At 40.8% G+C, this 44,424-nt stretch carries 37 protein-coding genes; 17 read left to right on the plus strand and 20 right to left on the minus strand.

Translation table 11 applies throughout. From position 1 onward, the window contains the following. Positions 1–334: 334 nt before the first annotated feature. Both G4P69_RS25580 and G4P69_RS25585 read right to left on the minus strand, forming a co-directional pair. On the minus strand, positions 335–886 hold the full coding sequence (locus tag G4P69_RS25580; RefSeq protein ID WP_208352093.1) for a late competence development ComFB family protein: 552 nt from the start codon (positions 884–886) through the stop codon (positions 335–337). 97 nt (positions 887–983) lie between these two features. After that, positions 984–1,886: a M23 family metallopeptidase gene (locus tag G4P69_RS25585; RefSeq protein ID WP_208352095.1), complete on the minus strand. Its 903-nt coding sequence runs from the start codon at positions 1,884–1,886 to the stop codon at positions 984–986. A 234-nt stretch (positions 1,887–2,120) separates the two neighbouring features. On the opposite strand from G4P69_RS25585, the gene G4P69_RS25590 reads away from it, so the two are divergent. Then, the gene (locus tag G4P69_RS25590) at positions 2,121–2,522 is read left to right on the plus strand and encodes a hypothetical protein (protein WP_208352097.1); all 402 of its coding nucleotides are present in this window, start codon (positions 2,121–2,123) and stop codon (positions 2,520–2,522) included. Between the two features lie 23 nt (positions 2,523–2,545). On the opposite strand, the gene G4P69_RS25595 is transcribed toward G4P69_RS25590, so the two are convergent. Next, complete coding sequence (locus G4P69_RS25595) at positions 2,546–3,850, minus strand: ABC transporter substrate-binding protein (RefSeq protein ID WP_208352099.1); 1,305 nt, start codon at positions 3,848–3,850, stop codon at positions 2,546–2,548. Positions 3,851–3,873: 23 nt separating this feature from the next. On the opposite strand from G4P69_RS25595, the gene G4P69_RS25600 reads away from it, so the two are divergent. Continuing rightward, positions 3,874–4,047 carry a hypothetical protein gene (locus tag G4P69_RS25600; RefSeq protein WP_243903058.1) on the plus strand — a complete coding sequence of 58 codons (174 nt, stop codon included), beginning with the start codon at positions 3,874–3,876 and terminating at the stop codon, positions 4,045–4,047. A 128-nt stretch (positions 4,048–4,175) separates the two neighbouring features. Here the strand turns inward: G4P69_RS25600 and G4P69_RS25605 are convergent, their stop codons facing one another. From G4P69_RS25605 to G4P69_RS25620, 4 genes are all read right to left on the minus strand, one after another. After that, positions 4,176–5,207 (minus strand): 30S ribosomal protein S1, encoded by a 1,032-nt coding sequence (locus G4P69_RS25605; protein WP_208352102.1) that lies wholly within the window; start codon positions 5,205–5,207, stop codon positions 4,176–4,178. A gap of 487 nt (positions 5,208–5,694) precedes the next feature. Beyond that, the gene (locus G4P69_RS25610) at positions 5,695–5,799 is read right to left on the minus strand and encodes a photosystem II reaction center protein T (RefSeq protein ID WP_208352104.1); all 105 of its coding nucleotides are present in this window, start codon (positions 5,797–5,799) and stop codon (positions 5,695–5,697) included. Between the two features lie 224 nt (positions 5,800–6,023). Then, positions 6,024–7,562, minus strand: a complete 1,539-nt coding sequence (psbB, locus tag G4P69_RS25615; RefSeq protein ID WP_208352107.1) for a photosystem II chlorophyll-binding protein CP47 — start codon at positions 7,560–7,562, stop codon at positions 6,024–6,026. Between the two features lie 499 nt (positions 7,563–8,061). Further along, entirely contained in the window at positions 8,062–8,397 is a 336-nt protein-coding gene (locus tag G4P69_RS25620) for a hypothetical protein (RefSeq protein WP_208352110.1), read from the minus strand. A gap of 341 nt (positions 8,398–8,738) precedes the next feature. Here G4P69_RS25620 and G4P69_RS25625 point away from each other — a divergent pair, with 341 nt between their 5' ends. Together G4P69_RS25625 and G4P69_RS25630 are read left to right on the plus strand one after the other, a co-directional pair. After that, positions 8,739–10,394 carry an ABC transporter substrate-binding protein gene (locus tag G4P69_RS25625; protein ID WP_208352114.1) on the plus strand — a complete coding sequence of 552 codons (1,656 nt, stop codon included), beginning with the start codon at positions 8,739–8,741 and terminating at the stop codon, positions 10,392–10,394. Between the two features lie 2 nt (positions 10,395–10,396). Continuing rightward, positions 10,397–11,422, plus strand: a complete 1,026-nt coding sequence (locus G4P69_RS25630; protein ID WP_208352116.1) for an ABC transporter permease — start codon at positions 10,397–10,399, stop codon at positions 11,420–11,422. Positions 11,423–11,492: 70 nt separating this feature from the next. On the opposite strand, the gene G4P69_RS25635 is transcribed toward G4P69_RS25630, so the two are convergent. Next, positions 11,493–11,939 carry a hypothetical protein gene (locus G4P69_RS25635; RefSeq protein WP_208345903.1) on the minus strand — a complete coding sequence of 149 codons (447 nt, stop codon included), beginning with the start codon at positions 11,937–11,939 and terminating at the stop codon, positions 11,493–11,495. 212 nt (positions 11,940–12,151) lie between these two features. On the opposite strand from G4P69_RS25635, the gene G4P69_RS25640 reads away from it, so the two are divergent. After that, positions 12,152–13,027 (plus strand): MBL fold metallo-hydrolase, encoded by an 876-nt coding sequence (locus G4P69_RS25640; protein ID WP_208352128.1) that lies wholly within the window; start codon positions 12,152–12,154, stop codon positions 13,025–13,027. 284 nt (positions 13,028–13,311) lie between these two features. Here G4P69_RS25640 and G4P69_RS25645 read toward each other — a convergent pair whose 3' ends face one another. The 5 genes from G4P69_RS25645 to larC all read right to left on the minus strand — a co-directional run bounded on the left by G4P69_RS25645 (position 13,312) and on the right by larC (position 19,422). Continuing rightward, positions 13,312–14,259, minus strand: a complete 948-nt coding sequence (locus G4P69_RS25645; protein ID WP_208352134.1) for a hypothetical protein — start codon at positions 14,257–14,259, stop codon at positions 13,312–13,314. 17 nt (positions 14,260–14,276) lie between these two features. Then, a complete protein-coding gene (locus G4P69_RS25650; protein ID WP_208352136.1) occupies positions 14,277–15,803 on the minus strand; it encodes an AAA family ATPase in 1,527 nt (508 codons plus the stop codon). 473 nt (positions 15,804–16,276) lie between these two features. Beyond that, positions 16,277–16,573, minus strand: coding sequence for a hypothetical protein (locus G4P69_RS25655; protein WP_208352139.1), 297 nt, complete (start codon positions 16,571–16,573; stop codon positions 16,277–16,279). A gap of 184 nt (positions 16,574–16,757) precedes the next feature. Next, a complete protein-coding gene (gene bchI, locus G4P69_RS25660) occupies positions 16,758–17,882 on the minus strand; it encodes a magnesium chelatase ATPase subunit I (RefSeq protein ID WP_208352148.1) in 1,125 nt (374 codons plus the stop codon). Positions 17,883–18,090: 208 nt separating this feature from the next. After that, positions 18,091–19,422, minus strand: a complete 1,332-nt coding sequence (gene larC / locus G4P69_RS25665) for a nickel pincer cofactor biosynthesis protein LarC (protein WP_208352151.1) — start codon at positions 19,420–19,422, stop codon at positions 18,091–18,093. A gap of 156 nt (positions 19,423–19,578) precedes the next feature. Here larC and G4P69_RS25670 point away from each other — a divergent pair, with 156 nt between their 5' ends. The 5 genes from G4P69_RS25670 (at position 19,579) to G4P69_RS25690 (ending at position 23,462) form a co-directional block, all read left to right on the plus strand. Further along, complete coding sequence (locus tag G4P69_RS25670) at positions 19,579–20,235, plus strand: L-threonylcarbamoyladenylate synthase (protein WP_208352204.1); 657 nt, start codon at positions 19,579–19,581, stop codon at positions 20,233–20,235. 542 nt (positions 20,236–20,777) lie between these two features. Then, on the plus strand, positions 20,778–21,968 hold the full coding sequence (locus G4P69_RS25675) for a HetZ-related protein (RefSeq protein ID WP_208352155.1): 1,191 nt from the start codon (positions 20,778–20,780) through the stop codon (positions 21,966–21,968). 319 nt (positions 21,969–22,287) lie between these two features. Continuing rightward, on the plus strand, positions 22,288–22,494 hold the full coding sequence (locus G4P69_RS25680) for a DUF751 family protein (protein WP_208352168.1): 207 nt from the start codon (positions 22,288–22,290) through the stop codon (positions 22,492–22,494). Between the two features lie 188 nt (positions 22,495–22,682). Further along, on the plus strand, positions 22,683–23,069 hold the full coding sequence (gene rbfA, locus G4P69_RS25685) for a 30S ribosome-binding factor RbfA (protein ID WP_208352170.1): 387 nt from the start codon (positions 22,683–22,685) through the stop codon (positions 23,067–23,069). 147 nt (positions 23,070–23,216) lie between these two features. Continuing rightward, positions 23,217–23,462 carry a ChaB family protein gene (locus G4P69_RS25690; protein ID WP_208352172.1) on the plus strand — a complete coding sequence of 82 codons (246 nt, stop codon included), beginning with the start codon at positions 23,217–23,219 and terminating at the stop codon, positions 23,460–23,462. Position 23,463: 1 nt separating this feature from the next. On the opposite strand, the gene G4P69_RS25695 is transcribed toward G4P69_RS25690, so the two are convergent. Next, on the minus strand, positions 23,464–23,625 hold the full coding sequence (locus G4P69_RS25695) for a hypothetical protein (RefSeq protein WP_208352174.1): 162 nt from the start codon (positions 23,623–23,625) through the stop codon (positions 23,464–23,466). A 64-nt stretch (positions 23,626–23,689) separates the two neighbouring features. Here G4P69_RS25695 and G4P69_RS25700 point away from each other — a divergent pair, with 64 nt between their 5' ends. The 3 genes from G4P69_RS25700 (at position 23,690) to G4P69_RS25710 (ending at position 28,630) form a co-directional block, all read left to right on the plus strand. Continuing rightward, positions 23,690–24,895: an NAD(P)/FAD-dependent oxidoreductase gene (locus G4P69_RS25700; protein ID WP_208352181.1), complete on the plus strand. Its 1,206-nt coding sequence runs from the start codon at positions 23,690–23,692 to the stop codon at positions 24,893–24,895. A 76-nt stretch (positions 24,896–24,971) separates the two neighbouring features. Next, positions 24,972–25,664, plus strand: coding sequence for an HAD-IA family hydrolase (locus G4P69_RS25705; RefSeq protein WP_208352183.1), 693 nt, complete (start codon positions 24,972–24,974; stop codon positions 25,662–25,664). A gap of 314 nt (positions 25,665–25,978) precedes the next feature. Further along, a complete protein-coding gene (locus G4P69_RS25710; protein WP_208352189.1) occupies positions 25,979–28,630 on the plus strand; it encodes an EAL domain-containing protein in 2,652 nt (883 codons plus the stop codon). Between the two features lie 62 nt (positions 28,631–28,692). On the opposite strand, the gene G4P69_RS25715 is transcribed toward G4P69_RS25710, so the two are convergent. Together G4P69_RS25715 and G4P69_RS25720 are read right to left on the minus strand one after the other, a co-directional pair. Next, positions 28,693–29,928 (minus strand): molybdopterin molybdotransferase MoeA, encoded by a 1,236-nt coding sequence (locus tag G4P69_RS25715; RefSeq protein WP_208352191.1) that lies wholly within the window; start codon positions 29,926–29,928, stop codon positions 28,693–28,695. 50 nt (positions 29,929–29,978) lie between these two features. Further along, positions 29,979–30,278 (minus strand): fertility inhibition FinO-like protein, encoded by a 300-nt coding sequence (locus tag G4P69_RS25720; protein ID WP_208346067.1) that lies wholly within the window; start codon positions 30,276–30,278, stop codon positions 29,979–29,981. A gap of 285 nt (positions 30,279–30,563) precedes the next feature. Here G4P69_RS25720 and G4P69_RS25725 point away from each other — a divergent pair, with 285 nt between their 5' ends. The 3 genes from G4P69_RS25725 (at position 30,564) to G4P69_RS25735 (ending at position 32,145) form a co-directional block, all read left to right on the plus strand. Next, positions 30,564–31,139, plus strand: a complete 576-nt coding sequence (locus G4P69_RS25725; RefSeq protein WP_208346066.1) for a TMEM175 family protein — start codon at positions 30,564–30,566, stop codon at positions 31,137–31,139. Positions 31,140–31,617: 478 nt separating this feature from the next. After that, a complete protein-coding gene (locus tag G4P69_RS39480) occupies positions 31,618–31,935 on the plus strand; it encodes a hypothetical protein (protein ID WP_243903059.1) in 318 nt (105 codons plus the stop codon). Positions 31,936–31,938: 3 nt separating this feature from the next. Further along, positions 31,939–32,145, plus strand: coding sequence for a hypothetical protein (locus G4P69_RS25735; RefSeq protein WP_208352193.1), 207 nt, complete (start codon positions 31,939–31,941; stop codon positions 32,143–32,145). A gap of 159 nt (positions 32,146–32,304) precedes the next feature. Here the strand turns inward: G4P69_RS25735 and G4P69_RS25740 are convergent, their stop codons facing one another. From G4P69_RS25740 to G4P69_RS25750, 3 genes are read right to left on the minus strand one after another with little or no spacing between them, the layout of a single operon-like run. Then, positions 32,305–35,037: a CHAT domain-containing protein gene (locus G4P69_RS25740; RefSeq protein WP_208342852.1), complete on the minus strand. Its 2,733-nt coding sequence runs from the start codon at positions 35,035–35,037 to the stop codon at positions 32,305–32,307. 33 nt (positions 35,038–35,070) lie between these two features. Next, positions 35,071–36,867, minus strand: a complete 1,797-nt coding sequence (locus G4P69_RS25745) for a ShlB/FhaC/HecB family hemolysin secretion/activation protein (protein ID WP_208352195.1) — start codon at positions 36,865–36,867, stop codon at positions 35,071–35,073. After that, positions 36,857–40,909, minus strand: a complete 4,053-nt coding sequence (locus G4P69_RS25750) for a two-partner secretion domain-containing protein (protein ID WP_208342856.1) — start codon at positions 40,907–40,909, stop codon at positions 36,857–36,859. The genes G4P69_RS25745 and G4P69_RS25750 overlap by 11 nt, the downstream gene beginning before the upstream one ends. 244 nt (positions 40,910–41,153) lie before the next feature. Here G4P69_RS25750 and G4P69_RS25755 point away from each other — a divergent pair, with 244 nt between their 5' ends. Further along, on the plus strand, positions 41,154–41,684 hold the full coding sequence (locus G4P69_RS25755) for a COP23 domain-containing protein (protein ID WP_208342857.1): 531 nt from the start codon (positions 41,154–41,156) through the stop codon (positions 41,682–41,684). A gap of 138 nt (positions 41,685–41,822) precedes the next feature. Here the strand turns inward: G4P69_RS25755 and G4P69_RS25760 are convergent, their stop codons facing one another. Next, positions 41,823–44,030, minus strand: a complete 2,208-nt coding sequence (locus G4P69_RS25760; RefSeq protein WP_208342858.1) for a tetratricopeptide repeat protein — start codon at positions 44,028–44,030, stop codon at positions 41,823–41,825. Positions 44,031–44,424: the final 394 nt, after the last annotated feature.

Below are 44,424 nucleotides of genomic sequence, written 5' to 3' on the forward strand. Positions count from 1 at the left end.
CTGCTGCTTAGTTTCGGCTAATTTCTTGATCCTGCCGCTTGACTCAGCTTCAAATTTGAAGTTGAGTCCCTCTGTCCTGCCCTTGCTTGTTAACTGCTGGTCGAAACCGGATTAGTCCAAACTCCAGATCTTAATTCAGGGGGCATAGGGCATAGGGCATAGGGCATAGGGCATCGCGCATGGGGTATCGGGTATCAGGTATCGGGGATGGCAGGAAAACTCATGCTTTATCAAGCAGTATTGACTTCCTTCCCAAAGACAGATTTACCGATGATGTAATTCTTCTACTCCATCCCATGCCCCATGCCCCATGCCCCATGCCCCATGCCCCTGTTTACTGCTGAGATTGTGTTTTTTCCTCAAAATGGGGAGCGTAAGCTTGAAGTAAGGCGCTGACTTGCCCCAGTAACATTTCGTTAGTACTTTTACCCCCACCAACAGGCGTTCTATCATCATTAGGTCGATCAATGTTACGAACAATAGCTGCTCCTACTTGTTGAACGATCAATTCTTGCAGTTCAGCTTTGGCTCTTTGACGTTGGTAGTTAGCACCTTCCTCTGTAGTCGCATAAAGAGGAGGTAAACGATTAAGGGCGTAAGCAGCAATGTCTCCAACATCAAGAGAACTTTCGCTAGTCGCTTCAATCTCTGCTACACGGGCGATCGCTTCTGTTAGAACTAATTCTTCCATCACGTTAATAAACTGTTTGCGCGATACCGCCACTACTTCACCAGTTAATAGTGCTCCCATTAGCCGATCCAACGCCATGTACTCTTCTATAGAGAGTTCCACCGCATTATCACAGATGCGCCCGACTTCTGCTTCCATTACTGGTGTCAGATAACCATCCTGGAGAGCTTGCTCTACAATTTTTTCAATACTCATAATGCTCATCATTTTTCAGCCACCCAATAAAGGTAGGGACGGTACCAATCCAATTTATTTTGCCCCAATTGTGTATAAAATCACTAGCAAAAGGTTACTATTTAAATTCTTGGGTTTTCCAAGGTGTTGGGTCAACAGATTGCCCATTGACATATAGACCCCAGTGCAAATGTGGTCCAGTAGAAGCCCCGGTTGAACCAACCGTGCCAATTAATTGACCTGGTTTGACAATATCTCCTTCTTTAACATTAATGTGACTCAAGTGCATAAAAATACTTGTTACTCCTTGACCATGGTCAATGCCAACTACATTGCCGTGAACTCTAAACCCTTGGGAAACTCTTCCTACCAAAGCGACACGTCCACCAGCTGGTGCAACAACAGGTGAACCTGCTGCACCTGCGTAGTCAATGCCACGATGATAATAGTCCTTTGCAAATCTACCATTATAGTAACGGCGTACACCATATATTGTCGTTATTGATCCAGTATTTGGCTTGATAAAAACACCATCCCAATACTTTTCCGGTGTCTGTAACGCCTTAAGAGCTGCTACACGCTTAAGCTCATATTCAGTAGCATCAACCCCGGCTTTTCCTGGAGGTAAATTAATACGCTGCACAGGAAAAGAGCGATCATGCACCAATACCAATAAATTCTGCTCTTTTCCATCTACTATCACCCGGATAACTCTTTTTCCAGGCTTTTCTAATGGTGTTGTGGGGATCAAAGCTCGGTACTCATTTGAACTAATTTCAAATGCTGGGTAAGTGTTTTCACCACTAGCCACTTTGAGAGTTGTGCTAGGAGAAGCAGGATTATCCGGATTAATGATAATCGAAAGTGTATCCCCTAAATGAGGACTAGATGGAGTTATACGTACCTGCAAAGCATTTACAGGTAATGCAAATGCCACTGGAAAAGCAGCGAGTATTCCTAATAAAATATTATTAGTTCTACGCTTTTTCCTTAAATCAGTAGCACTATACGAAATCGGCATAATCAGGAGGTTTGAACAATTATAGTCTCTGTGTTGAAAGACAGACTAGCTTATTATCAGGACTAGTTTGCCAGGTTTAGAATAAAAAATAAATATTAAGTTTTTATCTTTTACAGGCTTTTGTACATAAGGAGGATTTCTCTCATCTACTTACCATAATCATCTAGGTACAAACCTTAAGAAAGGTTAAAACTTTTAAATCTTCTGTTATTCTGACGTATTACTGGACTTAATATGAAGTACTCATTTACAACCTTAATCGTCCTAGTTAGTGCCATAACTATTAGTCAAAGAGTTTATGCGAACGAAGTCAGTGCTCCGGATCACGAAACTTCTTCTGGTAAGGCTGCTGCTCTAGTTACTCAACCAGCTACGATCAATAGTTATCAAGGTAACGCGACTAGCCAAACCAACAGACTAAAACAAATTACTAACTCAATCCCATCAGTACATAATCAACCATCGCTTGACCCTCTCGACTTTCTCAAAGATCCATCTACTTCTTTTAAGAAATTTTTCAACGAAAAGCCTAACCAAACCCCACAGCTTACCACAGTAAACCCCTTGGCAGTTCCTAAACCTCCACTCGATACCAATAATCGTGGAGAAATTAATGTAACAGTATCTCATTTTTAAGGGCATGGGGCATGGGGCATGCCCTATTCCCCATGCCCCATCTTCAACAATTGCCTAGTTTCATAAGCAGCAGCCTTCATTGCGCTTTCTGGAGTCATCCGATTTGTGAGTGCAGCACTGAGGTAACGTTGCAAAATATCGGATGTTTGGTCATATTGGGGAATCGGTGGGCGTAAAACTGCTTTATCTTCTATCTCTAGAAGTTTTGGGTAGTGGGGGTATTTGGCGACAATTTGTGGATCTGTAAATAATGAACGTCGGCTAGGTACAAAACCAGCATTTAAAATGAATTGACGCTGTGCTTGTTCACTTGTTAAGTATTGAATTGCTTTCCAAGCTTCTTGCGGATATTTAGAGGATTTGGCAATTCCTAAACCCCAGCCGCCTAAACTAGCTGCTCCAGCTTCGGGTGTGGTACCTACCATTGGTTTAATGCCAATTTTACCTTTGATAGGAGAATTTGCTGCGTTCGCCAAAGGCCAAACATAAGGCCAACTTCGTAAAAAAGCTGCTTGACCACTTTGGAAAAAGCGTCTTGTATCTTCTTCTATATACGTCGTCACTCCAGGAGGTGAAACTCCTTTTTCAATTGTTTCTTTAAGAAAGGCGATCGCCTGCAATGTTTCTGGTTTATCTAGTCCGACTTCCAAGGTTTTAGGATTCACCCAAAATCCTCCAAAACCTTCTAGTACTTCCACGAACATCGCGGCTAATCCTTCATACTGCCGCCCTTGCCAAACATAACCCCAGTTAATTTTTCCTTGTTTTTGTAAAGCTTGGGAAATTTTAAGTAAATCCGAAAAGGTTTCTGGTGGTTTAAAACCGGCTTGTTTTAGTAAATCTTCTCGATAGTAGAGTACTCCCACATCGCTACGCATGGGAATTCGATATAGTTTACCTTCAACACGTCCTCCCTCTAAATCTTTGGGCGAAAATGCTGCTAACTCTTCTTTTGTGATGCGATCGCTTAAATCTAATAACCATCCAGCAGCCGCAAATTTGGGTGTCCATATTACATCCATGTTAATTAAGTCATACGGAGAATCACCCAAAATAAAAGCTGATGTATAAAGATCTTCGAGCAAATTAGTGGCATTTGGCCCTTCAACTAGATTAATGCGAATGCCTGGGTTTTTTGCTTCAAAGTCCTTAAGTATACCGTTTTTCCACGGTTCAGCATCAGGCGCAGTAATCAACAAATTTAAGACCACTGGTCGTTGAGATATGGCGGGTAAAATCGAAAGTAGGATGATCCCCAATAAAACTGCAAAAAATATTTTTATGTGAATTTTAATTTTTGGTATTCTATGTGCTAAGCCAATTCCCATTTTGCTAAATCCTTTTTTTATCGATGAATACGCGTTGGCAAACTCAAGATAGATTTTTAGAACTGCATTCCCAATGGGTGACAGTAATTGGCGAGCATCTACAGGATGAAACAGGACAAATCCTGGAATATTGGCGGGTGGAAAAAGCAGACTCGGTGATTATTTTACCAATTCAAAGTCAGCACCTAAACAAATGAAAAAAGAGGGATTTTCCCTCTTTTTCACATCTTATTAGTTATTCTGAAAAGAAATTTTCATCATTGGTACTGAACTTAAAGTTCATAACCCACTAATATTTCGCGCTTCTATAACAACAGCAAACAAGTTATTCTTCAATAGCTACGGGAATTTCATCTTCAATAGCTGAGGGAATGTCTTCTTCTACAGCCGGTGGAATTTCCTCAGTTAAAACAACTTCTCCTTCAGGAGAAACTGCTGTAGCTGCGGTAGCACCTTGCTGTTTAGCCAGCATCTGCTCTCGATACCTAGCAGCCATTTCTTCTGCTTTATCGTATACCAGATCACGATTTTTAATCATGTCACCAGGTTCAGGTTCTAGCTGTTTGGTAGACAGCGAAATGCGACCGCGTTCTGCATCCAAGTCAATGATCATAACTTTAACTTCGTCATTGACATTGAACACGCTATGAGGTGTATCAATATGCTCGTGAGAAATCTCGGATATGTGAAGTAGACCACTAACACCACCGATGTCAATAAAGGCACCGTAGGGTTTGATACCACGTACTGTACCAATCACGACTTCTCCGACCTCTAAGCGGTTCATCTTACGCTCAACCAGAGCCCGGCGGTGAGACAGTACGAGGCGGTTACGTTCTTCGTCTACTTCTAAGAACTTTAAAGGTAATTCTTCACCCACTAATTCTTCTTTAGGTTTGCGGGTGCTTATATGAGAACCGGGAATAAAGCCCCGTAATCCTTCAATACGCACCAAAGCACCACCACGATTAGTAGCAAAAACGCCAGAACGAACTGTAGCATCTTCTGCTTGGAGCTGACGTACTCTTTCCCAAGCCCGCATATATTCAATACGGCGAATGGAAAGCGTTAACTGACCGTCTTCGTTTTCATCTGTAAGAATGAAAAATTCACGCGTTTCGTTTGATTGTAGAACTTCATCCGGGCTATCCACCCGGTTGATAGACATTTCTTGTATAGGTATATATGCTGCCGTCTTAGCACCTATGTCAATCAGTGCGCCGCGTGGCTCTATACTGAAAACTGTACCTGGTACGATATCGCCCGGGCTAAAGTGATAATCGTACTTGTCAAGTAGAGCAGCGAAATCGTCGTGAGTAAATCCAATTTCAGTAGCGGTTAATTTCTGATTGACCATGCTGATTGTTTCCTGGTTTTGTTCTCCGTAAAGTTTTTGCCACAAGCGCGATGTATATGCAAAGGCCTTTCGGGCAAGCTACACCTACATCCTTTCTTATCCTAGCGCACAAAAACAGATCTGGGCACGCGTTATCTGCCAGACAGTGAATTATATCAAATATTTCTTAATTGATCATTAGTCTTGAGTAAGAGGGAGTAGGGGGCATAGGGCATGGGGCATAGGGCATTGCGTATTGGGCAATACATAGAACATATCAATTATGCCGGGAAATCTTTAGTGCTAAAAAAATTTAAATACTGAAAATAGCCTTTTTTTCTACCATGCCCCATGCCCCATGCCCCATGCCCCATGCCCTATGCCCTATGCCCCATGCCCCATGCCCTATGCCCTATCCCCAATTAAAAATAACCGCTGTCATTAATTATACTAAGCAGCGGTTAAAAATTTTTAAAATTTAGCTATTAAGAGGTAATAGCTAACTAAATTATTCGTCTTTCTTCTCTATGCGAGGGGGTTCGCGAAACGCGATCGCAAAGAATAAAGTCCCTATTGCTAGGGTCAAAACCAAGATGTACGCTACGCTTTCCATATCAAAATTTCCTACCTATCCAGCCCACAATGATAGTGTATCAAGCTACAACGAATATGAGCCAACAAGGTTGGGCATGGGGTTCTTAAACAGTTATCAGTTATCAGTTATCAGTTATCAGTCCAGAGTAATGTGTTTATCGCAACGCCAAACACTGCACTATACGTCTTGATTACTGAGCACTGTTTACTGTTCACTGTTGCTATGCCCCATGACCCTAGTTGCTAGACTGCTTCTTTCTTCCTAGTGGTCAAGTCACCAACTTTTTGGAAGACACCGAATTCAACTTGCTCCTCTAAGTCTGGGTCGATACCAGCAAACACATCTCGGAATAGTGTCCGAGATCCGTGCCAAATATGACCAAAGAAGAATAGTAGAGCAAATACGGCGTGACCAAAGGTGAACCAACCTCTTGGAGAACTGCGGAATACACCATCAGGTTTAATGCCGGTACTTTGACCACCATCAAATGAGAAGGGTTCGCCAAGCTGTGCTAGACGAGCATATTTCTTGACGTCGACTGGATCTGTGAATTTTTGACCACCCAGATCGCCACCGTAGAAATCTACAGTCACACCAACTTGCTCAAAGCTGTACTTAGATTCTGCACGACGGAAGGGGATATCCGCACGGACAACACCGTCTGCATCAGTAAGAACTACTGGGAATGTTTCAAAGAAGTTGGGAAGACGTCTTACAAACAATTCTCTTCCTTCAGCATCTTTGAATACTGGGTGACCAAGCCAAGATACAGCAACACCATTGGTGTTGTTCATCGGACCTACCCTAAACAAACCACCTTTTGCGGGGCTATTGCCCACGTAATCGTAGAAGGCAAGTTTTTCAGGAATTGCGGACCAAGCTTCAGTCGGGGTTGCGCCTTCAGCAATATTAGCTTCTACGCGACGGTTAATTTCTTGCCTGAAGTAGTCCTGATCCCACTGATAACGGGTAGGACCAAACAGTTCAATCGGGGTGGTGGCGCTACCGTACCACATCGTACCTGCAACAACGAATGCTGCGAAGAATACGGCTGCAATACTGCTAGAAAGTACAGTTTCAATATTCCCCATCCGTAAGGCTTTGTAGAGCCTTTCAGGCGGTCGTACTGTTAGGTGGAATAAACCAGCAATAATGCCAACGATACCAGCGGCAATGTGGTGAGCTACGACACCACCAGGGTTATAAGGGTTAAAGCCATCTGGTCCCCATTCTGGCGCTACTGGTTGTATGTGACCAGTTAAACCGTAAGCGTCAGAAACCCACATACCCGGGCCAAATAGTCCCGTGAGGTGGAAAGCACCAAAACCAAAACACAATAGACCGGATAAGAACAAGTGAATGCCAAACATTTTTGGCAAGTCGAGAGCTGGTTGACCTGTACGGGGATCTTGGAAAAGTTCCAAATCCCAGTAAACCCAGTGCCAAACAGCAGCTAGGAAAAGTAAACCTGAAAGAACAATGTGAGCGGCGGCGACTCCTTCAAATGACCAGAAACCAGGATCAGTTGATGGACCGCCAGTAACATTCCAACCACCCCAAGATTGGGTAACACCTAAACGTGCCATAAAGGGTAGCACGAACATTCCTTGACGCCACATGGGGTTGAGTACTGCATCACTGGGATCATAAATAGCTAGCTCATATAAAGCCATTGAACCAGCCCAGCCTGCTACTAAAGCTGTGTGCATCAAGTGTACAGAAATCAATCGCCCCGGATCATTCAGAACGACCGTGTGTACTCGGTACCAGGGTAGTCCCATCGACTACGCTCCTCCTCGATGATTTTTGTTTACAAAGTAATTTTCTTACCAGTTGGTTACAAGCAGCGGAAGCCACAAATCGTGTCTTCTATGATTGTTTTTTGTTATTGCCATTTTAAATTTATCCCACCTTATGTTCTTATGAACGGTACTGTGTGGGTTTTTTGGCAAAAATGAGAATGTTTTAAAAAGTGTAACTATATGATGGATCTCTTTGCAAGCGTGGAAATAGGAGCTTTTACGTAGCATGGGGCATGGGGCATGGGGCATGGGGCATAGGGCATGGGGCATAGGGCATAGGGCATAGGGCATAGGAACAGGGGAGAAAAATTATATTCAGTAAATCGGTCGGTCTTTGCGAAGGAGCCAATACTGCATATGATTTGCCTTTTTTTCCTACCCTACTCTCCCATGCCCGATGACGCCAGGTGCTTTATGCTGGGAAACCCGTCCACCGCACTGGCTCCCCCGTGCCCTGTGCCCGATGCCCCATGCCCTATTACTGCACAACAGATTGGATATTTTGCAGTTGGCACCTGGCTTCAGCAGTACCCAAACGCTCAATCACTTGTTCCGCACTCATTAAACGCTTGAGTACTACTTGACCGATGCTTTGACTGGGTGTACCTACTGGTACTAGTGTTTTTGGTTTGACCTCGACAGTTAAAATGGCATCTTCAACCCGATATAGCCATAGCACTTCGCCTTGCTCTATCAAGCAAATATTCATTTGCTGGATTTCTGGCTGGCGTCGCCATGCTGTTACCTGCCACAGTCCATCAGATGCCCATACTCTGCCAACTGTCCAACCCTCAGATAGAAAGAAGTACTTCACGCTGTTAGTCTCGCTATTAGGTTGTTGCTGTTTGTCAATCTAGAATCATCCACTTTAACAGGAGTAGTATCAATGCTCTCCTCTGCTCACCATTATTTAAATAGCTTAAGCTCGTGGAAAAGCTTAACCAACTTACACCCTGGATAATTATGAATTTAAAACAAATTTAGTAAATATTTGTATTTTTAATTAAATAAAAACCTTTTCAATGAATCGCTTTTACACCATTACATACAAGTTGGAATTTTTCTATGAAATAACTATAAAAAATTTTACAAATCTTTTAGAGACGCATCATATAGTACAATATCTGACCACTGTCGTTTAAAAATTCCAATGCTATGACCTGGTTTTCCTTGTTCGTCAAACGGTGGGGCAAAGTTACAAAATTTCTTTCTTTATTTTGCTTATGTTTGTTTTTGGTCGAGAGTTGCAGCACACCCCAACAACCAAATACACAACCATTATCTAGTTCTGCTAACACCGCAACGGGGGATAGTCGGATAACTATAGGTACGACACAGAAACCGCGTACTCTTGATCCAGCAGATGCTTATGAATTAGCGTCTCTCGCTTTAGTTTACAACATGAGCGATCGCCTCTACACCTATGAACCAGGTAAAACTGAAATCAAACCTCAGTTAGCGACAGCATTACCCAAAGTTAGTCCTGATGGTTTAACTTACACAATTCCTCTAAGAAAAGGAGTTTTGTTTCACGACAATACTCCTTTTAATGCTAAAGCAATGGAGTTGAGCATTCAACGCTTTATCGGAAACGGTGGTAAACCATCTTTCTTACTCAAAGATATCGTAGCTTCAGTAAAAGCCACAGCCGACTATGAGTTAACAATCAAGTTGAAAAAACCGTTTGCAGCATTTCCGTCACTACTAGCATTTTCTGGTGTTTGTCCAGTTTCACCTAAAGCTTACGAAGTTGGTACAGGGAAATTTAAACCGAATATCTTTATCGGGACTGGTCCTTATAAATTAGCAAAATTTGGTACTGATTCACTACAGTTTGATGTCTTTGACAAATACTGGGGAGAAAAACCAGTGAATAAAGGCATTAATGTTCAAATTCTTAGCAGTCCAGCGAATTTATTTAACACATTTCGGACTGGTGCCGTAGATGTAGCTTACTTGTCTCTAGAACCTGACCAAATTCGTAGCTTGGAGCAAAGCGCCAAAACAGGTGATTGGCAAGCAATTACTGCTGAGGGTAGTGTAGTAAGTTACATGGTTTTAAACCGCAATCAAAAGCCGTTAGATAAGCCAGAGGTTCGACAAGCTGTGGCGTTGCTAATCGATCGCCCATTAATTATGCAGCGAGTTTTATATGGTCAAGCACAACCGTTATACAGCATGGTACCAACAACATTTAATGTTTACCAATCCGTTTTTAAAGATAAATACGGTGATGGGAACTCTGATAAAGCTAAACAATTGCTAACCACTGCTGGCTTCTCAAAAGCAAATCCTGCAAAATTACAAGTTTGGTATCCTACTAGTTCGCCTACCCGTGCTTTAGCTGCTCAGACAATTAAAGCTCTTGCTGATCAAAAGATGGACGGAATGCTGCAACTTGAAATTAGCCCTGTTGAAGGTGCTACGTTCTTCAATAAAATTACCAAAGGTTTTTATCCAGTGGCTTTACTTGATTGGTATCCAGACTTTTTGGATGCAGATAACTACATCCAGCCATTTTTAGATTGTCCAAAAGGTTCAGATGCAAAAGGATGCCAAGAAGGTGGAAGTCAATCTCAGGGGTCATTTTACTACAGCGAGACAATGAATAAGTTAATTGCTCAACAACGCCGAGAACAAAACCCCGAAGCACGTAAGAAAATTTTCGCCGATATTCAAGCGTTAGTCGCAACAGATGTTCCTTACGTTCCTTTATGGCAAAACAAAGACTATGTTTTTGCTCGTAAAGGTGTTAGCGGTGTTACACTTGACCCCACCCAAAATCTTATTTACAAAACAATTAAAAAATAGTCATGTCTCGCTCTAGAGCTTTACAATATTACATCATCATGCGTTTACTTTTAGCGCCACTGATGTTATGGACGATCACGACAATAGTATTTCTTTTGCTGCGTGCAACTCCAGGAGATCCAGCAGATGCTATTCTAGGCGGACGTGCACCGGAAAGTGCTAAAGAAGAATTGCGAAAACAACTGGGTTTGAACCTTCCGTTGTGGCTACAGTACCTGAATTATCTTGGGCAACTGCTACGCTTAGATTTAGGCACTTCCTTGACGAGTCGGGGACAACCAGTGTGGGAAGTTATTGGGCAATATTTCCCAGCTACGATGGAGTTAGCGTTTTGCAGTATGGCGATCGCTCTCATAGTCGGGATTGGAATTGGTACTCTTTCTGCTTCCCGTCCTGGAACTTTTATTGATGTCGGAGGGAGATTATTTGGTATAATCACGTACTCCCTCCCCATGTTTTGGATGGGGATGATTCTGCAATTAATTTTCTCAGTCCAGCTAGGTTGGTTTCCATTAGGAACACGCTTTCCTTCATCTTTAGCCACCCCCGCTGGTTTCACTGGTTTGTATACAATAGATAGCCTCTTGAGTGGAAACTTCACCCAATTTTTCACTGCATTACATTATCTTGCCCTTCCTAGTATCACTTTGGGGGTGCTGCTTAGTGGTATTTTTGAGAGAATTGTCCGAGTTAATTTAAAGCAAACCCTACGAGCGGATTATGTTGAAGCAGCGAGAGCAAGAGGAATTCCTGAAAGAAAAATTTTAGTTTCCCATGCTCTAAAAAATGCTTTAATTCCTGTGGTTACTGTCTTAGGTTTGACCTTCGCGTCTTTGTTAGGTGGAGCAATTTTAACAGAAGTTACATTCTCTTGGCCTGGATTAGCAAATAAACTCTATGAAGCTATTTCGTTGCGAGATTATCCTACAGTACAGGGAGTACTCGTATTTTTCGCAGTGATTGTTGTATTTGCTAGTATTTTGATCGATATCCTCAATGCGTATATAGATCCACGGATTAAGTATTGAAAACTTAGTTACGTATAATATTTGGGGCAGGAATATTTTGATACTCTTGCCCCTACTTTACAGCTATTATCTACTTATTAAAAGCATCCTTGATGTTATCAACAGCCTGTTCGACAACATTCTTTGTTTTATCTACTGCGGTTTTTGTACGAGCTGCATCTTCGTTTGCTCGTCTCTCAATTCGACCAGCATCTCTTTTTGCTTTACGCTCTATATAGCTGCCACTATCATCTGCTTCGTCAACGCGAGCAGCATTTGTACGTGCGGCTTCCTTAACCTTTTGTTTTGTATCTTCGATGAAACCCTTGGCTCTCCCTGCATCTTTACTGACTTTATTTTGAACTTGATCGCCTAAATCTGACGATGCAATTAAGTTAACAGCAGGATCAGCCATTGCGGCGGTATTAGAGAAAAAGGTACCGTTCCAAGCGAAGGCGATCGCTATCACACAAAGCAGAGTTGTAGCCAGAAAACGTCCTACAGTAGAGAGCCGTTTCGTAAAATAATTGAGTTTCATAGAATACAATTTCCTTGAGATTTAGCATCCTATTTTTACGTCATCTGGTTCAGTGGCTAAATCTTTCCTCGGACTGAAGTTCATCTCGCCGTAAGTTGTAAGTCACAAATCAAGATAATTTTTTGACCACAAGCTTGCTGCTGTAATTTTGCTAGCGTAGCTATATAGGTTTTATCACTCAGCTATTAGCGGCTGGGTGAAAGAGGTTTTATATGGCTCGTTCAAATCTAAGTCGCCGGGAAAATGTCAGTGGCGATTTTTATGTCGATACTTCCTGCATTGATTGTGATACATGCCGTTGGATGGCTCCACAGGTGTTTATAGAAGCAGGTGAACAATCAGCAGTTTATCACCAACCAGTTAACGACACAGAAAGATTACTAGCACTGCAAGCTTTGTTGGCTTGTCCTACTAGTTCGATTGGCACAATTGAGACGCCTAAAGATATTAAAGCCGCTCAACAAACTTTTCCGATTCTTATAGAAGAAAACGTTTATGATTGCGGCTATCATTCAGAGAAATCCTATGGCGCTACCAGCTACTTTATTAAGCTACCAGAAGGGAATATTTTAGTTGATTCTCCTCGTTTTGCACCCCCGTTGGTCAAGCAGTTCGAGAATATGGGGGGAATACGTTATATGTACTTAACCCATAGAGATGATGTTGCTGATCACCGAAAATTTGCTGAACATTTTAACTGTAGTCGCATTCTTCATCGGGACGACATCACATCTGGTACTCAGGATGTAGAAATACAACTTACTGGGACAGAGTCATTTGAACTGAGTCCTGATTTATTAATTATCCCAGTTCCAGGTCATAGCAAAGGGCATACTGTTTTATTGTACAAAAACAGGTTCCTGTTTACTGGTGACCATCTAGCGTGGTCTGATGAACTAAATCAGCTGATTGCCTTTCGTGATTACTGCTGGTATTATTACCCAGAACAAATTAAGTCAATGCGTAAATTGGCTAATTTTTCCTTCACATGGGTTTTGCCAGGTCACGGGCGTAGATACCATGCTGATACCTACGAAATCATGACCCAGCAGATGAACAAGTGTATTCAGTGGATGGAATCAGCTTAACAATACTTTATTTAGAGTAGTCATTGGTGATGTATTAACGAATAATGGTTGTTTCAAACCTGTAGGGGCGTAGCCTCTGGCTTCTCGCAGAGTATGGCATTCGCCCTTACAATGGACGAGAATACCCTCAGTTTGTCAAAAAATTCTCTGTTAAGGCGCTATTAAGTCCTGCACCATATCTGATAGTTTGTGTCAATGCGTAAATCCTAAAAGCTTTCTCTTTGCAGTGCCAGTATACTTCATTTATCTGACAGCTACTGTGATTTAAGTTACTGATAAACTAGCTATTCAATTAAACCATTTAATATGTTAAAGAAAAAAGGAATATGGTTTTCTACACTGCACTCTTGCTCTGAGTAAAATTTTCCTATTTCTAGTGATAACATATCTCTAAATATCTGCTCCGAACGCTTCCAATCACTTGGAGGCTGAATTTTATTCCAATATTTTTTTGCTTTGATTATTGTCAATAGGGCTAAAATTAGTTGTTGTTTTTGAAAATCATCTTTACTTTTCTTATACTCACATTTCCATAAATTTTGAAATTCACTTGCGTCATAACAATCTATATCTAAGCAGTAACTTATACGATTAAATGCTCTTTGCCAGTTTTTATGCAAATCAGCATCTTGACAAAGCTCATCAACTATATCTGAATATATTTGTTCTATTTCAATTGAATTACCGTAATAATTTGGTGGATTTAAATAGTTACTGTACACTGATTGGATATCAGGAGTCAAAAAATATGCTTCTTTATGAATTAAACCTGTCACCCATATACGATGAACTTTCGAATTTTTCTCATTGACTTTACCTTGATCATAAAGATGATAGAAAATACTTTCAGTATCATCGAACTGGTAATTATTGTTAATATCTGCTTTTTGAATATCCAAATCAACGATAGCAAACAGTTTATTCGGATTTAAATAAGATTGATGGGGAATCTCATTTTGTAATTCTAAAAGTTGAAAAAATGTATTTAATACGTCTTGGCGACTACCACAATTTATTAATTGTGGTCTATATGTTTTCCAAGATTTAGGAACACAAGCATTATAAAAGTTTGCATCAGGCATTTGTTCCATTTGTTTATATACTTGTGGTGATAATCTACTCTCAATTTTTTGAATATTACCTTCACAGAGTACAACAATTTTATTTTTTATTCTACTTAGTTGGAGAATATTTTTACAGTGGAGCTTTAGCTCACTTTCATTAAGGCTCATACTGAGATATAAGTTATTTATTGTGCATTTTTTGTAAGCTTTGGTTCTAGTTCCTTAACATGGGCAGGTGTTACTGCTTGGCAAAGTTCGTAAGAATGAGTAGCAAGGATATACTGATTACTAGGCGACCATTGTTCAATATCTCTAACTATTTGATATTGCCAATCCGGATGAAATGCTATTTCAATTTCGTCCATTAAGACAATTGAATTTTCTATTTTATTGTGTTTGAGCCACATATAAATGCACAATCTTTTTAATTCACCGTGACTTAAGTCTTCAGGATACAGTTCTATGTCATCTGCATCTACTTTAAATGTCACTCCGGACAAGTCATTATTAATATTTATATTTTTATTGCTTAAAACAAAATTTAAATCTTCTAACAATTGTTTATAATTCGAACCGTATTCTCCTGTTTCTATAGCCTGCCTAAAATCTATATCGCGAGCTTTTATGAAAGATTCAATGAGAATATCTATAGCTAAAAAATCATATGTAAAAAATCCTGGAATTTTAGGTTTTTCTTTTCTTAACTGTGTGTAATAGTCATTTTGTCTCAACTCTTTTTGACTTTGGGATTTAAATAATAATTTTCTTGAATCTGGAGGTAGAAAAAGAAAAACTTGAGATACATGTGCAGCTAAAAAAGTTCTTTCTGATACTCTTTCTAGAAAAACTGTTGCTTCATCAATATCTATATTTTTGAATGAGCAAATTAATATTTCTCTTTCTTCGTCATGAAAATTACTTGGATTATCACATATATATATCATGTTTTTTTCTTTTAGAATCTGTATTAAAAGAATTTGATTATCTTTAAATCTTGCCTTTAGTTCGTTAATTTCTATATTCAAATCATTTAATATTCCTCTTGTCAAAGAAAGTATTTTTTCAAGATAGTTGTTTGATAATCTACTTTCTATAGGCGTATTTATTTTAAAATCACTAAGATAAGAAATAATGCGTCGAAATCTTTGATTCCGTCGTAAAAAATTTTCTACCTTTAAATTTTCTAACTTCTGCAATATATTTTTTAACATCAATACATTATGCTGAGAACTTTTATTTTCCTCTATGTCTATTAGATCTTCATAAATCACTTCCATACTTTTAATAATTTTTTCTAAAGATAAAATTTTGATCTCCCATTTTTGTAATTCCTTATAAGGAGATACAAAAATTTCTTCTTCTTCCATTTCGATGGATTTACCCTTGAATAAGCTCTCAATAAAAGATTCTCTAGAACAAAAAAATTCTAGTTCTACTGTTTTATTTCCTTCCCATATATCAATTTTTGCCAAGATTCTTCTGTCTGAGTTTTTATAGATATTAAAACCACTCAGTAGGTTTTTCAGAAAAATTATTCTATCTGGATTAATAGAACAATGTAATAATACAAAAATTAATTGTAAAAGTGTACTTTTACCGCCTCCATTCAGACTACCAAGGGGAAAAATACTAGGATTAAATTCTTTCTCAAAAGAGATTTCGACATTTTTTAAAACACGAAAATCGGGAACACAAATCTTTTCTAAAAACATAAAACACCTCTGATGAATAGTAGCTTTTAACCATCAAGATAGGCTGAAGAACTTCGGAATACTTCTTTAGCTTGAGATTTATTATGGCTGATTCTGAAATACCTTGGCTATGAAATAATTAATAAATATAGAGGGTTCCTATTTGATATTTGAAATACACGTAGAGTAGGTAACACACTATTCCTAGCTTTCGGTGCGTTACGCTGTGCTAACACACCCTACCAAGATGTTTTTAATCTAATAGGATTGCTGTATTTATTTCCTGTCATCAATGTTGATAATTTAGAATAAGCAGACCGAGTTATTTCATCATGCTCAGTTTTGTTGGGATACAGCAACTATACATATAGTATTTGATACTTTATTTGTAACCGTATAAATACCCCTCAACTGTGTAAAACTATCATCTAATAGCTATTCAAAAACTTTTTGTGAGATGCGAAGCTATTAGGAGGAAGAATCTTTTAACCGTACTAAAAACTTTGAAATACATAAGCAAAGCCGTAAACACTAAGTGCGAGAAATAACAATGCTACAACTTGATTGGCTCGCATTTCTGGTGAGGGTGCGATCGCCTCTCTCACTAATATCGAAATAGACGCCCCTACAAGAAAGCTCAAGCCAAGTACCATATAAGGCATATCTGGAAGAAAAGTCCAAATTATTAGCAAGACAAGCGCAAGCAATACAATCACCATCTCAATAAACCGAGGTGGATTATATTGGCTAGATAAAATCAGCGTGTTTACCCAAAAATTCCAAAATCTCATAATGATTTAGAAGTAGTTGGAAAAAATTCTTTTATGGGGCATGGGGTTATTAACAGTTATCAGTTATCAGTTATCAGTCAAGAATAATGTGTTTAGAGGAACACAAAAGACCTCACCATAAGCCTTGATCACTGATAACTGTTTACTGTTCACTGATTACCCCTGCTCCTCTGCTCTCGGCTCTTCAGCTACCCACAGCTAACTTTTGCCCTGTTCCGTTGGTTTGTGTTGCATCTGCTGATGGAATTTCAATGCCGAAAACACGGCTGACGGTTTTTTCAACCTTATAACCAGAGTCAATTGATTCTAAAGGATCTTTACGCAGCCTATGACGTAAGCAAAGAGTAATCACACGGCGAATATCATCAACAGTGACTTCAGTACGCCCTTCAAATGCAGCTATAGCTTTGGCTGCACGGTTAGTAACTATATCACCCCGCAAACCATCAACATTTAGTTCTGAACAAACTTCAGAAATTTTTACCCGGAGGTCATAATCTATTGAAACCGAAGGTAAAAGGCTCTGAGCATTAATGATTTTCTGCTGCAGTGCTTCTTGGTGAGGTTTACAGTTGTCGACAAATTCTTGGGGGTTGGCGTCGAATTCTGCCCGTTGTTCGACGATTTGCACTCGTAATGCTGGTTCTTTAACCGTGTGGATCTCGGCGTGCATTCCAAAACGGTCAAGCAATTGAGGGCGTAGTTCACCTTCTTCTGGGTTACCAGAACCTACAAGAACAAAACGAGCGGGGTGACGAATAGAAATACCTTCCCGTTCTACAGTGTTCCAACCACTAGCAGCGGAGTCGAGTAAAACGTCGACTAAATGGTCATCTAGCAAGTTAACTTCATCGACGTAGAGAATACCACGGTTAGCTTTTGCTAGTAATCCTGGTTCAAAGGCTTTGACACCCTCAGATAGGGCTTTTTCTATATCAATAGTGCCGCAAACACGATCTTCTGTAGCTCCCAATGGCAAATCTACCATTTGGACTTTTTTCTGAACTACAGGAAGCTCCGCCTCTTCTTCTACTAGTTTGCGAACTTCATCACTCATTAAATCAGGATCTTTTGGATCGCTGTTGAATGGATCATTAGCAACAACTGGGATTTCTGGAAGTAAATCAGCCAAAGCCCGGATTGTTGTGGATTTACCGGTACCGCGATCGCCCATGATCATAACACCACCAATCTTGGGATCAATCACGTTCAACAGCAGCGCCAGTTTCATTTCTTCCTGACCCACAATTGCCGTAAAAGGAAATACCACGCGCCGCGCACTTGCCTTGACTTGAGCAGTATGACTCACTAAAATTAACCTTTATCAATATCTTTATTCTTACCGTTTTTCATTGTGCCATAGATAGGCTCGCTGTGCGGAAGTCAAAAAGAGGGAGCAACCCCTACGGGGAAGTCAAAAGTCAAAAGTCAAAAGTCAAAAGTTATAAGCAGGGAGTAGGGGAGCACAGGAAGAACTCAATGAAGTCCCCATAACCCCATGCCCTATGCCCTATGCCCTATGCCCCATGCCCCAGACTCTGTTGCGCATACCAGTTCTCTAGTGCTAGTCGCTGAATTTCTCTCAAAGAAATGTTATGTTCTCGCGCTAATTTTGCACAATCTTCATATTCTGGTTGCACGTTAGTTATATTTCTCTGTTGTGCTTGCCCTGTCCATGCTACTTTCACTCCGGCTATTCCATATTTAGTTTCCACTTGTTGAATTTCTCGTTGGAGGATAGCACGTTGTTGTGTAAAGCGGCGAATGCCCAAAGTCGTTGTCTCAGAGAACAACACTGCTTCACATCTGGGTAAGTTTTCAGGATGACAGATGACAGTTAGCAAAATTCCAGGACGGGATTTTTTCATCCCTATAGATTGGGTAAACACATCCACAGCACCCGCAGCAAATAAAGCTTCAAACACATAACCAATTGCTTGGGGGCTGAGATCATCTATTTGGGTTTCTAGAACAGAGATAGTTTCTAGATATGGGCTTGTAGCAACCGTGTTGAGTGTCGATATTTCCTTATTCGGTGAAACGTCTACTGTTTCACCGAGCCACATTTGTAAAATGTTTGGAATAGGCAACTGAAGTGAACCTGCGCCTAACCCAACTTGCTGAATGGTTATTGGGGGTGGCGCACCAAAAGCTGTTGCAAGAGTTGTCGCGATCGCGGCACCTGTCGGTGTAACCAGTTCCCTTTCAATCCCATTACTATAAACTGGACAGCGACGCATTTCCCACAATTTCAACACTGCTGGTACTGGTACAGCCATCTGACCATGAGCAGCCCTAATAGTTCCTCCTCCAGTTGGAAGTGCTGAGCAGTAAAATAACGGCAATCCTTGATCAGAAGATTGATGTGCAGTAGAATTAGGGGTTGCTGAGGCAACACCCAACCAATCTAGCCCTAAGCAAGTACCGACAATATCAACAATGGCATCAACAGCACCCACTTCATGAAAGTGTACTTTCTCTGGCGCAACGCCATGAACAGCTCCTTCTGCTATTGCAAGTTGTCGAAACACTGCTAAGCTCCAAGCTTCTGCACGCGAAGGTAACTCAGCTTGAACAATCATCCGTTCAATTTCTGGTAAATGGCGTCCGTGATGGTGAGTTTTTTCGTGGTCATGAGAATGTTTATGCGGTAAATCCACATGCACTTTAGTTGCTTGCTGACCATTGTGGTGAACAAGTTCTGCCCTTAACTTATACTCATGTTCAATTCCCAATCTGTTAAGTTTTTCGGTTAAATATTCTAGAGGGACACCGAGACTTACCAATGCTCCTAGGCACATATCCCCAGAAATACCAGTCGGACATTGAAGATAAATAAGTTTGCTCATTTGTTTAGTCGTTGGTTGTGCAATAAACCGCGTCTATTGTAAAAGCAACTAGGGATTGGGCGTTCATTTGTAAAAATTTTGGAATTCTGTTTGAAGATAGAACATATTTTAGCAACCTTTCCCAATCCCCAGTCCCCAATCCCCAATCCCCCAACTATGGCCAAAATTTTTCTAGTCCATCCTGATAATCCTCAAGCGCGGCGTATAGAAGAAATACAAGCAGCACTCCAGCGTGGTGCAGTGATGCTTTACCCTACTGATACAGTTTATGCGATCGGTTGTGACTTGAACGCTAAATCGGCGGTAGAAAGAGTCAGACAAATTAAACGATTAGCAAATGACAAACCACTGACATTTTTATGTCCTTCTCTTTCTAATGTAGCAACCTATGCTTTCGTGAGTGACACAGCTTATCGGATTATGAAGCGCTTGATTCCTGGACCATACACATTTCTACTACCTGCTACCAAGCTTGTACCAAGACTTGTACAAAACCCTAAACGGAAAACTACTGGTATTCGAGTGCCAAACCATACTGTATGTTTGTCGTTATTGACAGCTTTAGAAAATCCGATTATTTCAACTTCTGCTCATTTACCACCAGAAGATACAGATGAGGCTGAATCGGAAGTAGAACCTCGCCTATCTCGGGTAGAATTATTTGATCGCTTAGACAAGTTGGTAGATATTATTGTAGATACTGGTCAGGAACCCGTGTATGAAGTGTCTACGATTCTGGACTTGACAGCAGAAAAGGCTGTCATGACACGCCGAGGGTTGGGTTGGGAAGCAGCAAATGCATGGATTAATTAATTTTGCTTCAAAGACTTAAAAATTAAACACAAAGAACTCAGGAGTCAGGAGCCAGAATTCAGAATGGAATTCTGAATCCCCATCCAATTGATTCTGACTCCTGAATTCTGACTTCTGAATTCTTTTTCAATTTCTTGACCCATGCTTGGGGCTATCTAAATAGCCCCTATTTGTACGTGTGCTAAATTTCTAACCGCACACTCAAGGTGCTCCAGTTGAACAACTGGCATATTTTTTAAGCTGAGAGCAGGTACCTCGAAAAATGAGGGTCAACATGGTCGTGGCAACGATTTGGGGTTATTATGGGTGATATGAGTTACCAGTATAGAGGTTATCATTGAGTAGCTTGTAAAAAAACCGACACACAGTCATCCCTGTAACTTTTTCGGATTTTTTACAGTCTTATCTGTTGGCACTGCTTACCTGGAAATACCAAAAGGTTCCTAAAAAGTTAGTGAGCAACAGTTAGTAGTTGCGAACTAGCTAAATAGTAGTGCTTCTATCTGTAATTGTTCAGGTGCATACTCTCCCTTGAAAAAGTTATGAAAGTTAAACTAGCTAATCTACCATCTACCCCAAAAACGCAATCTACCAATGTTGATGCTTTAGTGCAGTGGCTGTGTAAGGAAATGCAAGCTCAGGTTAAAGCGGTACCTACATGTGTCGAAGCTGTAGCAAAGCGTATAGCAATAGAAGTGGAACGTATTTGCACTAAAAGTTCACGCATTCAGAAATCTGGCGAAATCGTGTCTTGGCAATTTACCTTAGCAAGACATCGTCTACAAAAATGCTTACGTTACTATCAACTGGGTTCAAGACATGGACGTGTGGAATTACATAGTCATCTAAGTTCTATGGTTTACCGTCATATTGTCGCGTCAAATTCTGATTTGGGATTTGAAGCTCGCAACACCCTGATTGACGATTTTCTACAAGCGTTTTATCTCGAAGCTATCAAAGCCTTCCGACGTGAAAATGAATTAACAGAAGATTATACGCCTCGTACTTTACTGGAACTAGCAGAATACATGGCTTTTGCAGAACAGTACGCTAAGCGTCGCATCAATTTACCTAGTGGTGCTAATCAGCAATTAATTATACTACGTGCCCAAAGTTTCGCCCGCCGTCAGCCACCAGAAACAACTGTTGATATTGAACAGGCGGTTGAAACGGCTAAAAGCGAAGACGCAGAATCTTACATGCGCTACTCTGCAGTACAACAAGTGCGATCGCAGATGGTAGTGCAATCTAACTTAGATTTTGCTGACGATTCGGAGCGCGATCGCGTGATTTCTGAATTAGTGAAATATTTAGAATCTCAGGGTCAAGAAGACTGTATAGATTATCTGACATTAAAACTCCAAGATCTTCCTGCACCAGAAATCGACCAAATTCTCGGTTTGACCACTCGCCAGCGTGACTATCTACAACAGCGGTTTAAATACCATGTCGAAAAGTTCGCTCGTGCTCACCATTGGCAATTGGTACATCAATGGTTGGGTGCAGGTATTGAGCAAAACTTGGGAATGTCTTCCCAACAGTGGGAACGCTTTTTAGACCAACTTTCTGAGCAGCAACGCCAGATCTTGCAGCTAAAAAGTGCAAAACAGAGTGATCAGGCGATCGCCAAAGCAGTCAAGTGTACACCTAAACAGTTACAAAAACGCTGGACTCATCTTTTAGAGATAGCATGGGCAATCCGTAATGGTAATGCCGAAGTGCAAATGGGCTAAATTCTCGTGATTTAGATTAACCCAGATGCTATATCGATAAATTGTTATAAGTTTTGGCTATTGTACCACGTTTAACTTATAAAAATTGAGCGACAGACAAGCGTTTTCCTCTCGGATATATGGGGAGGAAAACAGCTTTGACTAACCTCACGCCCAAAAATAGCTTTATGCAAGGCACCCAGTTACTCACGCTGAATGCTTGCAGCAATTCGGTCAGCTGCCAAAATTTTCTCATAAATTATGAGTCCATGAACTACAATGAGGTTAACCAATCACGTTAAACAAACGTATAGTCAATAACAAGGTCATATAAATCCAAATGTTTGAAGGTTTTTGGGATAACGTTTCTCGGTATCTCCGCTACTTCATTACTACGCTTTTAGGAGTGTTGTTAAACACATTCAGTCCATTAGCACCACTTTTAAAGCGCCCAGTCACTTTTGTAGCATTGTTGGGGTTTTTTGTCGGCGGTCTCGTCTTTATTAGTCTCACCTTGCGCGCAATGCTAGGCTTGGGTTCAATTTAGTCGAGACAGATGAAGGTAAAAGTTGTTTTTTTTGCCAATTCATAAGATATTTCCCCTAAATTGGTCTAAAATAGGCCTTAGTGGTAATGCAGCTTATAAAATAGCAGGATTAATCCAAAGATCCTGGGCTAGCTGTATAAAATATAATGTTCATTGTCCACAACCTCTGTGAGGAGGCATATTTATTTATGGCTACAAATCGCCGCGTTTCCCGTGTTGCTGAACTCATCAAACGGGAGGTTAGCCAAATGTTGATCAACGGTATAAAGGATGATCGTGTAGGCTCAGGAATGGTAAGTGTTACTGATGTAGATGTTTCTGGAGATCTACAACACGCCAAGATTTTTGTCAGTATTTATGGTACAGACGAAGCCAAGGTCGAAACAATGGCAGGGTTAAAGTCTGCAACAGGTTTTGTCCGTAGCGAACTTGGTGCACGGATGCGCCTACGTCGTACACCAGAGGTAATATTTATCGAAGATCATTCAATAGAACGGGGTAGTAAAGTACTGTCGTTGTTAAACCGACTTCAGCAAGAACGTCCCCAAGAAGATCTACCCGAGGACAAGGAGTAATTCTTAGGGCGGAGAAAAAAACACTTACCACTCTTTCTACACTCCTGATAGCCCAAACATACCCAGTCAACTCTGCTTGCAGAAAGAGGAAAATCTATCGTTACGTTATATAGCATGAACTCAATCTTAAAACCGAGGATTTGGTTTATGCCATATAACAAAACTGACGAATTACCACAAGAAATACAAGAAGGATTACCTCAAGAAGCTCAGCAAATTTTTGTTGCTGCTTTTAATGCTTCCCAAAGAGACGGTTTGAGTGAAGATGGCGCTCGTCGAGTTGCGTGGAACAGCGTTAACAATCAGTATGAAAAAGGCTCAGACGGTCAATGGCATTCAAGAGGTGAGATCACTGCTCAACATGATAAAGCTGTAACTTCAGGTGGTAATTAAGTTAGTTTTTCTTGAATGAATCCACCACACTTCCAGAAACCCCAGGCTTCACGTAAGCCTGGGATATTTCTTGAGTAATAGCTTTATCCCGTTGCCCAATGCCCAATGCCCAATGCCCAATGCCCAATGCCCAATGCCCAATGCCCCATGCCCCATTCGCCATTTCTATCCGTAATGTGTCTTAATGGTAGAAGTTGCCCTATTGGGATTGACCGTCCTATAGACCGATGACTCAACAAACTGCTAGAATTTGCATCCTTGGTGGAGGCTTTGGTGGTCTCTACACTGCCTTACGCTTGAGCCAGTTACCTTGGGAACCTGCGCAAAAACCTGAAATAGTTTTGGTAGATCAAAGCGATCGCTTTTTGTTCTCTCCTCTTCTCTACGAATTACTTACAGGCGAACTACAAACCTGGGAGATTGCTCCTCCATTTGAAGAAATTCTACAAGATACAGGTGTTCGTTTTTGTCAAGGAATTGTATCTGAAATTGACATAGACCAGCAACAGATACGCTTGCAAGATGGATTAGAAATATCTTATGACCGATTAGTGTTGGCACTTGGTGGTGAAACACCAATCGATATTGTGCCTGGTGGCACAGCTTACGCCTATCCATTCCGTACTATTGCGGATGCATACCGGTTAGAAGAACGGTTGCGGGTGTTGGAAGAATCGGATGCAGATAAGATCCGAGTAGCGATCGTTGGTGCTGGTTATAGCGGTGTGGAGTTAGCCTGTAAACTAGCACAGAGACTGAAAGACAGAGGTAGATTTCGATTAATTGAACTGAGCGACCAAATTTTGCGCAACTCTCCAGAATTTAACCGAGAAGCAGCCAGCAAAGCCCTGGAAGATCGAGGTGTATTTATTGATTTAGAAACCAAAGTAGAATCAATAGAGCAAGACAGTATCTCTTTAGAGTACAAAAATCAGGTAGATACAATTCCTGTGGATTTGGTGATCTGGACGGTGGGAACCCGAGTCACGCCTATAGTGCGCTCACTACCTATAAAGCAAAACCAGCGTGGTCAAATTATCGCTACACCAACTCTCCAGGTTCTAGATCATCCAGAAATATTCGCGCTAGGAGATTTGGCAGATTGTCATGATGCTGAAGATCAGCAAGTTCCTGCAAATGCACAAGCAGCCTTTCAACAAGCTGATTATGCTGCTTGGAATATCTGGGCAACTCTAACTAACCGCCCTTTGCTCTCGTTCCGCTACCAGTACCTTGGTGAGATGATGACACTAGGGATAGACGACGCTACACTTTCTGGTTTAGGAATTAAGTTAAATGGTTCTTTGGCGTCTATTGCTCGTCGTCTTGCTTATCTCTATAGGCTACCGAATACAGATCATAAAGTGAAAGTTGGTTTTAATTGGCTAGTTCGTCCTATTATAGAAACACTAGTAGGAGTAAACAGCTGGTGAGTGGCGTCCTGTAGGATGAAAAACTCCTGATTGATTACAAAAAACAATTAACAACTAACAACTAGCAACTAAACCGATGGAACGACCAAAAGTTATTTTTTTAGATGCTGTTGGTACACTCTTCGGCGTTAAAGGAAGTGTGGGTGCAGTTTATAGTCAGATAGCAGAGGAGTTTGGCGTTGAAATTTCAGCCGAAACCTTGAATAAAACATTTATTCAAAGCTTTCAAGCTGCGTCACCACCTATTTTCCTCTATGTAGAACCGCAGGATATCCCTCAACTGGAGTTTGAATGGTGGCTTGGGGTTGTTGTTCAAACCTTTGAACAAGCAGGTGTTATCAAAAAATTTTCTGACTTTTCTACTTTTTTCAGTGAAGTCTATATTCACTTTGGTACTGCTGAACCATGGTTTGTTTATCCGGATGTTGTACCTGCTTTAAAAAATTGGCGGCGGATGGGAATTGAGTTAGGAGTCTTGTCTAACTTTGATTCTCGTATATATTCTGTGTTGCAGGCATTAGGACTAAGAGAGTTTTTCGAGTCTATAACCATTTCTACTCAGTCTGGCGCAGCTAAACCCGATCCGAAAATTTTTTCTATGGCTTTAGAAAAACACAATTGTTCTCCAGAAAAAGCATGGCATATCGGCGATAGCATTGTTGAAGACTATCAAGGAGCTAAGGCAGCAGGACTTAGAGGTATTTGGCTCAACCGTGGACAACAAAATAAAGCTGAAAGTGTTGATCTGAAAGCTGCTTCAAAATCTTGACGAAGTTGGGAAGCTTTTTGATGATTAGTACCGCTAGAATTGCCCAGGTATGAGAACGAAAAGTTGAATTTTTTGCAAATTTTTTAATTTTTATTCAGTAATTTCAGCATAGCAATTCTTGTAATATTGCTATGCTGATTATTTAATGAGTAATAGTTTCAGCTTCCTTCTAATTTAATTAATCGCCGGTCATAAAAGTTCCGCAAATATACCATTTATGATGCCTTGAGTTTACTTCTACTCTAGAGATTGAACAAGGTAATCAGAGTGCATGATAGTGACCCAAGAGTCAAAGTTTCAAAGACGAGTTCGCGATGCTAGGAAATGATCGGGAAAAGATACGTCATTTGTTATTTGTCCAAGATCTCCAAGGACAAAGAACTATTCCTCTTAAAGAGGCTACTTATTCTCTTGGACGAGACTCTAGGAACGCAATCGTTCTAAGCTCTCGCTCAGTTTCAAGACAACACGCTATTTTATTGCGGTTACCTATTCCAGAAATTGACAATTATGGCTTTCGGATTATTGATGGTAGCTTTAAGGGAAAAACGAGTACTAATGGTTTATTCGTTAATGGCACTAAATGCTTCTCACATGACCTGAAGCATGGGGATGTCATAGTATTTGGCAATAATGAGGCTAAGGCTAAGTACTATGCAATCTCTGATTTTTCAGAAAAAACATTTTCTCAATCTTGTCAGCACGAAAATTTGGATGAAGTTATATCTGAGCAAGCTTATTCTATTAATCCCTTTGAAACTCTAGCCATTCCTGATCCTTCCCTTGAAGGAAGTGGAGAAGTTGCTTTAGCTCGCCTAGCGTCATTTCCTGAACTCATTCCTAATCCGATTATAGAAATAGATTTAGAAGGACGGGTTACTTACCTGAATCCTGCGGCTGCTTCGAAATTTCCTCAACTTAGAGAAGCTGGAAAGCACCATCCTATTTTGGCTGGGCTACCTACTATAGTTCAGTATCGAGAAAATAATTGTTTGGTTCGGGAAGTAGAAGTTGGTAAAGAAGTTTTTGAACAATCTATTCACTATCTTCCTGAAAGTGATTTAATTAGAACTTTTATTGTCAGGGAAATTACACAGCAAAAGCAAGCTGAGGCAGAACTACGGCAGCGAGATCGCCTACTACAAGCTGTTGCTGAAGCGGCGAATCATTTGCTGGTGGAAATGGACTTGCATTCTGCTACTGAAAAAGCTCTTGCTGCATTAGGTGAAGCTGCGGAGGCAGATCGTGCATACCTTTTTGCGAACCATCTTCACCCTCTTACAGGAGAGATGGCTGTGAGCTTGAAGTTTGAATGGACACGCCCTAAATTGCAGCCTTTAGGTTTTCATTGGCAAAATCAACCTCTTCATGATTCTGCTCTAAGCCGTTGGTACACCGTTCTTTCTAATGGACAGTCGATTAGTGGTTTTGTACGAGAATTTCCATTGGCTGAACAAGAACTTTTAAAGCGAGACGGTATTCAATCCCTTCTTTTAGTACCTTTACGCCTAGATGATGAATTCTGGGGATACTTGGGTTTGGCAGACTGTTCAAAAGAGCGTTATTGGTCAAGGCATGAAGAATCTACACTTTTGACGATGGCTGCTAGTATTAGTGCTGCTTGGCAACGTCAGCAGGTAGAAGCAAAGATCCGTTACCAAGCTCTGCATGATATACTAACTGGGCTGCCTAATCGTCTGCTATTTTATCAAGAACTCTCTAAAGCCATACCTAATGCTGTGCGCACTGGGAAAAGCTTAGCTGTGATGTTCCTTGACTTAGACAGGTTCAAAACCATTAATGATACTTTAGGGCATACCCTGGGAGATACACTGTTACAAAGAGTTGCTCAAAGATTAAGAGAATCTATCAGAAAAGGAGATACTATTGCCCGGTGGGGCGGAGATGAATTTACTATCCTACTGCCTCAAATGAATAGTATCGAAGACGTAACTCAGATAGCTTTGAGGATTCTCCAAAACTTAGAAAATGTTTTCGATTTAGAACAACACGAACTTTACGTAAGTGCCAGCCTAGGGATTGCTTTATTTGATCAGGATAGTCCTGATGTTGAAACTCTTATCCAGCACGCAGATACTGCCTTATATTACGCTAAGGAACAGGGAAGGAATAACTACCAATTTTATACTCCTGCCTTGAGTGCTAAGGCTCCTGAACTTCTAACTTTACAAAGGAGCTTGCGTCATGCTCTAGAGCGGGAAGAATTGTTGGTATATTACCAGCCTCGTGTTAATATCATTAGTGGAAAAATTACTGGGATGGAAGCTCTCGTGCGTTGGCTGCATCCTGAAATGGGGCTAGTTGCTCCCAGCGTGTTTATTCCCCTTGCTGAAGAAAGTGGATTGATTATCCCTATCGGAGAATGGGTTTTACTCACAGCTTGTCGCCAGAATAAAGCTTGGCAAGATGCAGGATTACCTCCTTTGACTATGGCAGTTAATCTCTCTCCCAAGCAGTTTCGTCAACCGAATCTCGTAGATACGGTGGCAAGAATTTTGCAAGAGACTGGGTTAGAGCCACATTTTTTAGAGTTAGAAATTACGGAATCAACGGCGATCGCAGATTTGGACTTTACAAAAGCTGTATTGCATGAATTAGAGGAGATGGGCGTTCACCTCTCAATTGATGATTTTGGTACAGGGCACTCTTCTCTATCTCGTTTGCAACTTCTACCACTTCACAATCTGAAAATTGACCGCTCTTTCATCCGAGATTTAACCACTGATGTTAAAGTTGCTCATATTGTCACAGCAATAGTGAAGTTAGGGCAGAGTTTAGGCTTGAGGCTTACTGCCGAAGGGGTTGAGAATGAAGCAGAACTGGATTTCTTGAGATCTATCAACTGCGAGGATGTACAAGGTTTCTTCTTTTATCGACCACTTTCTGCTACCAAAGCAACAGAAGTGCTTGAAAATCAAAACATCTTACCGTTAATCAACCTTTAACAGTTATCAGTTATCAGTTAACACCGCACCATATACCTTAATCAGTGATAACTGTTTACTTTTCACTGTTTGAGTATTTCCACCTCACCCCCAGCAGGAATTAATGTTTGACCTACTGGTAGAACGGCTAAACTGTTGGTTTGAGCTAAATTAATTAAATTGGCAGAGCTATGACCACCAGTAGCTAGCTGAAATTCATAAAAGCCCTCACTGTTTAGAAATGTCTCACCCCACAAGTAAGTTTCTCGCTTACCATCTGTTCGTATTTCATTACGCGATCGCGCTTTGACAAATTTTGGTTTCCAACCTTTAGCCAGTCCAGAAAGTTTTTTTATTGCTGGTTGTACGAATCGCCAAAAAGTGACTAAGGCAGAAGCTGGATTTCCAGGTAGACCAAAATATACACGCCCGTGGGATAATCTAAAAGTGGCAACAGTTAAGGGTTTACCTGGTCGCATTGCAACAGCACGAATGTGAATTTCTCCTCCTAAGGACTCGATAACTTGCTCAACATAGTCATAATCTCCTACTGAAACGCCTCCGGAAGAGAGCACAATGTCAGCATTTGTTATTGCGTGGGCGATCGCTTCCTCAAGAGCATCTGGTTCATCTTTAATAATTCCTAACATTAGTGGTTCTGCGCCACTTTCTCTTACCAACTCTGCTAGTGCATACTGATTGGAATCAACAATTTGTCCTGGCTGCAAAGCTTTGTCAGGCGTTACCAATTCATTACCTGTAGATAAAATTGCTACAACAGGTTTACGAAAAACTGGCAGCTTTGTACACTGAGCAGCAGCTAAGACAGAAATGTCTGGGGCATTTAAAATAATCCCTTTAGATAATAATTCTGTACCTGCTTGGTAGTAAGAAGCACGATGTCTAACAAATTCTTGAGGTTTTGGTGTTGCAAGAATCAAGACGCGGTTTTCCTCACGACGTGTCGCTTCCTGCATGACTACTGTATCTGCACCTGGTGGCATCACCGAACCTGTTAAAATTCGCGCTGCTTGCCCTTGTTGAATTGTGTATTTGGGTTGATAACCAGCCGGAATCTCTTCAACGATTTGTAAACTAACAGGTTGTGACTCGCTTGCATCCTGCACGTCTTCATAACGCACTGCATAGCCATCCATTGCAGAATTATCCCAATGGGGAAAATCTAGCTGACTTGTTATAGGAGAAGCGAGGATACGATGACTTGCTGTTAACAAATCTACAACTTCTATATCCCGCTCTTTATCCAGTGGCTGCACTAAATTTAGAATAATTGCTTCTGCTTCACTGACTGATAGCATCGACTGTCTCCAAGCCTTTGATATAGCTAAACAACAGGCTATTAGATCTATCAAACCGTAGATTCAACAGGAGCCGTTTGTTTAACTTTTTTCTCGAACGTCTGGATATTGGGGTTATTCAGCACAAAGCCATTTTCCGTTTCTTGCCCTATGGTACCGCTAACTGCTGCCACCCAAGCACTCCAGTTAGCTTGAGCATCGGTTAACTTCTTCCATATTTTGGGTTTCACGGTAATGGTGATCACGCGCCCATCACAATCGATTTGAAACTCTTGCCAACCATTCTCAACGGTTTTGGGTTCTGGTAACTCGCTGATCTTAATTGTGACTTCTAGTTTTCCAGGAATCATCGCTATATTTTTGAACGACTAGTCTTTTGATTGTAAACATTTAGCTAATCACTTAGTACTATAACAAACCAGCAGAACAGCCATAAATTTCCATATTTAGCAATTCTTTGCAACTAAACTGTCGCGTATTTGCGTCACATAACCCATTTTAATGGGTTTCAGCTTTCAGCCGGGAAATTTATTTCCCGGCTCTTAACCGAGCAGTATTGAAATCTCACCCAACACGATAGAGTAGAGAGTGTCGCCACTCGCTTTCAAATAGGCTCAAAAGGAGCAGGTATACCAATGGGGAAAGGGAGGCTAGAAGCATTTAGTGATGGTGTGATTGCCATCATCATAACCATCATGGTACTGGAACTAAAGGTTCCACATGGTGCAGATTTAGCTGCACTGCGCCCGCTAAGCTCGGTATTTTTAAGCTATGTGCTGAGTTTCATTTATGTGGGTATATACTGGAACAACCATCACCACCTATTTCAAGCGGTTCGGCACGTGAATGGTCAGATTCTTTGGGCAAACTTACATTTGTTGTTTTGGTTGTCGCTAATTCCGTTCGTGACTGACTGGATGGGCGCAAATCACTTTGCTGCAATGCCAGTTGCCCTTTATGGGTTAGTATTTTTTTGCGCTGGTTTAGCTTACTTGATCCTTACCCGTGCTTTAATTAGTCACCATGGGAAGGATTCTGCTATTGCAACTGCGATCGGTCGAGACTTGAAGGGTAAACTTTCTCTGTTATTTTATGCTTTGGCTATTCCGCTTTCCTTTGTCAACTCATGGATCGCTCTTTTGTTGTACGTCGTGGTTGCGGTTATGTGGTTCGTACCTGATCGCCGTATTGAGAAAACTCTAATTCCATAATTAGTTCGTAGTTGCGCTGTCTTCGCAGTAAGGTGTAACCTCCTTACCTTTCAAGTAATTTTACAAAAATTTACAGCAAAGCGATCGCCTACCTCTGGTGTACTGAAGTGGAAAGTGCATCACTGAATAATACCGACACCATGTAATTGAGATGTTATCATACGAAACATGAGGGAAAACAAAAACTACGCCCTCATCAGGAGGTGTTAAATATAACCCAAGCCAATGGTGGCAAAGGTTCCGGGTAGCCCGAGCCCAAAGACTTAGAAGTCTTTGAGCCAGCATTCGCCCCCGGCGATGAAGAGGAAAAAATCGGGTGGTACAGAACCGATGTCAAAGGCGAGGAGGGAGAGGTAATTCCCGATACCGAGATCCCTCCAGAGTTAAAAGACAACCCACCCAACAACGCTAGTTAAGACTAGCTAACTAAAACCCCCAAGACTCCCTTGGGGGAAAATTCTTGATTAAAGTATAGCAAATGGACACAACAGTTTACCTCCCTGACTACTATCGCGTGTTTGAGCGTATTGCTGGTGGATGGCTGATGAAACCAAGTCGTTTTTTTTATCGGCGTACTACATCGTTAAAAACCTCAGACAACGACTTTAAATCGTTGTACGACATTTCGCCACAGCAAGTTGCCATTGAACTATTTCGTATTAATGGTGGAAAGTCAGGTTATTATTTAGCAGATTTACGTAGTCAGAAAAAGTATTATTACTGTGGAAATGAACCAGAAAGTGTAAAACTCAAGTTACTTGAATTGGGCATTGGTCGAGTCTCGCCATTGGAGTAAAATATGGCTAAATCAGGATACCAACGATTGAAAGAATGGCGCGATCGCAAAAAGAAAGGTGAAGAAATGCCAAAATGTAAAATGTGCGATCGCTCTCTCAAAGGCAAATTAACCATTGAGCGTAGAGTTTGCTCCTACTGCTTTCCTAAAACCGATGTCGGTAGTCTTGCATCGAAAGAAGCTGTAAACCGTCATCGTGCCAAGCAGTAGATTATGCCTTAAAAATTTATCAGGCGAACGGTTAGGTGATTTCCAAGAAAGAAAATACCTGGGGAATGCGAGTTTCGACTTCGCTCAACTCGCGATCTCTCAGTTGGTTGAGCGAAGCCGAAACCAACTAGGGTGGTATATTTATTCCTGTAAATCACCTTAGTTCCAGTTACCTACTAAGGTATAAGCTGCCCAGTAATAAGGATGAGGTGGGAGAGCCTTAAGGTTCTCGAATGGAGGCTTAGCTTTCAGAGAATCTATAAGGGATAATTGAACTGTCCTAAGAGCATTCAATTTTGTTGTATTTGGTTTTTTCAGCTCTTGATAGAAGTCACTCATTAGTTTAGCTGTTGAAGCATCTCCTACAGACCACAGAGTTGCAAGAGTGCTACGTGCACCAGAACGTACAGCAACGCCAGCTAAACCTAAAACTGCTCGTTCGTCACCAGTAGCTGTTTCACAGGCGCTTAGTACTAGTAGTTCCACGTTTGTCTCTGGTTCTCGTAGCAAAGTACTTAACTCATTAATGCTGATACTCTGACCATCCCCTGTAATAATAAAGTTTTTCTGAGGATTAGAACTAAACAGCCCATGAGTAGCTAAGTGGACAACAGGGAAGTTAGATTTTAGTTGCTTTTGGATAGTTGTTGCAGTAAAGTTCTGGTTAAGAAGCTTCTTGGAATTTGGGAAAGCTAGTTGAATTTGGTCTAATTCTTTGGGCACATTAACTAGTGCAGGAAAAATTTCTCCTTCTAGTTTAATTTGCTGACTGACTCCACCAGCTAAAACCTTCAACTTTTGAGTTTTAAAGGGTTTAGGATCTATTAGTTGCAGGCTTGGAACCAGCGCGATGCCATATTTTTGTATTAAATAGTCTTTCCCATTATAAAGTGCTGCAACTGGCACTTTCTGTAATCGACCATTCATTACAAACACTAAATTTTTAATTTTGTTTGATTCTAAGTCTTTTTCAAAAGGTTGAATTAACCAGCTATAAACCTGGTTGAAAATTGGCAAAAGAATCTCAATATTTTCCTTTAATTCTTCAGGATCAGGGTTTGAAGTCGACAGGATATTACGAGCTGAGTTGTTTACAGCTACGTTATCTAACTGATCGTAAAGCCTATCTAGAGTATCATTAACTTGGTTTTCACTAACGGGAATTGCGACGTGTTGCAGAGGTTTTTGTGCTAAGGAATAGATAACTTCTAAGCGATCCTTGAAAATTATGGGATAGATGACAGCCGCTTGAGGGTCAATATCATCAATTTGTAATGCTATATTTGCTTCCTGTGAGCAAGGATCTTGGAAAAAGTTGTCTAGTTCTGCTAGTTGCAGAGATTCTATGACTCGTCGGGCTAATTCTAAGCGATTTTCTGACTTTTTCGTCTTAGGCTTTTCCTGGGTAAAACTAGGATTCGATACAACCAGGGAATTTAGATCAGCTTCATTGAGATCAGTTTTTAAGAGCAAATCTGCTAATTCCAGATATACGGGTTTAACTTGTTGGAGAAAGTCAAACTGGACATCTTGATTGTTAGCGTTTAAATCTTTACGGAGTGATTGTAGAGTGTTAAAGGCAGCCATATAAGCTGCGATCGCGCCTCGTGTGTCTTTTTGTTCGCTTAGTAAACTTCCCAGCTGGGATTGCCAAAGATACGTAATCTCCCGCGCGTCTCCAGTTGTATTTTGTTCCTGAGCTAATATCAAAGCTTGGCGAGTTAGTCCAGTTGCTTGGCTTAACCGCCCCTGCTTGTGGTACAACTTACCAAGATAGCCTAATGTGTAAGTTATTGCTCGGGTATCCTGTAGGTTACGAGCTTGTTGGAGTGCACTTTTTAAAATAGGTTCAACCTTGTCTACCTGTTCGCTTTGAATTAAACTTTGAGCAAAGTTAATCTGAGCATAAACTGCTGAGCGACTTGGCGAAAGATTGCTAAGGCTAGATTCAATATCCTTTTGCAAAGCCCGTCGATCTTCAGTCAACCTATACTGCAAATTAGAGAAAAAATCTTTTGCCTTCTGACTTAACTTATATTCTTTGTACCTAGTTCGAGAAGCAATGTGCCGCCTGGTTTGTTCAGCCCACCATTGTTGAACGTCTAATAACAGCTTGAAGTGATTAAGTTGAGCCTGAATTTTAGGCGTTGGTGAATCTGATAATGCTCTTGCTGCTTGAATGTAGTAGGTAAAAGCTTTTTGATAAGGTGCTAGAGCAGCTTGCTCCGTGTTACCGTCTATAATTTCTGCGATCGCTTGGTAATCCCAGTGATCGCGTTTTTGGTTTCCTAAAGCTCGTTCAGTGTTACCTAAACTCAATAAAACAGCACTCGCCTGTTTTGACTTATGAGCTATTGAGTGACTTAGCTGTAAGAATCCCAGAGACTCTTTAAGAATTCCTTGTTTGCGGAGCACATCACCCAAACCCCGCAAACCAATAGCTTGGGTAAGGGTAATGGTATCTCGCTGTTGAGAGAGGTTTGTTAAAAGCTTATCTAGTTGTTCCTGACTACAATTTGGGTTTTCAACAGCAAAAACTTCCATTAAAGTTTTGCAAGACTTAGGATACAATCCTAAATCCTGAAGTGCCTGGGATTTGTTGATCAAGCTTTTAGTCATCCCCTCTTGATCACCCAGATTCCGATAAGCTAGAGCCGCTTCTTGCCAAAGCTTTGCTGCTTCGTCGAATCTTCCTGAATTGTAGTATTTTTGACCTTCTTTTGCCAGTTCTAAAGCATGGCTAGAAGAGTTAAGAATTGAGAATTTGGAATTATGAACCTTTGCTTCTGCAATACTTGAATTTGACCAAGCAGTAATGCTTAAGGTAGAAACCAGTCCAAATAAGACTGAAAGTATAAAAACTACTAAACGACGATGCTTTCTTAGTATCATATTATATAACTTTACCTGTTAAAAATTCGGAAATTAACGGGTCTCGAACACGTTGTACTGCACTTGAAAATACACACCGTTTTCTTGCAATGTTCTATGGCTAGAATTAACCTTTACTAAAGGAATGCCCCAATCTAAACGGGCTGTAAATCTTTCTTCCATTTGCCATACTAAACCAAATCCCCCTCCTACTAGAATATTAGGATTTGGATTGTTTCTGTTTATATTCCAGCCTGAGCCAAAATCGAAAAACGGTGCAAACTGTAAAGTTCCCTTAACTTCCGGTACTTGAATAATAGGTAAACGTACTTCTGCGGAAGCAAAAATACCATCGTCAGTTAGTAAAGCATCTTGGCGGTAGCCCCGTACAGTTGATTGCCCACCCAAAGAAAACTGATTGATGGAGAGTAGAGGATCGCTTGCTAGCTGAATGTTAGAACGAACTAACAAGGTTGGAGAAGTCAATGAATTACCTCTTGAATCTCCAAGAAGGCGTAAATACAACAATTGACCTCGCCAAAGGAAAAATCGGCTATCCGGCTGATTATTGCCGTTAATAGTAGCACCAAGAACACCAAGACCAAAACTAAAGTCAGAACGAGCAGCTAAAACATCTCGCCTGCTTCTCTGAAACCATTCTTGGCTAAAATTCAACTCAGAGATTCGGGTTTTTCCACTGTTGCTGGAGCCGATAAAAACAGGGAACCCAACCCCTAAAATTGAAGAATCAATTTCCCGTCTAGCTCCTGTTAGGCTAAGAGCAAGTTCTTTGCTAACTTTAGGAGTCTCTTTTTGAATGACTGGTTGACGAAAACTTAGTTCAAACTCCCGAGAGTCTACATGGATATCTAAATTGTTGAAAGGGGGTTCAACAATCTTATTGTTGTTGATCCGAGAAGTAAAGCGCACAGTCCCATTACGGGGATTGACGGGCAAGGTATAGTTAACCTCATACCTATCGCTGCCATCGGTATTATTGTAACCGAAATCTAACCTATCTTCTAGTCCAAGAACGTTTGTGTCTGATAACTGTATCCCACGCTCAAAACTGCCAACGCTAGGGTTACGATTATTATTAAAGTTAAATTGGGCATTGAAAGTTCTCTCAGCCTTAACTGTAACTTCTAGAGAATTTGTACCAGGTTTACTGCCAGCAATGAGTTCAGCACTCAAGCTTTTAATAAGCGGATTCCTTTGCAGCAACTGTAATGCTTGTTGCAGGCGATTGATATTAAAGGGTTTAAAAGTCGCTAGTGCAATGCGTCTCTTGACGTAATCCGGGTTCAGCCGTCCTTTAACAACATTAACTTTAATCTCTTCCAAACTGCCTTCAACAACCTGTATTTTTATCATGCCTGACCTAAATTCCTGGCTAGGAATATAAGCTCCAGAAGTGATGTACCCTTTTTTAATATAAAATTCAGTGACTTTATTCGCAGCTTGAAGCAGTTGGGCAAAAGTAATAGGTTTCCCAGTGAAATCAGCAGTAACTTTTGCCAACTCTTGTTGAGTAAATCCAGTACTACCAACAAACTCAAACTTTTGAACAGTGAGCTTTCCGGGAATATTAAGGACTTCTTCAGGAGTTGGTGGTCCTATTATAGAAGGCTCAAGAGGTGGCGTTGAAGGGGGGAGTGGATTAGGTTGGGGTAGTTGTGGAAGAGTTGGAGTAATCGGGTTAAGAGACTGTGCCGAAGCATTTGGGATTCTAGAAAACAGATGAAGAAGAATTAGAAACACGTAGTAAGAAAAAGGGAAACTCCTCCAATTTTGTACAAATGTGTTTGTATTCTTGTTCCTGCGACCCCATAAATTCCGTTTAATTAGCATGACATGATGGTGAACTTAATCCAGAAATATAGGGGGTAGCTGTTAGCGATTTCGCTGTAAGAATTACAACTCCTTTATCATTAGTATACCAACTTCGAGCTGGGAGAGGTAGGACTGAACTACCTGAATTCTCTGTAGGTGTAGCCAAAGTAGAGGGAACTTCAGCATCCGAAGGAAGAGAATCAAAACTTACCAACGCTTCACTGCTAAGTGAGTCATTTGGTTGAGGCGGTAATCCGCCACGCCCGGTGACTAAAAACTGACTTCTATTTTGTCGTTTCTGCGCAGGACAAGCTTGAGCGACAACTTCTTCAGGTTTAGCTACCTCTTGTGGCAAATCGACAACTTCAAAGTTAGCTCGTGTTTCTGGTGAGACTATTTTCACTACACCATTTAATCCAAGTGTAGAACTACTCGTGATTTGGCAATCTGCTGTGCACACAAAGAGTCCTTGAGTGCTGATACTGATGTTACCACCTATTCCTTTAAACGCATTAGCGTTAATTTTACTACCTTCTAAAAGCGCTACGGAATCAGCAGAACTTGAACCACTTATCGTAATGTTACCACCATTACCTGATCCGCCTGCTTGCGCAGATATCTGGCTTTGGTGGCGTAATAGAAAGGATTGTGCTTTGAGGTTAATGTTGCCACCCTCACCAGAGCGAGTGGTTGCTGTAATGCTACCTTGATTGTCAAGAGAAATAGAGCTAGCAGTTACCCGCAAAATTCCTGCATTACCTGTACCTTCATTGTTTACAGTAACTTGACCACCATTTTTGACACTCAATTGATTAGTATTGATTGTTATGTCCCCAGATGAGCCACTTGGCTGGGAAGTCAGGTTGAAAATCCGTTGAGTGTTTACATCGGGGATATTTGCACCAGAATCGATTCGTCCACCATCTTGAATGGTCACTGTTGGGCTATTGATAGTCAAGCTACCACCATTTCCACTCTTGAGTGTTGAAACCGTTATAAGGCTGGAGTTGATCTTACTTGAATCTGTACCAGAGACTTCTACAGATTTAGTAGCATTAATAGTCACATTCCCTCCAGTACCACTTCCAAAAGTGGAAGCACTCACCAGTCCTCCATTTTGAAGACTAAACTCTCCAGTGGAAATGCTCACATTCCCTGAATTTCCAGAACCAGTTGTGGAAGAACCAATAAAGCTCAGTGCATTAGGATTAAAAGAGGATGCGCCAATCACTTGGACTGATTTAGGAGCATTGATAATGATATTTCCACCTGTTGCATTGGTATAAGTGGCAGTTGATATAGCTGATGCACCTTGTACAACTAATTGCTGGGTTGAAATTGTAATGTCTCCCTCTTTGCGCGCTCCTAGTGTGATTGGCGAAAAGAAAAAAAGCTGCCCAAGTCTGAATGTTCCTCCCAATTCCGATGTAATGCTACCTCCATTATCTAAAACAATCGAGTTAGCTGTAATTCTCACATTTCCTGAGTTTCCTGTTCCCTGATTACTCGTTGTAATTTGCCCTCCATTAGAGACTTTCAGCTGATTAGTGTTGATTGTTACGTTTCCAGAAGCACCGCTGGGTAAGTCAGGTAAGTTGAAAATCTGTCGAGTAATCGGATTTTCAACAGTAGCACCAGAACTTATGAGACTGGGCGTAAAGGTTATTGGCATTACACCACTTACCTCTACTGAATCTTTGGCGTTGATGGTAACATTTCCTGCTGTTCCTACTGCTGTTGTAGAAGAATCTACCCTTCCGCCATCGCGAACTACCAATTTTGGTGTGTTAACAGTTACGTTACCGGCATTTCCAGTACTAAAAGTTGAAGCGCCTAATAAGCTTCCTACAAAAAGGTTCGGTTGTGATCCTAAAACTTGTACGGAATTACTAGCATTAACGAGTATATCTCCACCAGAAGCACTGCCAAAGGTTCCAGCACCTACTCTCGCACCATTTGAAATAATCAGATCCCCTGTAGAAATGTTAGTATTTCCCGATTTCCCTGAACCATAGGTTGCACTACCGACATAACTGAGTGCCTGGGGATTTGTCGGCAAAAATCCCAACACTTGCATTGATTGAGGGCTATTGATAAATATATCGCCGCCTCTTGCGTTTGTAAAAGTGGAAGTAGATATACTCGCTCCATTTTGGACAAGTAACTGTTGGCTTGAAATCTGAATGTCACCGCCCTTGGTACCTCCTACCGTTACAGGGGAAAAGAAAGAAAATTTCACTCCTGTGGCTCTTCCACCCATATCGGCGGTGATTGAACCTTCAGTGTCTAGAAAAATAGAGCGAGCATTAATCTTTACGTTTCCTGATATTCCTAAACCATCATTTCTTGCCGTGATTTGCGCTCCATCCGTAACTTTCAACTGATCGGTGTTGATTGTTACATTTCCTGATGCTCCGCTGGGTAAAGAAGATATTCTAAATAATTGCTGCAAGCTAGGGTCAACTGTGTTTCCAGAAGCAATGATGAGACTGGGGTTAATTGATCCTGGTACATTCCCGGTTACCTCTACATCTTGGGCGTTAATGGTAACATTTCCCGCTCGACCAGACGCTAAAGTAGAAGCATCAACTCTTCCTCCATCGCGAACTATCAATTGCGGAGTATTTATTGTTACATTTCCTGCATTTCCAGAACTTCCAGTACCAGCAGTAACTTCACTCGGCGTCAGAACTCCTGGTGTTACTCCAATCAGTTCAACCAACTGACTGGCATTTACAGTTACATCTCCACCATTACCACTCCCACCAGTAGCAGATCCTACACTCCCTCCTTGGGTAGCAGTCAATCTTTGTGTTGATAGTGTCAGTTTTCCTGCGTTGCCAGAACTAAAAGTTGTCGCTCTAATGTTACTGAAACGAGCTGGGTTAACTGGTGAATACCCTGTCAATTGGACTGAGCCAGGAGCGTTAACTGCTATATTACCGCTAGGAGCGTTACTGAAAGTTGAAGCAGAAATTTCTGCGCCATTCTCAACAGTTAAGTTTGGAGTTGAAATTGTAATATCTCCACCTTTACCAGTTCCAAGACTTTCAGTAAACAGGTTGCTGGTAATTTTTCCATCTGTTGTGGTTCCACTCACTTTTAACGAAGCAGAAGCATTGACATTAATCCCTGCTGCTGCTTGAGAACCCTGGTTTTGAATCAAAACAGATGAGCCATCGCTGATCGAAATATTTCGCCCTTGCAACTGAATCGAGCCACTACCTAGACCACTGGTATCTGCTAATGCTTTTTGAGATAGCGCAATATCCTGAAAATTCGATAACCCTTGATAACCAAAAGACCAACCTTGAGGAATTGGATTAAGGCTAACTAAACCTTCACCTACACTCCCCAATTCAATTCTTCCTCCTTCAGCTGTTAGTGTACCACCGTCTACAGTGACACCTGAACCTATTAGAGCTAAAGTATGCCCTGGCTGAACTTTCAATCCTCCAGTAGTCCCGCGATTAAAGGGTGAGAATAAGGGATTATCTAGGGTTAAATTGTGACCTGTACCTTGAACACGAATTGCCCCGGAATTTGTGCCAAGCTGTAAACCCAGTGGAACGCTGATTGTTAATGTCGGCGCAACTTGAGGGTTAATAGCGCTATATACCGTTCCATCAGCAAACTTAAGGCTATTTGCTGTACTTGCTAAAAACGATCCACCAATATCTAGTTGAGCATTCGGCCCGAAATTAATTCCACTTGGATTAATCAGGATTAAATTAGCACCATAGTTTTCCTTTATTAATCCATCAATATTAGAAATCGAGCCTCCGGTGATGCGCGAGATAATATTATTGACTGTATTAATGTTCGTTACATTTTTAAAAAAAGCCTCACTACCAGTGGGAACAGAAAATTCCTGAAAGCTATGGAATAAGTTCCCCCCAACCTGTCTACCTCCAGTAATTTCAAGCACATTACCAGTTTTATTGACGTTTGTTGAGACAGTGTTATCAGATGTAATTTGTGCTTGTACAGAGCTACTAATAAATAAACACCATAAATATGTACTGCCAGCAACCAAAATTTGCCAAGCTAGCTGTTTCATTGTGAACAAATAAAGATTATTTTTTGTAGGAAGACTTATGCTAGTTGTTTATAGCAGATTCAGCTAAGACCGAAAAGCCTTCAGAACCCACCTTTCAGAGGAAAGGTGGCTCGGTGTTTTCGGACACCAAATAGGATTGGTTATATTTTATATCAAACTTAAATAAATTCAGTTGAAAATGATTATAATATAATTCAGTTTTTGTAAGTGTAAATTTTTCATTGTCAAGCAATTAAGCTGAATTATGCATAATAAACAATTTAAGTTGACTACTTGGATAGTTAGAGGGTTTATTGTAACTTCTGTTGCGGCATTCACTCAACCCACTATGGCTGCTACCAGTGTTAATGTTGCTTGTAAAGCTAGCACGAGTACACCCAAAATTATTGCTACTGTTGCAAAAGAAGGGAGTAAAAAAGACTTTACAATTCTCAATTTATTATCTGAATACGTTTCTCCCAAAAATGCTTTACAAAACTGTGAGAATACAGCTAAAACTTTGCAGAGTCTTTATGACTCAGGTAATGCTAACTACTTGACAATTGACAAACTCAATGCACAACCAGTTGTGTGCGCCGTAGAACGCAGAGGTATCGGTTGCGATCACACTAGTGCTAAGGTTTTATTTACTCTTGATCCAAAAGCTAACCCCACTAAAGCTTTGTATGACATGTTGGGTAGCGATTTTAAGCAAACTCAACCTCCTGATACTAGAACTATCAGCAGAATCTACTCTGATATTAGACCTCGTTGGTCTCGGTGGTGGCCATTTTAATAACAAAGAATTCAGGAGTCAGGAGTCAGGAGTCAGGAGTCAGTGAGCAGTTATCAATATTTTTTTGAACCAACCGCTTTCCGTTTCAAGCCCCCTGCTCCGCTACTTTTGACTTCCCCAAAGGGGCGGCTCCCTATCTCACTTACAACTCCTTTTTGCGTTCTCTGCTGCTGAATAATTTGGCTTGAGTTTGAGAGCTTCATCAAAGGCAGAACGAGCTTCTTTTGATTTGGATGATTGACAAAGTGTCAAACCCAGATAATACCAAGTTTCAGCTTTTTGATAGTCTTGCAGCTTGGACTCATTCAACATCTGGTTAAATTGCGTGATTGCTTCACTGTACCTCCCCAAGCCCTGAAGCGCTATGCCTCTGCTTTGTTGAGCATCCCAGTAGTTTGGATCGTATTGTAATGCCTGAGCGTTGGCTTCGAGGGCTTGATGATATTCTTGCTTTTGCAAAAATGCTTTACTTTTATGGGTAAAGGCGATTGATAAATTTCTGTTGGTAAGATCTTTGTTATCAAGGTTGGTATTTTGTTTTAAAAGCGAAATCGCTTGATTAACAGTTACAACTGCTTCGTCAGGGCGCTTCAATGCTAGTAGTGATTCGGTTTTGTTAATCCAAAAGACTGGATCTTTTGAATCAAGTGCAATAGCTTTATCAAAGTTAGAGATTGCTTCATTATATTGCTTGAGGTTATATAATGCCTCTCCTTGGCAATTCCAGGCATAAACCGCTTTCGGCTCAATAATATTAGCAGCCGAGCAAGATTGTTGCATTTGTTTATATTCCTGCAACCCAGAAAGGGCATAACCCCGGTTAGTCCAAGCTTGGTAGTAGTTACTGTTAATGTTTAAAAGCTCATTATATTTTGCGATCGCTCTTTGATATTCACCTTTATGAAACAGTTCATTGCCTCGGATAAAAAGGAGTTTTTCCTCTAGAGCCTTAAAAATATTAAAACAAACTACAAGCAAGCTAATAACTCCCAACAAAATCCAAATATGCCGAAGGCTTTTATCTCCTGAACTAGAAACATTGCTTGTTGCTTTTACAGTAGGAACTTCTGGTGCTAGTTTGCTTTTAGTGGTTCCAGCAACCTCCAAGGGTGAGGGCTTCAACTTTGTTTTTAATTCTTGCTCAACCCAGTTTTTATTGAAAACAGCTGCGTAAACGCGGTTAGCTATTTTTAACTTGTTCCCATCCTGGGCTAGCAATCCTAAATTTAGCAATTCTGTTTGTGCTATACTATTATTAACTAAAACTTCTCCCTCTTCTAAGATTTGTTGATAAAGCCTTAGCAACCATAAAGTATCAGACTGTTTATTATTTATAACACTGTCCCTAATTGCCTGCAGATGCTCAGACGCTACCTGAGTTTCCCAATTATCTATTAAGCAATTTTGCACAAGATCTTGCACTCTTGCGGCTTCTTCACCTTTTGGAATAATAACTTCAGAGTCACACAGTAGTTGACAAAGCTTTTGAGTCAGAAAAGGTTGTTCCCCTGTCCATAACAAAACTTCTTTAACTACAATATCCCAGTTAACCGTTCGTTCAGCTTTTTCTTCTAGAATAGAATTGATTCCATTGGTGCTTTCGATTGGATTTGCATACGAAGGTGATTCTACACCTCTTGCATGCGTTTGTAACGTAGGTGACTGGAGTTTTTTTCGCCCTGAAAGAAATTCTGATCCTGATGTCTGGTTTTCTAAACTCTCAGTCTGTCGAATCGGCTCTTCCAAGTGATGCTGCTGTGCAGCAGGTGCTATATCAAACAAAGACTCTTTAGTGATCTGAGAGTTGCGATTAGCAAAAGGTTGAGCCGAATAAGAGGGAATCTTTATGTATCCTTTAGGCTGAGCTTCTCCAAAACCAGAGAATTCAGTTCTAAAGTTTGTGTCGTCTAAATGACTATTTGTAGCTTGCTCTTCCTCTAAATGCCGCTGAGAATACTCTTGAGCAAAAGAGAGATGCTCTAAAAAAAAGTTGATTGTGGTTGATTTAATCCAGCCGTGAAGAACAGCTAACTCTCCAAATCGAAGTCCCATCTGTCTTTGTTTAGACAGGATAGTTAGAATTTGATCATCATCCAACAATCCAGCTTGTTTTAGATATTGACCTAAAGGCTGTTTCAATTTCTGGTTGAGTAATATTGGCCATTGCTCAGCAAAAAAATCGGCCGTTTCTTGTTTGAGCCATCCTCGCAGAGCCAGGATCTCTCCTATGCGCAGATTTTTAGATTGACTCTGATCTCGTAAAGCTACTTCTGTTTGTGCATTTGAAATTAGGTCAGCCTGTTGCAAGACTTTACCCAATGGTCTAATATAAATACTTTTGGACATAAAGCTATTACTATGCGGAATCACTAAACGGGAACTTTTGCTAAATATGTCAAAAATTTAACTTTACTTTGAGTAGCTAAAAAAATAGGTTGAGTTTTGTGAAACAAACTTTTTCGGATTTCATCATGCTAATATCACGCAAATAAAGTGTTAATATTTGGTTAGAAACCAGATTTGGAATTTGGGATAGACAGATTCTTTATTTCGTACATTACTATCATAATGCGGCTTCTGTAGAACTCCCGAAATTGGAGAACTACGAGTTAGCCATAACTAGGGACGCTTTCGATAGCTCATTTTAGATAGAACTTATCTGATTAGACAACTGTTACCGCTACGGCTTGTAAAAGCTTACCTACATTGATCCAATCAAGAATCTTTTTATACTAGCAAA

The sequence above is a fragment of the Aetokthonos hydrillicola CCALA 1050 genome, assembly GCF_017591665.1.
Classification (GTDB): domain Bacteria; phylum Cyanobacteriota; class Cyanobacteriia; order Cyanobacteriales; family Nostocaceae; genus Aetokthonos; species Aetokthonos hydrillicola.

What these genes read in the sequence shown, in the direction of transcription:
- G4P69_RS25580 (WP_208352093.1), bottom strand. Translation starts at nt 886, where the DNA reads ATGAGTATTGAAAAAATTGTAGAGCAAGCTCTCCAGGATGGTTATCTG.
- G4P69_RS25585 (WP_208352095.1), bottom strand. Translation starts at nt 1,886, where the DNA reads ATGCCGATTTCGTATAGTGCTACTGATTTAAGGAAAAAGCGTAGAACT.
- G4P69_RS25590 (WP_208352097.1), top strand. Translation starts at nt 2,121, where the DNA reads ATGAAGTACTCATTTACAACCTTAATCGTCCTAGTTAGTGCCATAACT.
- G4P69_RS25595 (WP_208352099.1), bottom strand. Translation starts at nt 3,850, where the DNA reads ATGGGAATTGGCTTAGCACATAGAATACCAAAAATTAAAATTCACATA.
- G4P69_RS25600 (WP_243903058.1), top strand. Translation starts at nt 3,874, where the DNA reads ATGAATACGCGTTGGCAAACTCAAGATAGATTTTTAGAACTGCATTCC.
- G4P69_RS25605 (WP_208352102.1), bottom strand. Translation starts at nt 5,207, where the DNA reads ATGGTCAATCAGAAATTAACCGCTACTGAAATTGGATTTACTCACGAC.
- G4P69_RS25610 (WP_208352104.1), bottom strand. Translation starts at nt 5,799, where the DNA reads ATGGAAAGCGTAGCGTACATCTTGGTTTTGACCCTAGCAATAGGGACT.
- psbB (WP_208352107.1), bottom strand. Translation starts at nt 7,562, where the DNA reads ATGGGACTACCCTGGTACCGAGTACACACGGTCGTTCTGAATGATCCG.
- G4P69_RS25625 (WP_208352114.1), top strand. Translation starts at nt 8,739, where the DNA reads ATGACCTGGTTTTCCTTGTTCGTCAAACGGTGGGGCAAAGTTACAAAA.
- G4P69_RS25630 (WP_208352116.1), top strand. Translation starts at nt 10,397, where the DNA reads ATGTCTCGCTCTAGAGCTTTACAATATTACATCATCATGCGTTTACTT.
- G4P69_RS25635 (WP_208345903.1), bottom strand. Translation starts at nt 11,939, where the DNA reads ATGAAACTCAATTATTTTACGAAACGGCTCTCTACTGTAGGACGTTTT.
- G4P69_RS25640 (WP_208352128.1), top strand. Translation starts at nt 12,152, where the DNA reads ATGGCTCGTTCAAATCTAAGTCGCCGGGAAAATGTCAGTGGCGATTTT.
- G4P69_RS25645 (WP_208352134.1), bottom strand. Translation starts at nt 14,259, where the DNA reads ATGAGCCTTAATGAAAGTGAGCTAAAGCTCCACTGTAAAAATATTCTC.
- G4P69_RS25650 (WP_208352136.1), bottom strand. Translation starts at nt 15,803, where the DNA reads ATGTTTTTAGAAAAGATTTGTGTTCCCGATTTTCGTGTTTTAAAAAAT.
- G4P69_RS25655 (WP_208352139.1), bottom strand. Translation starts at nt 16,573, where the DNA reads ATGAGATTTTGGAATTTTTGGGTAAACACGCTGATTTTATCTAGCCAA.
- larC (WP_208352151.1), bottom strand. Translation starts at nt 19,422, where the DNA reads ATGAGCAAACTTATTTATCTTCAATGTCCGACTGGTATTTCTGGGGAT.
- G4P69_RS25670 (WP_208352204.1), top strand. Translation starts at nt 19,579, where the DNA reads ATGGCCAAAATTTTTCTAGTCCATCCTGATAATCCTCAAGCGCGGCGT.
- G4P69_RS25675 (WP_208352155.1), top strand. Translation starts at nt 20,778, where the DNA reads ATGAAAGTTAAACTAGCTAATCTACCATCTACCCCAAAAACGCAATCT.
- G4P69_RS25680 (WP_208352168.1), top strand. Translation starts at nt 22,288, where the DNA reads ATGTTTGAAGGTTTTTGGGATAACGTTTCTCGGTATCTCCGCTACTTC.
- rbfA (WP_208352170.1), top strand. Translation starts at nt 22,683, where the DNA reads ATGGCTACAAATCGCCGCGTTTCCCGTGTTGCTGAACTCATCAAACGG.
- G4P69_RS25690 (WP_208352172.1), top strand. Translation starts at nt 23,217, where the DNA reads ATGCCATATAACAAAACTGACGAATTACCACAAGAAATACAAGAAGGA.
- G4P69_RS25695 (WP_208352174.1), bottom strand. Translation starts at nt 23,625, where the DNA reads ATGGCGAATGGGGCATGGGGCATTGGGCATTGGGCATTGGGCATTGGG.
- G4P69_RS25700 (WP_208352181.1), top strand. Translation starts at nt 23,690, where the DNA reads ATGACTCAACAAACTGCTAGAATTTGCATCCTTGGTGGAGGCTTTGGT.
- G4P69_RS25705 (WP_208352183.1), top strand. Translation starts at nt 24,972, where the DNA reads ATGGAACGACCAAAAGTTATTTTTTTAGATGCTGTTGGTACACTCTTC.
- G4P69_RS25710 (WP_208352189.1), top strand. Translation starts at nt 25,979, where the DNA reads ATGCTAGGAAATGATCGGGAAAAGATACGTCATTTGTTATTTGTCCAA.
- G4P69_RS25715 (WP_208352191.1), bottom strand. Translation starts at nt 29,928, where the DNA reads ATGCTATCAGTCAGTGAAGCAGAAGCAATTATTCTAAATTTAGTGCAG.
- G4P69_RS25720 (WP_208346067.1), bottom strand. Translation starts at nt 30,278, where the DNA reads ATGATTCCTGGAAAACTAGAAGTCACAATTAAGATCAGCGAGTTACCA.
- G4P69_RS25725 (WP_208346066.1), top strand. Translation starts at nt 30,564, where the DNA reads ATGGGGAAAGGGAGGCTAGAAGCATTTAGTGATGGTGTGATTGCCATC.
- G4P69_RS39480 (WP_243903059.1), top strand. Translation starts at nt 31,618, where the DNA reads ATGGACACAACAGTTTACCTCCCTGACTACTATCGCGTGTTTGAGCGT.
- G4P69_RS25735 (WP_208352193.1), top strand. Translation starts at nt 31,939, where the DNA reads ATGGCTAAATCAGGATACCAACGATTGAAAGAATGGCGCGATCGCAAA.
- G4P69_RS25740 (WP_208342852.1), bottom strand. Translation starts at nt 35,037, where the DNA reads ATGATACTAAGAAAGCATCGTCGTTTAGTAGTTTTTATACTTTCAGTC.
- G4P69_RS25745 (WP_208352195.1), bottom strand. Translation starts at nt 36,867, where the DNA reads ATGCTAATTAAACGGAATTTATGGGGTCGCAGGAACAAGAATACAAAC.
- G4P69_RS25750 (WP_208342856.1), bottom strand. Translation starts at nt 40,909, where the DNA reads ATGAAACAGCTAGCTTGGCAAATTTTGGTTGCTGGCAGTACATATTTA.
- G4P69_RS25755 (WP_208342857.1), top strand. Translation starts at nt 41,154, where the DNA reads ATGCATAATAAACAATTTAAGTTGACTACTTGGATAGTTAGAGGGTTT.
- G4P69_RS25760 (WP_208342858.1), bottom strand. Translation starts at nt 44,030, where the DNA reads ATGTCCAAAAGTATTTATATTAGACCATTGGGTAAAGTCTTGCAACAG.